Genomic DNA, 57,671 nt, shown 5'->3' with positions numbered 1-57,671 from the left:
ATTACGTATATTGAACTAGACGGAGCAGCAATGCATAACAAAAAGGCATTAAAACAAATTGTACAAGCCATGGCAGAACATGGTGTTGGATACGGTTCAATTAATCATCCTGTTGACCGTTGTAAGTGCTGTAGTTATCACGGGGTTATTGGAAATGAATGTCCAAGTTGCGGGAATGAAGATGAGGCTAATATAGAAAGAATTCGCCGCATAACAGGCTATCTTGTAGGAGATATGTCGAAGTGGAATAGTGCGAAACGTAGTGAAGAGATAGATCGGGTGAAACATAAATGAAAGTGATGAATATTATTCATGATAGTGTAGTAGATGGAGAAGGATTGCGGACGGTCGTGTTTTTTGCGGGCTGTCCGCATCGTTGTGTCGGTTGCCATAATCCAAAATCGTGGAATATTTGCAACGGAACGGAAATGACAGTAGAAGAAATTGTGAAAGAGATTGCAAGTAATCCATTAACTGATGTAACATTTTCAGGTGGAGATCCATTTTTTCAAGCTGCTGAAGTAAAAAAGGTAGCAAAGATCGTGAAAGATTTGAAAAAAAACCTATGGATGTATACAGGTTATACGTTAGAAGAGATACAGAGTTCTCAAAATAATGATATGATAGAGTTGTTACATTATGGGGATGTTTTGGTCGATGGAAGGTTTGAAATTGAGAAAAAAGATTTAACACTTCCATTTCGCGGAAGCTCCAATCAACGTATTATTCGATTGAAAGAGTAAAAAGGCGGGATAGATTATATGAATAAAACAGTATTGCTTGTTGAAGATGAAAGAAGACTACGTGAAATTGTTAGTGATTATTTTCGTAATGAAGGCTTTGAAGTAATCGAAGCAGAAGATGGAAAAAAAGCGTTAGAGTTATTTGCAGAGCATGAAATTGATTTAATTATGTTAGATATTATGTTACCGGAAATAGATGGATGGTCTGTTTGTAGACGAATTAGAAAAGAATCAGCAGTACCAATTATTATGTTGACAGCACGTTCGGATGAGGATGATACATTGTTAGGTTTCGAATTAGGTGCAGACGAGTATGTAACGAAACCATTTAGCCCGAAAGTGTTAGTAGCTCGCGCGAAGACGTTATTGAAACGTGCGGATGGTGCGGTAGGAGTAGCGGAAGAAAATGCTATGTCTTTAGCTGGAATAGAAGTGAATCGTCTATCTAGAACTGTTTTAGTAGATGGAGAAGAAATTATATTGACACATAAAGAATTTGAACTTCTCGTTTATTTAATGGAGAACAAAGGAATCGTGTTATCACGTCAACATTTATTAGACCAGTTATGGGGATATGACTATTACGGTGATGACCGAACGGTTGATACCCATATTAAAAAACTTCGAAATAAGCTGGGAGATAAAGCGACGCATATCGGTACTGTTATTCGAGTTGGTTATAAATTTGAAGAATAATCTAGAACGATTTGTGTAATTTAGCCTAGGAAAATGGCGATTTGATACTCTCTTTTGAAGGTAGAATGTACAAAAAATACTTTTCTTGTCTACAATGTTAGATAGGAGTATTTTTTTAATTGGATTTCACGATGAGTTCACAAGAAGGACACAAAACGTGACTATACTGAAAATACGAATTCACCAGAGAGGGGAAATAAAGCATGGGATATTACGACGGACCAAATTTAAATGAAGAGCATAGTGAAACGAGAGAAGTGAGAAAATCAGGTAGTAAAAAAGGCTATTTCTTCACAGGTTTAGTGGGGGCTGTAGTCGGAGCGGTTTCGATTAGTTTTGCAGCACCATATATGCCATGGGCTCAAAATAATGGAGCGCCAGTATCATCATTTAGTTCGGATTCAAAAGTAGAAGGTACTGTAGTTCCAGTTGTAAATAAAGCGAAAAATGAAACTGATTTACCTGGTATGATTGAAGGGGCGAAAGATGTTGTTGTAGGTGTTATTAATATGCAACAAAGTGTTGATCCATTTGCGATGCAACCGACAGGTCAAGAACAACAAGCTGGTTCAGGATCAGGTGTTATTTATAAAAAAGCAGGAAATAAAGCATATATTGTAACAAACAACCACGTAGTAGATGGAGCAAATAAACTTGCTGTAAAACTAAGTGATGGTAAAAAGGTAGATGCAAAGTTAGTAGGGAAAGATCCTTGGTTAGATTTAGCTGTTGTTGAAATTGACGGATCTAATGTGAATAAAGTTGCAACTTTAGGTGACTCAAGTAAAATCCGTGCGGGTGAAAAAGCAATTGCAATCGGTAACCCACTTGGATTTGACGGAAGTGTAACGGAAGGTATAATCAGTAGTAAAGAACGCGAAATCCCAGTTGATATTGATGGCGATAAACGCCCAGATTGGCAAGCACAAGTTATTCAAACTGATGCAGCGATTAACCCTGGTAATAGTGGTGGTGCATTATTTAACCAAAACGGTGAAATAATTGGGATTAATTCAAGTAAAATTGCACAACAAGAAGTTGAAGGAATTGGATTTGCTATTCCAATTAATATCGCAAAGCCAGTTATTGAATCACTTGAAAAAGACGGAGTAGTAAAACGTCCAGCTCTTGGAGTAGGTGTCGTTTCGTTAGAAGATGTGCAAGCTTATGCAGTCAATCAATTGAAAGTACCGAAAGAAGTAACGAATGGTGTTGTATTAGGTAAAATTTATCCAATATCACCGGCAGAAAAAGCTGGTTTAGAGCAATATGATATTGTAGTAGCATTAGATGATCAAAAAGTAGAAAACTCACTTCAATTCCGTAAATATTTATATGAGAAGAAAAAAGTAGGCGAGAAAGTAGAAGTTACTTTCTATCGTAACGGTCAAAAAATGACGAAAACAGCTACTTTAGCAGATAATTCAGCTACAAAGAATCAATAATCGAAATAAAAGAAAGTCTCTTTCATATTGAAAGAGACTTTCTTTATCGGCTATACTAAAGGAATAGGAGGGATTAATTATGACAATTGAAAACCCAACTCGTACGGAAATTGGTGAAGTATTAAAGAAAAGCAAAACAATTGCGGTTGTTGGATTATCAGATAAGCCAGAACGTACATCGTATATGGTTTCAAAAGCAATGCAAGATGCTGGATACCGCATTATTCCAGTTAATCCAACAGTAGATGAGGTGCTTGGAGAAAAGGCAGTTTCTTCACTAAAGGATATTAAGGAACACGTTGACATTGTAAATGTATTTCGTCGCTCAGAGTTTTTAATGGATGTTGCAAAAGAATTTGTAGAGATTGATGCAGATGTTTTTTGGGCACAATTAGGAGTACAAGATGAAGATACATATAAACTTTTAAAAGAAAAAGACTATACTGTAATAATGGATCGTTGTATTAAAGTAGAACATGCGATGACAAAATAGTATAGATTTAAAGGTAGAAAGATTGATTCAGCCCTCATTATAGATAAGTAGGGCCGATGAACGAGGTGTTCATCATGAGATTTTTTAAAGGCTGTTTTTGGGGATTGTTATTTGTAATCCCATTTTGGATTTTGATCATTTGGATCATAATAAAGGTTTGGAATGTGTAATCTTGGAATACATATCCATTTCTCGTTGACAAACGATTATTTTTCTGAAATAGTAGCCTAGAGGAATCCTTGTGAGAAAACAAGGATTTTTCTATTGAAGATGGTATATAAAAGAGATAAGATAACTTGCCAAAACTATAGTCGAGGCGTTATTCTATAATAGAAACATATGTTCTGATTTTGGATTAGGAAAGGGGCAAGGAGTTTGGCGAAGCATCAGTTCCAATATAATGAAGATGCGATTCAAGTGTTAGAAGGACTTGAAGCCGTTCGAAAACGCCCGGGTATGTATATCGGGAGTACGGATAGCCGTGGATTGCATCATTTAGTATATGAAATAGTAGATAACTCCGTTGACGAAGCGTTAGCGGGATTTGGCGACGAAATTTCAGTCGTAATACATAAAGATAATAGTATTAGCGTTATAGATAAAGGGCGAGGAATGCCTACGGGAATGCATAAACTTGGGAAACCTACACCTGAAGTTATTTTAACTGTACTTCATGCAGGTGGTAAGTTTGGTCAAGGTGGCTATAAAACGAGTGGTGGTTTACACGGTGTTGGGGCATCAGTTGTAAACGCCTTGTCAGAATGGTTAGTAGTAACAATTAAACGTGATGGTAGCATTTATGAACAACGCTTTGAAAATGGTGGCGTTCCTGCAACGACGTTAGAGAAAATCGGGAAAACAAAAGAGTCTGGTACGACAATGCACTTCAAACCAGATACAACGATTTTCAGCACGACAAATTATAATTATGAAACATTATGTGAGAGATTACGTGAATCTGCATTCTTATTAAAAGGAATGAAAATCTCGATAAAAGACGAACGTAATGATTTAGAGGATGTATTTCATTATGAAACAGGAATTGAAGCTTTCGTTTCATATTTAAACGAAGAAAAAGATTCAATTCACCCGGTTGTATACTTCACTGGTGAACAAAACGGGATTGAAGCAGAACTAGCATTCCAGTTTAATGATGGTTACTCAGAAAATATTCTTTCGTTTGTAAATAACGTACGTACAAAAGATGGTGGAACACACGAAGCTGGATTTAAAACAGCAATGACGCGTGTGTTCAATGAGTATGCTCGTAAAGTTTCATTATTAAAAGAAAAAGATAAAAATTTAGAAGGTACAGATATTCGTGAAGGTGTAGCGGCTATCGTTTCTGTACGTGTACCAGAAGAAGTACTTCAGTTTGAAGGACAAACGAAGGGGAAACTTGGTACAAGTGAAGCTCGTTCTTCTATTGATGCCATTGTATCAGAGCATTTAGCTTACTTTTTAGAGGAAAACCCGGATGTAGCTACACTTCTTGTGAGAAAGGCAGTTAAAGCAGCGCAAGCACGTGAGGCTGCTCGTAAAGCGAGAGAAGAAGCACGTAGTGGTAAGAAGAAAAAAAAATCAGAAGGTACGTTAAGCGGGAAGTTAACACCTGCACAATCACGTAATCCTCAGAAAAACGAATTGTATTTAGTAGAGGGTGACTCTGCCGGTGGTTCAGCGAAACAAGGACGAGACCGTCGTTTCCAGGCCGTATTACCATTACGTGGTAAAGTAATTAATACAGAGAAAGCAAAGCTTGCTGATATCTTTAAAAATGAAGAGATTAATACAATCATTTATGCGATTGGCGGCGGTGTAGGAAATGAATTTGATGTTGAAGATATTAACTACGATAAAGTTGTAATTATGACCGATGCCGATACGGATGGAGCTCATATTCAAGTATTGTTATTAACGTTCTTCTACAGATATATGAAGCCACTTATCGAAGCTGGTAAAGTGTTTATCGCACTTCCTCCTTTATACAAAGTAAGTAAAGGAAAAGGTAAGAGTGAGGTAATTGAATACGCTTGGTCAGATGAGGAATTAGACGGTGTAACGAAAAAAGTTGGCAAAGGCTATATGTTACAACGTTATAAAGGACTTGGTGAAATGAATGCGGATCAATTATGGGAAACAACAATGAATCCTGAAACGCGTACATTAATTCGCGTGAAAATTGATGATGCAGCAAGAGCAGAGCGTCGCGTTACAACATTAATGGGCGATAAAGTAGAACCACGCCGTAAATGGATTGAACGTAATGTACAGTTTGGTATGCAAGAAGAAGGAAATATTTTAGAAAATGAAATGATTATGGAGACGGAGGTGGAATAACATGCAAGCAGAGAAGTTTCATGACCTCCCGCTTGAAGACGTGTTAGGTGACCGCTTTGCACGTTATAGTAAATATATTATTCAAGATCGTGCACTTCCAGATGCACGTGATGGCTTAAAGCCAGTACAAAGGCGTATTTTATATTCTATGTATGTAGAAGGTAATGTACATGATAAAGCGTTTCGTAAATCAGCTAAAACAGTAGGTAATGTTATTGGTAATTATCATCCACATGGAGATTCCTCTGTATATGAAGCAATGGTACGCTTAAGCCAAACTTGGAAAGTACGTAATGTTTTAGTTGAAATGCATGGTAATAACGGTAGTGTTGATGGGGATCCAGCGGCAGCAATGCGTTATACGGAAGCTCGTTTATCACCAATCGCATCTGAATTATTACGTGATCTTGATAAAGAAACAGTTGAATTCGTGTCAAACTTTGATGATACAAGTGAAGAACCAGTTGTATTACCAGCAGCGTTCCCGAATTTATTAGTGAACGGATCTACAGGGATTTCCGCTGGTTATGCAACAGAAATTCCTCCGCATCATCTTGGAGAAGTTATTGACGCTACAATGATGCGTATTGATAAGCCAAATAGTACTGTTGATGATTTATTAACAGTTATGAAAGGACCAGATTTCCCAACAGGTGGTATTATTCAAGGGATTGATGGTATTAAAAAGGCGTATGAAACAGGTAAAGGTAAAATTATTATTCGCGGAAAAGCAGAAGTTGAAACAGTACGCGGTGGGAAACAACAAATTGTAATCACTGAAATTCCTTACGAAGTGAATAAGGCGAACCTTGTAAAGAAAATGGATGAATTACGTCTAGATAAAAAGTTAGATGGTATTGCTGAAGTACGTGATGAGACAGATCGTACTGGTTTACGAATTGTTGTTGAATTAAAGAAAGAAGCAAACGCCGAAGGTATTTTAAATTATTTATATAAAAATACAGATTTGCAAATTCCATATAACTTTAATATGGTAGCGATCAATAATCGTCGTCCAACACTTATGACATTACCGAAAATTTTGGATGCTTATATTGGACATCAAAAAGAGGTTATTACGAGACGTTCACAGTATGAATTAAGAAAAGCAGAAAATCGTCAACATATTGTAGAAGGTTTAAAGAAAGCATTATCGATTTTAGACCAAGTAATCGAGACAATTCGAGCTTCAAAAGATAAACGTAATGCGAAAGATAATTTAAGTGCAAAATTTGGCTTTACAGAAGCACAAGCGGAAGCAATTGTATCCTTGCAATTATATCGCTTAACGAATACAGACATTACGGCGTTACAAGAAGAAGCAGATGAGCTTAATAAGAAAATTCTAGAGCTACAGTCAATTTTACAAAGTGAAAAAAGATTACTTCAAGTCATTAAAACTGATTTGAAGAGAGTTAAGAAAACATATAGTGATGATCGCCGTGCTATTATTGAAGAGCAAATTGAAGAAATTAAAATAGACGTAGAAGTGATGATTCCACAAGAAGATGTCATCGTTACTGTAACGAAAGAAGGATATGTGAAACGTACTGGATGGCGCTCGCATAATGCCTCAAACGGCAAAGACTTCGGTATGAAAGAGGGTGACATCTTACTTGAACGATTCGATACGAATACGACTGAAACAGTTCTTTTATTCACAAGTAAAGGAAACTATATATATCTTCCAGTATACGAAATGCCAGATATTCGTTGGAAAGATTTAGGTCAGCACGTTGCAAATATCGTTTCACTCGACCGAGATGAAACAATCATTTGGGCAACGGTTGTACCGAACTTTGAGGAAGAAAAACGATTTATCGTATTTGTAACGCGAAATGGTATGATAAAGAAAACAGAATTAAATCAATATAAAGTTCAGCGTTATTCAAGGGCATTCGTTGCTGTAAACTTGAAAAAAGGTGATGAAGTTGTCGATATATTTGCGACAGATGGAACGAGTGATATCGTTCTTGCTACACATGGTGCATATGCACTTATTTTCCATGAAGATGAAGTAAGTCCAGTCGGTGTAAGAGCTGCTGGTGTGAAAGCAATTAATTTAAAAGAAGATGACTATGTCGCTTCTGGTAAACCATTAAATGGTGACAAAGATCAACTTATTCTCGTAACGCAGCGCGGTGCTGTAAAGCGTCTAAAAGCATCAGAAATTGAGAAATCGACGAGGGCAAAGCGAGGTCTTGTTATTTTCAAAGAGTTAAAACGTAATCCGTACCGCATTGTCGGTATTGAAATTGTTCGGGACGATGAATTAGTTTACATGAAGACGGAGAAAAACATTGTAGAAGAAATTGATCCGAAAGCGTATCGAAATAAAGACCGGTATAGTAATGGTAGCCTAGTGCTAGATGTTAATGATACTGGTGAAGTAGTAGAAACGTGGACGAAAAAACGACCGGAGTAAAAAAGCATCTTGCTATGAATAGTAGCAAGGTGCTTTTTTCTAGGCAATTTATTATGTAAATGATAATAATCTTGTTATAATAACTGAATGAAATCGTTCTCATAAAGTGGAACTTTAATCAATGGGGAGTTTCTTTATCCACATTGATTATTAGTTGAACCAATCGGGCTTTAACAAGCAGTTGATTCCTCACCTAATTTCTTAGCTTTCGCTGAATTTTGAGTTAGGAATTTTACTGCCCGTTAAAGCGGGACAAATGGAGGGACAACATGAAAAAAATAGGTGTAGGGATTGTAGGATTTGGTTTTTCTAGTACGACATTTCATATCCCACTATTACAAACGATAGAAGAATATGATATTCGTGCTGTATTATCCTCAAAAGAAGAGGTAGTAAAAGAAACATTACCAAACGCTAATGTTGTGAGTACAATTGATGAATTGGTGAAGCGAGCTGATGTTGACTTAGTTGTTATTACATCACCTAATACAACTCATTTTCCATATGTAAAAGAAGCAATTTTAAACGGTAAGCATGTTGTTGTAGAAAAACCATTTGTTGTTTCAATTGAAGAAGGAGAAGAGCTTATTTCATTAGCAGAGCAGCATAATGTAATGTTAAGCGTATATCATAATCGTCGTTTTGATAATGATTTCTTAACAATTAAGAAATTGTTAGAAGAAAACAGAGTAGGGAATGTATACGCATATGAATCGAATTTTGATCGTTTCCGTCCACATGTGCGTGATCGATGGAGAGAAAAAAATCTACCAGGTTCCGGTATATTATACGATTTAGGATCGCATTTAATTGACCAAGCGTTATCAATATTCGGGAAACCAGATGCGATAAGTGCAGATGTAATAAAACAACGACCAGGTGCAGCGGTGGATGATTATTTCCACATAGTACTTCATTACGGATTTAAACGTGTCATTTTACGTAGTAGTAGTTATGTGAAAAAAGCTGGACCGCATTTTATAGTGCATGGAGAGAAAGGTTCTATCGTGAAGTGCGGTATGGATTCGCAGGAAGAGCAATTAAAAAATGGAATGAAGCCAGGTGATAACGGTTATGGAGTAGACGATGAAGAGAATTTTGCTACTTTAGAAACAGAAGAAAGCTTAGAGCGTATTCCAACAGAAGTCGGTTGTTATGACAATTATTATAAAGGTGTACGAGATAGTATATTAAATGGTGAGAAACTGCCTGTAACAGCACAAGAAGGTTTAGATGTTATTAAACTGATTCAATTAGCGATTGAAAGTAGTGAAAAGGGTAGAGTCATTTCTATAAAATAAAAAAGACACGAAATTCGTGTCTTTTTTATTTTTGTGGAACAGAAAGACCATAGAAGAACATCGTAACGATATCTTGTATATGTTTTTCACGATCTCCTTCAAGAAGTTGTGCTCCAAATTCATCACCTAATTTTGTAAACATTTGAATGTAAAGTAACATCATTTCTTTAGTAAGGTGTGGATTAATTTCATTTTTGCGCTGAGCTCGTTCTAATATTTCTAAATACCAGGGCAGGATTTTTTCATTTTGATAACTATAAATAAACTTACGGAGTTCTTCGTCCCTTTGCATCATTTGTAATAACATATCAGGTTGAAATAACCCGCCAGTATTCATTTTTCTTACAATCATTTTTTGCATCATATCATGAAAAGGTAATTTTTCTTCTGCAAGCTCTTTATAATATTGAAATTCAGATATGATAAATTCTTGTATAAGCTCCCTAAATAAAGCATCTTTACTTCCGAAATGATTATAAATTGTAACTTGAGAAACGTTTGCTTCTTTTGCGATATGTTCTATTTTCACTTCATTAAATCCACGTTCTGAAAATAATACGAATGCTGCTTCTTTAATGGCACGCTTTTTCTTTTCTTTTACTCTTTCAAAGCCGTTCAATGCAATCACCTCACTTAAAATATACAAGAAAAAATAATGGAAAACAATAATTTTGAAATATGGACTAATAAATATTTCAAAAAGTTGTTGCGAATATGAAAGATGAGGAGTACAATAATTTTGAAATATCACATATTAAATATTTCAAAAAATGAGGTGGAATTATGATTTCAGTTCAAGATGTCACAAAACAGTTTTCGAATGGAAAAGGTTTGTTTCATATTACATTTGATGTAAAAAAGGGAGAAGTATTTGGTTATTTAGGACCGAATGGTGCCGGGAAATCAACGACGATTCGTAATTTAATGGGATTTATAAAACCGACAGCTGGTAAAGCGACAATTTTTGGATTAGATTGTTGGAATGAAGCAGCGAAAATTCAAAGAGAAGTTGGTTATTTACCGGGGGAAATTTCTTTTATTGAAGGAATGAACGGATTAGAGTTTTTAAAATTAATGCAAGGAATGCGTGGATTAAAGGATACGAAAAGACGAGATGAACTGATAGAGCGTCTGCAATTTGATGTGAAAACACCGATTCGCAAAATGTCTAAAGGAATGAAGCAAAAAGTAGGGATAGTCGCTGCATTTATGCACGATCCAGAGGTGTTAATTTTAGATGAACCAACATCTGGACTTGATCCACTTATGCAGCAAGTGTTTATAGATTTAATATTAGAGGAAAAGCAAAGAGGAAAAACAATCCTGATGTCATCACATATTTTTACTGAAATTGAGAGAACTTGTGACAGAGTAGCTATTATTAAAGATGGTCGACTCGTAACGGTTGAAAATATTCACGATTTACAAAGTATGAGAAGACAGGTGATAGATGTAACAGTATCATCACAAGAAGAGATTGAGTCCCTTACAAAGTGTAATTTGCAATTTGAAGCGGTAAAAGGCAGAGAGGCATCTATCATTGTACAAGGAAACTATCAAACTGTTTTACAAACACTTTCAAACTATAATGTAACGGCACTTCAAACGAGAGCGATGGATTTAGAACATTTATTTATGCATTATTACGATAAGAAAGAAGGGATAACGCATGAATAAGCAATTGTTTTTAGCTAGTTTGAAAGAAACACAAAAAAGTATTTTGAGTTATGCGTCTGGTGCGGCTTTATATTTGTGGTTATTAATTTGGATATTCCCGTCAATGGTATCAGCGAAAGGGCTAAATGAATTAATAGCTGCCATGCCTGATAGTGTGAAAAAAATCGTTGGTATGGAAAGTCCGATTCAAAACGTAATGGATTTTTTAGCTGGTGAATACTATAGTCTATTGTTTATTATCATTTTAACAATTTTTTGCGTAACAGTTGCGACACATTTAATTGCTCGTCATGTAGATAAAGGAGCAATGGCATACTTGCTAGCAACACCTGTATCTAGAGTGCAAATTGCTATTACACAAGCTACTGTTCTCATATTAGGACTTCTGATTATTGTATCTGTTACGTATGTAGCTGGGTTAGTAGGTGCAGAATGGTTTTTACAAGATAATAACTTAAATAAAGAATTATTTTTGAAGATAAATGTAGTCGGAGGGCTCATATTTTTAGTCGTTAGTGCGTATTCATTTTTCTTTTCTTGTATATGTAATGACGAAAGAAAAGCACTAAGTTATTCAGCGAGTTTAACTATCTTATTTTTCGTATTGGATATGGTAGGTAAATTAAGTGATAAGTTAGAGTGGATGAGAAGTCTATCATTATTCACGCTGTTTCGCCCGAAAGAAATCGCTGAAGGAACGTATAATATATGGCCGGTAAGTATAGGGTTAACTGCTGGAGCGCTTTGTATTTTCTTAGTAGCGATTGTAGTATTTAGGAAGAGGGATTTACCGTTATAAAGTAGAAAGTCCACTAGAAAGTGGGCTTTTTTTATTTGTAAATTTAAACTAGTATGTTTATCACATAACACTTATAAAGGATATTTATCTTTTTAATTAAAAAAATATTCAAAAAAATGAACCTTTTTCTAGGTTCATACGTCTAATACATGTAAAGTTAAATTGGAAGTGATGAAGTGAGGATGAAACAGGAGGAGCAATTGTGAAAGTAATCCCTTTATATAAAATGATTATAAAAGAAGAAACGGATGTTTCTTTAGCGAAAAAAGGTGATCATGAAGCCTTTATAGCGCTTATACATACAGAAAAAGTGAAGATGTATCGAATAGCAAAGGCGATGTTACGTGATGAGACAAATATAGAGGATGCGATACAGACAACAATTTTAAAGGCCTATGAAAATATAAAAAAATTAAAAAAAGAAGAATTTTTTCAAACTTGGTTAATTCGAATACTAATAAATGAGTGTAACAATATTATTAGAGCGTATAAAAATGTAATTGTGACAGAAGAGAATGATTACAATATGAGTGCGTGTGATCAGTATGAAGATATAGATTTGTGTAATGCGATTCAATCGTTACATGAAGAATTAAGAGCTGTTACGGTGCTTTATTATTATGAAGATATGAATCAAGAGAGTATAGCAAAGCTTTTAGAAGTACCAAAAGGAACAGTGAAATCCAGATTGTCACGCGCAAGGGAACAACTACAAAAACGATTAAAGATGGAATAGGGGGTGTAAAGGGTGGATAATGAAAAATTATTTGATGAGAAATTAAAAAAGAGAATAAAAGATGAAAATGTTATAGTACCTCCAGAGTTAAATGAAAAGATTAATGGCACACTACATAATCTTCAGGTAAAAAAGAAGAGTTACAAAATTCATATGATGATAATTAGTGCAGCGGTTTGTATACTTTCAGTGGTATCTATGTCTGAGTTTTCTATCCAAAGTTTTGCGCAAAACGGTGGAGTATTTGAATATGTAAAGAAAAAAGCGTTTTCTGATTATGAAAATGAAGAAGAAATAAAATCGAATGTACATTATCCAGATAAAGAAAAGATTCATCAAAAGATGCTAGATTCTATTGATTATTTTAAAAATATTTCAGGACAATTTGAGGAATATTCTAGCTCATCAAGAGTTGCTACAACATATAAGTATGCGATTGATACGGAAAAACAAAGAGGTATCTCTTCGAAAGAAGATAAACTAGCGAAAAAACGAACAATTATATATAACGAGGGCAAGAAAAAAGAGTTTGATGATGAGAAGCATACCTATAAAGAGACAAAATGGAACCCGAAAGAAAGAAACAATGAACTATTAAAATTAAATCCTACGGAAAGGTTATTGAAAAAATCAGGTGAAAAAAGGCGATATGATGATGAATATGTAGGACTAGCTAAGTATAGTATTCAATCAGAATTCGCAGATTTGTTAATTCGATATAAAGATTGGAATTATAAAGAAACGAAATATCTTGGATTAGATTGTTACAAAATTGAAGGAGTCATCAACATAGAGATGCCTGTTAGCACCTCTGAAAATTTAAGAGGGAAATTCGAAATGGTTGTGGAGAAAAATACAGGGATTATATTGAAATTTCTTAGTTTTCAAGAAGGCTTGATTCAATATTCACTTACGACTGAATGGATACAAATAGATAAAGGATTGAAAGAAAGTGTGTTTCAAAAGGATAGCGCTAAATATGAAAAAATGAAAAACATATTGGATGAATAGAAACAGGAGGAGAGTAAATGAGGAATCATTCATCTTTAAGAGAAGAGAAAAATAAGCAAAAATATAAAAAGAAAACGATAATAAGTTTACTACTAGCGGTATTACTATTTGGTGGAATTGGCTATGGAACCTATGTATATATGAAAACTTCTAGTCTCGTACAAAAATCTAATTTGAATTTAGCACGAGGTGAAAAATCCAATTTACGTGAGAAATCTGTAAAGCCAATTGCAAATCATGTTTCACTTTTAATTATGGGAATTGATGAAAATCAAGAACGACAAAAGGAGTATAATGGTGCATTTCATACAGATGCGTTATTGTTAGCCACCTTTAATAAAGATGATAAAACAGTGAAATTAACGAGCATACCGCGTGATACATATACATATGTTCCAGTTCAAAAGAAAAAAGATAAAATAACCCATGCATATGGAAGTGGTTTCGTTCAAAATGGTAAAGATGGAGGACCGCAAGCTTCAGTGGAAGCGGTAGAAAAATTGTTACAGGTGCCTGTTGATTATTTTGTGAAATTTAATTTTGGTTCCTTTACTAAAATTGTTGATGGGTTAGATGGTATTGAGGTAGATGTCCCAGTTGAATTTACGGAGCAAAATAGTAAAGATGAACCTGATGCGATCCATTTGAGAAAAGGATTACAAAAATTAAATGGGGAAGAAGCACTTGCACTAGCAAGAACGCGTCATATTGATAGTGATGCAATGAGAGGTCAGCGCCAACAGCTTGTTATCGAAGCGATGTTAAGTAAATTAAAAAGTGTAGGTTCGATTACGAAACTAGAAAAAATGGTTGAGGCGGTTGACGGCGATTTTAAAACAAACTTAGTAATGGATGATATTTTATCTTTTTATAAATACGGTTTAAACGGTTCAGTTGAAAAAATACAATTAGCTGGTGATGATTTATATTTACCTAATGGCCCAAACGGACAACGTGTATATTATTATAATCCTAATAAAAAAGATCTACAGAGTTTGAGTAATACTCTTAGAACACATCTAGGATTAAGCGAAAAGCAAATTGAGGAGAATTGAAGCAGGCGAAATGTCTGCTTTTTTATTTTTGTAGAAAAGAGGTTTGGTATGATATACATTATTTATTAACAATAATTTACAAGTATTTTGTAGCGGAGGGATATAAAGACTATTAAATCAATACATAGAATTCAATGAGATATAGTGTTTCGAAAGATTATGGAATTTTTATGAATATTACTGTAAAAAAATAATTTTTTAAAAATTTTCAATAATAACACTTTACAAAACTCAAAAAATTAGTAGAATAATAGTTAATAAGAATCTTCTGATAAATATATAAAGAAAAACAGAATTATCAGAAAATTCTTAAATGAGAGCGTTAAGAATTAGGGAGGGTACAGAAAGTGAAAAAGAAAAAAATGAAAAAACTAACAGCGGTTGTAGTACCAGTTTTAGCAATGAGTATGGCATTAACAGCATGTTCTACATCAGGTGGAGATAAGAAGACAAGCACGAATTCTAGCTCTGGTGGAGATAGCAAATCAGAAGGGAAATTAGCAGCAAAACAAGTACTAAATCGTACTGAAACAAATGAGATTCCAACAATGGATACTTCTAAAAATACAGATACATTAGGTTCTCAAATTTTAGGGAACACAATGGAAGGTTTATATCGATTAGATAAAGATAACAAACCAATCCCAGCTGCTGCAGAATCAAGCACGAAGAGTGAGGATGGTAAAAAATATACATTTAAACTACGTAAAGATGCAAAATGGTCAAATGGTGATCCTGTAACAGCGAAAGATTTCGCATATGCATGGCAACGTCTATTAGATCCAAAAACAGCTGCTGAGTATGCATTTATCGCATTCCCAATTAAAAATGCAGAAGCGGTGAATAAAGGTGAAAAACCTGTAGCAGAGCTAGGAGTAAAAGCGGTAGATGACTATACGCTTGAAGTTGAGTTAGAACAAGCAGTACCATATTTCTTAAACTTAGTAGCATTCCCATCGTACTATCCATTAAATGAGAAGTTCGTGAAGGAAAAAGGAGATAAATACGGTTTAGAGTCTGATACAACAGTATATAACGGACCGTTCGTTCTTACTGATTGGAAGCATGAGCAAGGTTGGAAATTAAAGAAAAACGACCAATATTGGGATAAAAAGACTGTAAAACTAGATGAAATTAACTATAGTGTAGTAAAAGAAGTAGCTACAAGAGTAAATTTATATGATACAAATGCAATTGATTTTGCGCTTCTATCAGGTGAATTCGTTGATAAGTATAGAAATAATAAAGAAGAGTTTGGCACATATTCACAAGTAAGCACATACTTCTTACGTCTGAACCAAAAACGTGGCGGACAAGATACACCGCTAAAGAGCCAAAAATTACGTGAAGCAATCGCGCTTTCTATCGATAAGAAAAATCTATCAAATGTAATTTTAAATGATGGATCTAAACCTGCGGACTTCTTAGTACCAAAAGGATTAGCAAGTGGTCCAGACGGTAAAGATTTCCAAGAAACATTTAAAAATGGTATTAAGCCAGATGCGAAAAAAGCAGCAGCTGCATGGAATGAAGCGAAAAAAGAACTTGGAAAAGACCAAGTTACAATTGAGCTATTAAACTATGATACTGGTAATGCGAAAAAAGTTGGAGAATATGTAAAAGACCAAATCGAGAAAAACTTAAAAGGTGTAACAGTTAATATTAAACTTCAGCCATTCAAACAAAAGCTAAAATTAGAAACAGAGCAAGATTATGATTTATCATTTGCTGGTTGGGGACCTGACTACGCTGACCCAATGACATTCTTAGATATGTTCCAGTCTAATCATTCTCATAACCAAATGAGCTTCGCTGATTCAAAGTATGATGATATGATCAAAAAAGCTGGCGGAGAATTAATGGGTGACGCGAAGAAACGTTGGGAAGAGCTAGGAAAAGCTGAGAAATTACTTCTTGAGCAAGATGTAGCGCTTGTACCTTTATACCAACGTGGTGATGCATATGTTCAAAAACCAAATGCAAAAGGCATCGTTCACCATAACATCAGTCCAGAGTATAGCTTCAAGTGGGCATATATGACTGAAAAAGATGGAAAATAATTTTTAAACAGTAATGTTATCTTTAAGTAGATGTATACAAGTTTATTAGCTTATTTTGTAGTGAGAATCTCGTTGGCCACAATAGAAAGATAAATGATAGAGCATTCCAAAAGTAGACTATTTACTTTTGGAGTGCTCTTTTTATTATGAGATTACATGCAAATAAAACGATAGATATAATGAAGAATTTGTATAGTGATAATTGTAAAAAGAATACTTGTTACTATCACAAAAAAATAATTTTTAGAATATTTTAAAAATAACTTTACAAAACCAGAAAAATTAGTAGAATATTAATTAATAAGAATTTTCTGATAACTAGTTATTAGAAAGTCTATCAAAGATGGTTTCGTACATATAATTGGGGAGGGTACAAAAATGAAGAAAAAGATGAAAAAGTTCACGGCGGTTGTAGCGCCAGTTTTAGCAATGAGTATGGCGTTGACAGCGTGTTCTGGATCTGGTGGGGAGAAGAAATCAACTACGACGTCTAGTGGTGGTGGGGAAGAGAAAAAAGCTGAAATTAAATACGCAGCGAAACAAGTATTAAATCGTACAGAAAATCAAGAAATTCCGACGATGGATGTTTCAAAATCTACTGATACATTAGGTTCTCAAATTTTAGGGAACACAATGGAAGGATTATATCGTCTTGATAAAGATAATAAGCCAATCCCAGCTGTGGCAGAATCTAGTACGAAAAGTGAGGATGGCAAAAAATATACATTTAAACTACGTAAAGATGCAAAATGGTCTAACGGTGATCCTGTAACAGCGAAAGATTTCGTATACGGATGGCAGCGCTTACTTGATAAAAATACAGCGGCAGAATATGCGTTTATCGCTTTCTATATTAAAAATGCAGAAGCAATTAATAAAGGTGAAAAACCTCTAACAGATTTAGGAGCAAAAGCGGTAGATGATTATACACTAGAAGTAGAATTAGAAAAGCCAGTACCGTATTTCTTGAATTTAATGGCATTCCCATCGTACTATCCTTTAAATGAAAAGTTCGTAAAAGAAAAAGGAGATAAGTTCGGTTTAGAAGCAGATACAACGTTGTATAATGGACCGTTCGTTATGGCGTCATGGAAACATGAACAAGGATGGCAGTTAAAGAAAAATGATCAGTATTGGGATAAGAAGACTGTGAAATTAGAAGAAATTAACTATAGTGTAGTAAAAGAAGTTGCGACGAAAGTAAACTTATATGATACAGGATCAATTGATTTTACACTATTATCAGGAGAATTCGTTGATAAATATAAATCGAACAAAGAGGAGTACGGTGAGTATTCAGAAGCAAGTACATTCTTCTTACGTTTAAATCAAAAGCGTAACGGACAAGATACACCGTTAAAGAGCAAAAAACTACGTGAAGCAATTGCGTTATCAATTGATAAAAAAGGCTTAGCGAACGTTATTTTAAATAACGGTTCAAAAGCAACAGATCAATTAGTACCAAAAGGGCTTGCGACAGGGCCTGACGGTAAAGATTACCAAGATACATTTAAAAATGGTCTAAAATATGATCCGAAAAAAGGTGCAGCAGCTTGGGAAGCGGCGAAAAAAGAACTTGGAAAAGATCAAGTGACAATTGAACTACTAAGCTATGATGATGGAACTGCGAAAAAAATTGCTGACTATTTTAAAGATCAAATTGAGAAAAACTTAAAAGGTGTAACGGTTAACACGAAAATTCAGCCGTTCAAACAAAAACTGAAATTAGAGTCAGCGCAAGATTATGAAGTTTCATTTGCAGGTTGGAGCCCGGATTATTCGGATCCAATGACGTTTATTGATATGTTTGAATCGAAGAGCCCGTATAACCAAATGAGTTATTCGAATCCAAAATACGATGAAATGGTAGCGAAAGCAGGTAATGAATTATTGTCTGATCCGAAGAAGCGTTGGGAAACGTTAGGAAAAGCAGAGAAATTGTTCCTTGAAGAAGATGCAGGATTAATTCCTTTATATCAAACAGGTAGAGCGTATGTAATGAAACCGAATGTTAAAGGAATTGTGAAACATAACATCAGTCCAGAATATAGCTTTAAGTGGGCTTATGTAACGGAAGGGAAATAATAAAAAAGAGCGTTTTAAAGGTATAAATGACTTTTAGAACGCTCTTTTACTATTAAATTAAATAGAGAAGAATAAGAAAAGTGGTACTTACATATAGTAGATGTGGGAGAATTCGTATAGTAGTAATAGATTGTTATCGAAGTAAATAAATTAATTATTATGAATATTTTTAAAAATACTTTACAATTCGAGAAAAGTTAGTAGAATAATAATTAATAATAATTTTCTGATAATTTAAATTAGAAATCTCTCAAAGTTAGTTTCGTACATATAATTGGGGAGGGTACAAAAATGAAGAAAAAGATGAAAAAGTTTACGGCGGTTGTAGCACCAGTATTAGCAATGAGTGTGGCGTTAACAGCATGTTCTGGATCTTCTGGTGGGGAGAAGAAAACGACTACGACGTCTAATAGTGGCGGGGAAGAGAAAAAATCCGATATTAAATATGCGGCACAGCAAGTAATGAATCGTACAGAAACGAATGAAATTCCGACGATGGATACTTCTAAAAATACAGATACGTTAGGTTCTCAAATTTTAGGAAACACGATGGAAGGGTTATATCGTCTAGATAAAGATAACAAGCCAATTCCAGCGGCGGCAGAATCTAGTACGAAAAGCGAGGATGGCAAAAAATATACATTCAAATTACGAAAAGATGCAAAATGGTCAAACGGTGATCCTGTAACAGCGAAAGATTTCGTATTTGCATGGCAACGTCTAGTAGATCCAAAAACAGCTGCAGAATATGCGTTTATTGCTTACTATCTTAAAAATGCAGAGGCAATAAATCAAGAGAAAGCAGAAGTTTCTACATTAGGTGTAAAAGCGGTAGATGATTATACGCTGGAAGTTGAACTAGAGAGACCAGTACCATATTTCTTAAATTTAATGGCATTCGCGTCATACTATCCATTAAATGAAAAGTTCGTAAAAGAAAAAGGAGATAAATACGGTTTAGAGTCTGATACGACAATTTATAATGGACCGTTTGTACTTACTGATTGGAAGCATGAACAAGGTTGGAAATTAAAGAAAAATGATCAGTATTGGGATAAAAAGACTGTAAAACTAGAAGAAATCAACTATAGTGTAGTAAAAGAACCAGCTACAAGAGTAAATTTATATGATACAGGTGCGATTGATTTTACACTTTTATCAGGTGAATTTGTTGATAAGTATAGAAATAATAAAGAAGAGTTTGGTGCATATTCAGAAACAAGTACTTTTTACTTGCGTCTAAATCAAAAACGTGGTGGGCAAGATACACCGTTAAAGAGTAAAAAATTACGTGAAGCAATTGCATTATCAATCGATAAGAAAGCTTTAACGAATGTCATTTTAAATGATGGTTCAAAACCAGTGGATTATTTAGTACCAAAAGGTTTAGCAGCTGGACCAGACGGTAAAGATTTCGCAGAAACGTTTAAAAATGGTTTAAAACAAGACTCTAAAAAGGCAGCAGCAGCCTGGGAAGCTGCGAAAAAAGAACTTGGAAAAGATCAAGTGACAATAGAGCTATTAAATTATGATACTGGTAATGCGAAAAAGGTTGGGGAGTATGTAAAAGATCAAATTGAAAAGAATTTAAAGGGTGTAACAGTAAATATTAAACTTCAGCCATTTAAGCAAAAACTAAAATTAGAATCAGACCAAGATTATGATTTCTCATATGGCGGCTGGAATCCAGATTATGCGGATCCAATGACATATCTTGATATGTTTGAAACGAAAAATTCACAGAATCAGATGAGCTATTCAAATTCAAAATATGATGACATTATTAATAAAAGTAAGACGGAATGGATGGCTGATGCAAAAAAACGTTGGACAGAGCTAGGGAAAGCAGAAAAACTGTTACTTGAAGAAGATGTAGCGCTCGTACCTTTATATCAAAGTGGTAGATCGTATGTTATGAAACCAAATGTAAAGGGAATTGTAAAACATAATATTAGTCCGGAATATAGTTTCAAATGGGCGTATGTAGAAGAGAAATAGTAAAAGAAAAAAGCGTTTTCAAGTTGAAACATTGCACTTGAAAATGCTTTTTTTTCTGTGCACTATTTTTTTGAGGATGAATATATGTATTATAGAAAACTTGAAGGAGAGTCCTATGAAGCGAAACACATACATCGATTTCCTAGCTTATTACGGAATAGGAAGTGCTCATCCTGGTGGTTTTACGTTAACAAAACAATTGTTAGCACAACTGCCTTTTAAATATGGAGCGAATGTCCTTGAAATAGGTTGCGGTACGGGAAAAACAGCTGCATATATGACAAGGGAATTTGGTTATAAAGTAACAACTGTTGAAAAGAATGAAATTATGATTCAAAAGGCAAAAGATAGATGGTTGTTTGAAGGGTTAGATATACAATTAATTGAAGGAAGTGTAGAGCAATTACCTTGTTTGAATAACTCATTTGAGTTCGTACTTGGAGAATCAATCATCGCTTTTACAGAGAAAGAAAGGGTTATCTCGGAGTGTTACCGTGTATTACAGCAGGACGGTAAGCTTGTTGTCATTGAAATGATTATTGATAGGCACATTGATAAGAGTGAGGAAGAAAAAATCGCCCAATTATATGGCATGAAAGAACTATTAACTGAGAATGAGTGGGTACAATTATTTCAGAAAGCAAATTTTAAAAGAATTACAATTGCTGGCGGTGGCACGATTGCAGAAACGATCTCTGGCTATGTCGAAGAGCCAGAATGGAATGTATCCTCACATATTCCGAATGAGTTATATGGGGCATGGGTACAGCATGAAAATGTACGGCTTATGTACCAACACATTTTAGGGCATCGTATTTTTATATGTGAAAAATAAAGAAAAAGAGTTGGCTAAAGGTAGCCAACTCTTTACTATGTTAAATGAAAAATAATGCAGCTAATGTAATTCCGAAGATGAAACCAAATCCGAGTTCAACACCCCAGCCACAACCGCCGCCACCCCAGCCGCCGCCACCACAACTACCGCAACCACGGCCACCACATCCGCAACTGCTGAATCCACCACCGCATCCAAATCCGCAACTATCACATCTGCTAAGGCCGCCACAAAGGTCACAACCACCGTTTGCATAAGCATCATAGTATCCGAATCCTGAATCAAAAGATGAGCGCTGTTGCATCGGTTCAATCCATACAGAGTTTTGTGTCAAATCGATTATTTTACCTAAATGTATACGGCCATCATGGTCTTCAATCCGAACAACTTTTCCGAAATAACGTCGGCATGTATCATAACATTTTTGTCTATGCATGTTCTTTCCTCCTTCCGCATTACAGTAATACGATATGTAAGGGGGACAAGTGCGGCTTGTACGAATGTCCTATCTATCATAATTGTTATAGGAAAGGGGAAATATAAGAAGAGGATATATAAGGAGGAAAAGGTATGAAATCTACAGATCAGTTTCAGACATACGAAGTACCGTGGGAAGAATTTATTGAAGCGTTGCGAGAGGAAATGAAGAAGCAAGTAGGGGCAGATATTATTGATACAGTAGTTTGCAATTTAGAAGATGGTTTTGAAGTGTATACATATGTGCAGGGGGATTTAGATTTTGAATATAAGGAAGGGCTTGAGAGAAAATACGGAAGTGATGCGAAGATACCTAATGTGTTAACGATAATGTTATTAGCTAGTATTTATAATACAAGTGAAGCGAATATACGCTTGCATGCGGATAATAAAGAGAATCCGATTGTTGAAGTGTATGTAAAGCAATGAAACACGCTGTGAAAAGCGTGTTTTTTATTTGTATGATAAAATGTTAGAAAATTAAGAAATGAGGTGGGGGATTGGGAATTAAACATCTTAATTTAACAGTTACAGATGTAACAGCATCTAGAGAGTTTTTAGAGAGGTATTTTGGTTTAATTTGTAGTGGAACAAGGGGGAATGCCTTTGCAGTTATGCGTGACAATGATGGATTTATACTAACTTTAATGAAAGGAAAAGAAGTTCAGTATCCAAAAACATTTCATGTAGGATTTCCACAAGAAAATGAAGAACAAGTAGATAAGATAAATCAAAGATTGCAGGAAGATGGATTTTTGATCGAGCCTCCTAAGCATGCCCATGCGTATACGTTTTACGTTGAAGTACCTGGTGGATTTACAATAGAAGTGATGTGTTAAGTCAAAAATCAAACTTTTTGTTATGTGTTTTTAAAATGAAAAGTAGGAAAAGTCTGTTTTAAGCGTGGATCTTAAACAGGCTTTTTTTACTTATATAATTGGATAGAGAATGCTAGAAGGAATATTACCAAGTGTATAATCTGTTTACATAATAAAGTTATGGTGGGTTAGTTGTCCTAAAATACAAGTCATATATCTTGTTTCCTCTCATAAATTTAAACATAGGAATTTGTCTACAAAGGTGGCGAAGCCTCATCATGAAAATTCGAATTTGTGCCACGTTCATGTTGTTTCTATTTATATGTTTACCTTTATCAGCTTTTGCAAAAGGAGAGGAGGCAAAGGAAAGGGTCGTTTCACTTGTATATGACGATTCGGGCAGCATGAGAAATAACGATCGCTGGAAATATGCCAATTATGCTTTGCAAAGTTTAGTTGCATTATTAGATGAAAAAGATAAATTTTCTTACGTTCCAATGAGTAAGCCGAATGATCCATTAAACATTTTGTTAACGAAGGATAAAAGGCAAACAGAAATTGAGGGAATTGGAGCGTGGAAAACGTATTTAAATACTCCATTTAGCGCGGTAGAAACGGCGATGCAATCTATAAAAAAGGAAGCAGATATAGATGGAAAACGTGAATTTTGGCTTATTGTATTAACTGACGGGGCATTTAATGATTTAGAGAAAGATAAGGTTGGCGGAAAAGAACAAATTTTGCAGAAATTAGCCCAGTTTAAGAAAGAAATGGATGCAAAAAAGATATCGTTACACCCAGTCTTAATTACGATGGAAGAAGATTTAGGACAACAAGAAAAAGAACAATTAAACACGTTCAAAGAAATATGGAAGAAAGAGATAAATGGTGTTACGATGCCGTCAAGCGGAGAAGATGGCATTGTAAAAAGTGTAAATCAAGTGGCAGCATTAGTTGCAAATCGTGATCCATTCTCCTCTGTTGAATCGATTGTCAAAACGAAAGTAGTGGGGAAAAAAGTAGAGATTACAACACCGTTTCCGTTAAAACGTATGACGCTTGTACGACAATCGCCTTCTCTGCCCGATTATCAGGTCACACAAATTTCTAAACCATTACAATTACAATCTTCTTTTTCCATACATGCACCAGGAGAAGCAAAATTGTTCGGAAATATAGTTCATATAAGTACGGAAAATCAGGAAGTTATTAAACCAGGAACTTATACGATAGAAGTGGACCAGGACATTGAGAAAGAAGGACTACAAGTACTAGTTGAACCGGCGCTTAATTATACGGTTTCTACTTATGACAAAGATGATAGTAGTCAAAAAAATGTAGAGAAAATGTACGAAGGTGTTACTGCTGTTATTGAAGCAAAGCCTACGGAGTTGCCAGTTCAGTCTTCTTACTTTCAGGCAGAAGTAGAAATAGACGGAAAACAATATCCGATGAAGTGGGACGATAAAAGGCATGTGTTTTATTACGAAACTAAGCTTGATAAAGGGTTAGTACGCGGGAAAGTTCATATGAATATAAAAGGGTTTTATAGACAGACGAAAGAATTTAAAATTGAAACAGCTGAGAAACCAAAATTATCACTTCAAACTGTTACAAAAGATTATGAAGAAAAAGTGACAAATTTAGAGAATAGTAAACCATTTGTTTTGCAGCCACAGTTAGATGGTAAGCCGATGACAGAAGAAGCTGTAAAAAAACTATTAAAATCTACTGGTGTCACATCTGAACAATCAATCAATTATGAAATAAAGCAACATGGAAACCAAATCTATGTTTATCCTCGTCCCTATTACTCCGATATATTTAATTTTACAGATACCGGCACCGTAGAAGCTACCATCGTAATGCGGGATTCAAAGTTACAAGAAGTAAAGAAAAACATAACATTCCATATTCAAGATGCTCCGTTTTATGAAAAATATGCGCTCATTTTTAAGTTTGTCATTCCTATCACGTTATTACTGCTAGTAGTAGGAATCATTGTTTTAGGATGGATTGTTCGGCCGAGATTTCACCGGAAGGCACTACTGTATTATGAATGGGATCAAGAGGTAGCGAAAGATTGGCTATATCAATCTGAACCAGAATTACTTCGAAATAAATGGTGGAACCATTATTTTGGTATCCCATTTAGAGCAGAAAGAAAAACGGTGCAATCCGTTACGTTTATAGCGAAGAAAGGTTCGAAATCTGTCTTTGTAGCGAAAGAATCACAAGTAGTTGGAATGATTATTGATGGGATGTTTATAACAGAGGATGAAGTAGGAATGGAACATAAGACACTATATCCAAATGAACTTTTACTAATTGATAGAGGATATGGTAAGGAGATTTACAAGTACGAATGTGAATAGTAGATAGGGATAAGAAGGGGATGGAGTATTGATTCTCTTTCCCTTTTTTCAAACAAGCAAGAATAGGAAGGTGGTTCACATGACATTACAAGTTCCAACAATATTAATTGGTTTAGGTGGAATCGGTAGTACTGTGACGCATCAAATATATGAAAAACTGCCTGAAGAGCGCCGGAAAAAGGTAGCAATGCACGTATTTGATACAGATGTGAATACATTGAGTAAATTTGATCATATTCGAAAGTTTAAGACGCAAACGAGTTCGAGTAAAACGCCAAGAGAGTATATTGCGGGTGATCCAACGATTCCAGAGTGGTTTCCGATGGACCCGACTATACTTGATAAACCATTAACAGAAGGAGCAGGACAGTTACGCGTCATTTCACGTTTAGCGTTACGTGCTGCGATGAAAGAAGATAAATTGACATCCTTTTGGCAAGAAATTGAGAAGATTTTTCCAGTTACAAGCGATCAAACGGAATATGGAGTACGTGTCATTATAGTAACGTCACTAGCGGGCGGAACAGGTTCAGGGATGTTTCTGCAAATTGCATTATATTTACGTGAAATGCTTCGAAAAAAACTGCAGCATCACAACATTTTAATACGCGGTGCGTTTTTAATGCCGGATGTGTTAGTTAAGACGAGAACGGTTAGTGCGAAAGAGTTTGAAACGGTGCAAGCAAACGGCTATGCATCGTTAAAAGAATTACATGCTATTACGCTCGGTTCTACTGGAGAATTATCAAAACGTGGCGGTGTAACAATTGAATTAGAGTATCGCCCTGATCAAGTAGATGAAGACGGAAGAACGAATCATACAATTAAACAACATCATTTACCGTACAATTATTGTTTCTTATACGATTATGAAAACCTACATGGACACCATTTACACAATTTATCGGACTATATGGAACAGATGGCAAATACAATTTATTTACAGTTATTTAGCCCAATGTCCACAAGTCATTTTGCACAAGAAGACAATCAAATTCAGCAATTAGCAGAATCAAGCGGAAAAGGACGATATTGCGGGGCAGGAACGGCAAAACTCATTTATCCGTATGAGCATGTGTTAAAATATTGTGCTTTAAAATGGGCTGTGCAAGGTTTAGATGAATCGTGGCTTCATTTAGATCAACTGTTTCAAGAGAAGAAGCAAAGATATGACCAAGATGTAAAACGTGGTATGCAGCGTGAAAAGCCGGAGAGAGGTAAAAGTTATTTAGAGGACTTGGAACATCTTGCTACCCGTCCAGAGCAAGCTCATATTTTCTATAGACAAATGTACAATGAAACACGTGAAGGAGCAGAAGGTGGTAAGCTCGGAGTTGCAAAATCAAAACTGTTTTTAGAAGCTGTAGAAAGTTATGTACAACGCACGGTGCAAAAAGATGAGGAATTAAATCGTCTGCAACATGAGTGTAAAATTTCAGCTGCGAAACTGAAAATGATGGAACAAATGAAAGGTGAAGTGGCAAGAGTGGATCATGCGGTTCGTTTATATGCGTATGCGATTCCGAGCCGTGTACATGAACATGTAACGACACTTTTATATGACATGATTGAATCAGATCGCTTTTCACCAAGTGGTTCTGAAGGGCAGTCCTATCAATTAAATACATGGTTTTTAAAGAAAACAGATCCAGTTCACCCAGTAGCAGCACGTTTTATGTTATATGAAATTCGAAAGCAGTTAGTAGAAAAAATGAATCGACTACATGAAAATAATGAACAAAAGCGTAATGTAATTCAAAACTACGATAAAAAATTTAATGTAGGTAATATCGATGGCACGGTAACGGCTGTACGCCGAGTAGAAATTGCTCAACAACAAGGCTGGTTCGGAAAAATGATTAATAATCAGCAACGTTTATTCAAAAGAGAATTTGAAGACATCGTAACGCAATATGTACACAAATTAAATGAATATCGAAAAGAAATGCTATTAGAACTTGTATATCAATCGCTATATCAAGCAGTTAATAAAATGATTCAATATTGGGAAAGGTTTTTTGATAATTTACATGAAACACGTGAAAATTTATTATTTGAAATCCAAAAGCGCAGTAAGGAATTTGAAGGAAAAACAAACCCGACGAATGTATATGTATTAGCAGAGGAACAGTTGCAAGAAAAGATATGGCAAGATATGCAGCAACATTTAAATTTAGGTGTACTACCGAAAGATATATCAGCGGAAATTTATATGAGTTTGTACGGAGAATATTGTCGTGATGCGAAAACAGAAGAGATTCAGTCGAAAAAGGTAGAGGATTTCTACCGCGAACATATACTGAGCTATTGTTATGACGAACTGCAAGTACGCTATCGTGATAAATTAGAACTGAATATCATTGAAGCGTTGCGAAAAGAAGCAGATTACAAGAAACGTGATCGCGATGAATACGTTCGTGAAAAAATTGAAGACCTGTTCCATTTAGCAAGTCCGTTCATTCCAAAAGTTTCTCATCATAGGGAATTACAATATTGGGGTATACATCCTTCTTTAAAGAAAGAGCTACAAGAGGAATTGATTCAAGAAATGTTTAAAGAAAAAGATACAGTACATGAAGCCTTTTCGCCATTTGAAGTGATCTGTTATCGAGCACATTATGGCTTATCGCTGCAAGATTTTCCTAAATTATCATCAGGACATATTTCAAACGGATTTATGAATGATAAAGGTGACTATTTCCAATCGTATTATCGCCGTGTAAACAAATTAAATAGTAAAAAATCTAGTTTAACGCCGCATTTAGATAAGTATTGGCACTTACCAGCCTTTATGCCAGACTTGAATGCGACTCAAACAAAATTAGATTATGATAAATGTAATCGTGCATTACTATACGCATATATGTATCGCTGGATTAGTTTAGTTGCTGTTGATGGACAATTTGTGTATCAATATAACGGTGTGGGGCGTAGCTTTTTAATTCAGTCGATGGGGAAAAATATTTCAAGTGAAAGTTATAAATTACACAGAGCATTGCTTCATAATCCGTTTATTTATGAAAACATCTTGTCACGATTTGAAGAAGAGCAAGAAAAGGCGATGATACAAGGTGGACATTTATATACACATCCGTTCGTATTAGGAGCCCAAGATGTAAGATGGCTTAGAAAAGAACATGTCCACAATCTTTTAGATATGATTTTAATGTATGACCGTGAAGCGAAGTATGATCCGACGTTAGAAGAAACATCAGATGAATTATTAAGACTATTCCTTGATGAAATCGAGTTGTATTTCCAGAACTATTACGGTACAGGTGCTGATATGGTTGCAAAGAAAGAGAAAGAAATGTTTATTAAACAATTGTGGGATCGCTCGCATGCGAAAGGATATGTAGATCCAAATAGCGCTCCGTATAAAAAATGGCAAAATTTATTAAGTATTCAAGATGAAGAAGAAACGCCAAAAACGAATGTATAATGAATGAAAAGGGAATCCTTAAAAGTGGCAATACAACTTTAGAAAAGAGGGATTCTGATGCCGTTTTTAGGAAGTGTATATCAAATATTTGGGTTATATCCGGAACTTTATTATGGGATGATTTCAGCAGAGTTGCAAGAGGAAGCTCAGAAGGAGCATCTTGAAAATAGTAGTGCAGAAGCTGAAGTGGAAGAATAAAAAAAGTGCAGATGAAAATCTGCACTTTTTTGTTAGTATTAAAATGGTGAAATAACCTCAAATGAATTATTATTTTTGAATAATAGTTTATTTGAGGTTATTATGATTTTTATTACATTGTATGTAATGAAAAATGTATGAAAATCAATGTAATAAAATGAATATGAATATTAAGGTGGAAAACAACAATGTTTTTGAGAAAATAATTATGTATAAAAATAACATTTGATAAATAATCAACCAATTATTTTTGAATGATTTATTATTGACAATATAATTAATTGTATGATAAATTCAATCAGCATTCTTAATGGCTTTTTGGTACGGTTAATATTTTGAAAATTCAATACGATATAAAGAGATTGATTTTTCTGTTTTTTGATGGGGTGGGTTACTAAGTCTATAGGGGAAGTGAATTATGTATATTTTTATTTTTAAAATAGAACAGTAATAAAGAATGTAACAAGTAAGAGATAAACTTGAAAAAGAGGTTTCAAAGAATGAGTCTTTTCATAAAGAAAGCAATGGATGAAGAAAAGAAAAAAGTATTGAATCAAACTTTAGGAGCGATTGATCTAACTCTGTTAGGTATTGGAGCAATTATTGGTACAGGTATTTTCGTATTAACTGGTATTGTAGCAGCGAAACATGCTGGTCCGGCGATTGTATTATCTTTTGTATTAGCAGCAATTATATGTGCATGTGTAGCTTTCTGTTATGCTGAATTTGCATCTACAGTTCCAGTTTCGGGAAGTGTATATTCATATACATATATGACACTAGGTGAGATTTTTGCATTTATAGTTGGCTGGTGTGTTATGCTGGAGTATTTATTAGCGACTTCTGCGGTTGCAGCGGGCTGGTCAGCATATTTTCAGTCACTGCTACTAGGTTTTAATATTCACATTCCTACGGTTTTTGCTTCGGCACCAGGAATGGGGAAGGGTGGAATCATTGATTTACCAGCAGTTCTTATTATTTTAGTTGTTACATTTTTATTAAGCCGTGGCGCAAAAGAAAGTGCACGAATTAATAATATAATGGTTATTATTAAACTGGCTGTTATTGTAGGATTTATTGTTGTAGGGACACAATATGTAAGACCAGAGAATTGGCAACCATTTCTACCGTTTGGTTTTCACGGCGTGGTAGGGGGCGCTGCTACTGTATTTTTTGCTTTTTTAGGATTTGATGCAGTTGCAACAGCCGCAGAGGAAGTGAAGCGTCCACAACGTAACGTGCCAATTGGGCTACTTGTTTCCTTGCTCATTTGTACCGTTCTATATGTAGGTGTTTCATTCGTGCTAACTGGAATGGTTCCGTTTACGGAATTAAATGTTGCTGATCCGGTTGCATATGCGTTGCGCACTGTAGGAGAAGGTAGAATTGCTGGGTTGTTATCGGTGGGAGCGATAGCAGGGCTAACAACAGTTCTGTTAGTAGCTATGTTTGCATTTGTTCGTGTATCTTACTCGATGAGTCGAGATGGATTGTTACCAAAAAGACTTTCAAGTGTCCATAAACGTTTACAAACTCCATTTTTTAATACGTGGGTTACAGGTATACTAGCAGCTTTATTAGCGGGATTAGTGGATTTGAATTTATTAGCTAATTTAGTGAATATGGGAACGATAACAGCATTTGTGTTTGTATCTATAGCTGTCATTGTATTAAGAAAGACACATCCTAATATGAAGAGGCCATTCCGTGCCCCTCTAGTACCTTTTTTACCTATCGTTTCAATAGTAAGTTGTATATATTTGGCTTTGAACCTTTCTAAGCTTACTTTAATTAGTTTTGTGGCATGGATTATAATAGGTGTTTTCATATATTTTGTATATGCTAAAAAACATAGTAATGTTAGAAATGGAAATAGAGTATAGTCCATTGAAATAATACTTGTAATGGAAATGAAAACACGCTACTTATTCATATAAGAACAAGTAGCGTGTTTTTACTATTTAATAATTCCACTTTCTAAAATTTTGATAGTAGGTGTTACTTTCACACTAGCTTTTGAAAAAGCGCTAGGCCAATCATCTTCAACCTTTTTCCATTCTTTATATTGAAAAGCTCTTGCATAATCGCCAAATCCGAATGGATCAACTTGCTGCTTTTGAATTTTGTGGATTAATTCGTTTAAATCTTTGTTTAGTTGTTTTGTTATAAGTGTTGTTAATTTCTTGTTATCTTTGTCTATATCTATATTGAATGTAACCTCAGATATGGCAACTTTTAAATTCATTTTAATATTAAATGTGAAGTGGTTATCGATATAACCTGTACCAATATCGCGATTCACACTAAGAACGTTTATTGTTACAAAATCATTGCCTTTTGTATCTTTTAGATGATTGTTACTTTCAACTGAATCAGAAGGGATTTTCATTGTAAGTGAAACTGGTGTATTAGATTTCTTTTGCAACATAAGAAGAAGGGCACTTTCATCTCGATTTAATGACATTTTATAAATTCCACGGGAAGTTAAAAGTACAGATCCAGTAACAGTAATTTCTTTCTTTTTTTTTTTTATTTCTGAAATTGTTGGTGTAATCCCTTTATTAAAAGTTTGTCTATGAAATTCATGGAATGTTGTATAAACTGTTCGATTGTATAATTTGTTTGTATTAATTAATTCAGTTAAATGTTCAGGGAGATCTGGTTTATCTTTAAAGTTATTATAAATTATAGAAGAAACAGGTCCTTGTACTGCTACAATACGCATATTACCAGTGTTTTTCGGATCTCGATACCAAACATCAAGATATGGCATAGCTCCTTCTTGTTTCAAGAACGTATTGCTAAATAAGACGATTTGTAATTTTTCCGTAGATACTAAACCGCTACTCGAACTATTAAACATCGCCTTTGCTTCTCTAGGTGTATGTACTTTTGTTTCATGGGTCTCGTACTTTTTCTCGACATCCTTGTTAAAAGTAGGTATTATTTGGTACACTTTCAGCTTGTTTTTATTATCTTTATCAAAACCGTAAACTAATGAAATGGATTGTTTTTCGAGATCGAGTCGATCCCCACAGCCAGTCAAAAAGATTGTGAGGAAACAAAATATAGTGAAATGAATAAATCGTTTCATTTAAGTGTTTCTCCTTTTCCAATACTGATAAAATGTAATGTATGAGAGGAATACGACTGGGAACAGAAAAACGATAAAATAACTGGCAGTTCCCCAAAATTCGCGTAAAGCATTTATTTGATAAGAAGAAGGGATATAAAAAAGTAGGGTGAAAATACACCCGAATAAAAAAAGCCAAATAGGTAAGGAACTACCTTTTTTATTGAGTAATTGATTGATTCCATCTGAAACGGTAAAAATATAAGGAATACAAGAATCAAAAATAATAAAGAGATAAAATGATAAAAATATAATTTCAAATCGCTCTAAGAATGAAAAATGAAATGGTGTAATGAGAGAAAGAGTAGGCCATAAAAACTTCGTTATACCATCTGGGCTAAAATAAACAAAAGAAACGAACGTAACTTGAAGATAAATAAATAGTGTAATTAAATTCGCAAAAACAATACCTTTTTTAGCGGATGACTTGTTACTAAGATAAGGATAAAGGACAAATGCAAACTCAAATCCAAGAAACGCAATGATAGTTGATTTGACTGTATTTAAAACGGGTAACCACCCTTCTTTGAGAAGGGGAAGAAGGTATATCCAATGACCATCTTTAAGTGGGATAAATAATAATAATGGCATCCAAATTGTAAAAAAAAGAGTGAATACGGCATATCGACTTATAATGATTATGCCTTTGCACGCCAACATAATCATTGGGATAGATAGCAAAATCATAATTAAAAACATAGGAGATCTAGGTAAAATCCAAATGTGAACGATGTATAAGAGGGAAAATATTAAAGAAATAGCGGCAAGTGCAGCATATAAAATCCAAAGGAGCATCATTCCGTTTCCTAGCCATTTTCCAAGATAACGTGTCAGGACATCAAGTAAAGTATCTCCGGGATGTTTTTCCATGATTTTTATAATACATAGACTGACTAAAGTAGTTATGACGCATCCGATAATAATCGACATCCATCCATCAGTATTCGCTCCTTGTGCAACTTCACGCGGAAGTGTAAGTAAACCAAAACCGACTTGAACACCACTAATAGTGAGAATGTATTGAAATAAAGTAATCTCCCTCTTTGCACGATTTGTCACTTGTTTTCCTCCGTTTCCTCGTCATCTCTTTGTCGATTTTCTTGTTTTAGGTTAAGAGACATTGGTCGTTTTTTCATTATTTTCCAAGGTAATCGTATAAGAATATCTTTTATATCGGAAGAGAATAGTGGGGAAAAAGGACTACCATAAGGAACACCAAGTGATTCCATAGAAAGAATATGGATGATGATAACCGCCATCCCAACCATAATTCCAATGACCCCAAATAAAGAAGCGATTATCATCATTGGAAAGCGAAGAAGCCGAATTCCTGCTGACATTTCCATGTTAGGGATGATAAAAGAAGCGACTGCGGTAATAGATACGACGATAACCATAACATTACTTACGATTCCTGCTTGAACTGCAGCTTGTCCAATGACAATCCCTCCTACGACGCCAATCGTTTGTCCAACGGGACCAGGAAGCCGAACTGCAGCTTCGCGGAGCATTTCAAGTACTAATTCCATTAACAATGCTTCTAGTATAGGGGGGAAAGGAATTTTAGCTCGAGATTCTCCAATTGTTAACAATAATTTGAGCGGAATCACTTCATAATGGAAGGAAATCATAGCGATATAAAGAGCTGGAGCAAATATTGCAATAAATAGCCCAGTGAAACGAAGGAGTCGTATAAAAGATGGAATCATAGGTCTGAAGCTGTAATCATCTATCGTCTGAAAGAAGGATGAAAAGGTCATAGGTCCTATTAATACGCCTGGTGAGCGATCTACAACAACAGCAATTCGCCCATTCAAAATATGATGTGCCGTTGTGTCAGGACGTTCAGTGATAGACAATTGTGGGAAGAGAGTATAGGAATTATCTTCAACAAATCCTTCTAATTCACCGGTAGTAAGAATAGCATCTACTTTGATTGATTCAATGCGGCATGCCATATCTTGTACAACATCTTCGTTTGCAACATCTGCAAGATAAAGTAAAAAAACTTTAGAGGTTGCTCGTTCGCCAACAGTGAATTCCTTCACTTTTAATTCGCGATTTGGAATATATCGACGAATAAGTGCGATACTATCACTTGCCACTTCATTAAATCCTTCGTGTGAGCTTTTTATGGAAGTCTCTGTTGTAGGTTCTTCAATACTCCTTTTTGGCGCCGCTTGCGTATCTAGTTCTAAAGCTGATAATTGCCCGTTTATAAATAAAATACTTTTGCCATGTAAGAGAGATTGCTCAATGTCTATCCACTTCTGAACTTTTTTAATATTCCCTATAGAAACAGAAGATTCCCAAAAATCGTCTTCATTCCATTCTTTAAATAAGAGAGGACGAAGAATGTCTACATTAATAACAGTTTTATCTACAAGTCCTTCCATATATATAAGAGCAGCTTCTTTTCCGTTTTTTAACGGGAAAGTGCGTATAATTAATTCTGGAATACCACTAAATAATTTGGATAAGTGTTTAAGATTAAGCGGCATGGAGGAAGAAATTTCTTTATTTAATACAGTTTCAGATTGCTCATGTGTAGAGAAAGATTTTTCGCCCCTTATCCATTTTCGAAAAGATCCCATATATTCACCTTATTCCTCGTTGAACTTTATATGGGTTATTATGGATAGTTACATACAGACATATGCGCAGTTTAAAATTTATATTGTATATTTGTACATTTAACGCTATAATTATAGTGTTAAAGATGGAATCGTGATATGACCTGTTATGAATCTATCGTTTTATTTATGAATAAATGGATTGGTATTTTAGCAAGATGTGCTAATAAACTACTCCACCATGATGATAGCGTGCCCAAAATGTGGTGCGTATATTTTCGTGGTGGAGTTTTTTTATTCTCAAAAAGGGGGAAAGACCATGAATGACAACATGGTTCATATTACAATTGACGGAAAAAAGTATACAGCGGAGCCTGGTTCAACGATATTGGGTGTTATTAATGAGAACGGGATTGAACATCCGCAAATTTGTTACGTGCCGGAAGTAGATCCTATTCAAACATGTGACACTTGTATTGTAGAAGTTGACGGAAAGTTAATGCGTTCTTGTTCGACGATAGCAACGGAAGGTATGAACGTTGAGCGTGCTTCTGTTCGCGCAAAAGAAGCACAAACAGAGGCGATGGATCGGTTACTAGAAAATCATTTATTATACTGTACAGTATGTGACAACAACAATGGGAACTGTAAACTGCATAATACAGCAGAATTAATGGAAATTGAACATCAAAAATATCCTTATGAACCGAAAGTAGATGTAAGTGAAGTTGATATGACGCATCCGTTTTATCGCTATGACCCTAATCAATGTATTGCATGCGGTCAATGCGTTGAGGTGTGTCAAAACTTACAAGTAAATGAAACGTTATCGATAGACTGGGAAGCGGAACGCCCACGAGTTATTTGGGATGAAGGAGTAAATATTAATGATTCTTCATGCGTTAGCTGTGGTCAATGTGTAACGATTTGCCCTTGTAACGCTTTAATGGAGAAAACGATGCTCGGTGAAGCTGGATTTATGACGGGATTAAAACCAGATATTCTTGAACCGATGGTAGATTTAATTAAAGAAGTTGAGCCTGGATATAGCGGTATTTTTGCGGTATCAGAAGTGGAAGCGGCCATGCGTGATACTCGTACGAAGAAAACGAAAACAGTATGTACATTTTGTGGTGTAGGTTGTTCGTTTGAAGTGTGGACGAAGGGGCGTAAAATCCTTAAAGTACAGCCATCTTCAGATGCACCAGTTAACGCAATTTCCACTTGTGTAAAAGGGAAATTTGGTTGGGATTTCGTAAATTCTAAAGAACGAATTACAAAACCTTTAATTCGTAAAAATGGAACGTTTGTTGAATCTACATGGGAAGAAGCACTGAATGTAGTTGCAAATAAATTAGGTACTATTAAAGAAGAGTACGGTAAAGGTTCTATCGGATTTATTTCTTCATCTAAAATTACAAATGAAGATAATTATGTAATTCAAAAATTAGCTCGACAAGTATTTGGAACGAATAATATTGATAACTGCTCACGTTATTGCCAATCACCAGCAACGGATGGTTTGTTCCGTACAATTGGTATGGGCGGTGATGCAGGAACGATTAAAGATATTGCGCAATCTGGTCTTGTTATTATTGTAGGATGTAATCCGACAGAAGGTCATCCTGTTTTAGCTACACGTATTAAACGTGCACATAAATTACACGGACAAAAGTTAATTGTAGCTGATCTTCGTAAAACAGAAATGGCAGAGCGATCAGATGTCTTTATTAGTCCAAAACAAGGAACAGATCAAGTTTGGTTAATGGCTGTTACAAAATATATGATTGATCGAGGTTGGCATGATCAGGAATTTATTAATGAGAATGTAAACTTCTTTGAAGATTTCAAAGAAAGTCTAGAAGAATATACACTTGCATATGCAGAAGAAGTAACAGGTATTTCAAAAGAAACACTTATTCAAATGGCTGAAATGATTCGTGATGCAGATGGTACATGTATCCTTTGGGGTATGGGGGTAACGCAAAATACAGGTGGTTCTGATACTTCCGCTGCAATTTCAAACTTACTTCTTGCAACAGGGAACTATCGTCGTCCAGGAGCAGGTGCATACCCACTTCGAGGTCACAATAACGTACAAGGTGCTTGTGATATGGGTACTTTACCAGGATGGCTTCCAGGATATCAGCACGTTACTAACGAAATGGAACGTGCGAAATTTGAAACTGCTTACGGAGTGAAAATTGATAGTGAACCAGGTCTTAATAATATTGAAATGCTTCACGCAATTGACGAAGGAAAAATGAAAGCAATGTATCTTGTCGGAGAAGATATGGCTCTTGTAGATTCTAATGCAAATCATGTACATGAAGTGTTGTCGAGTCTTGATTTCTTCGTTGTGCAAGATGTTTTCCTTTCTAAAACTGCTCAATATGCAGATGTTGTATTACCAGCAGCGCCATCTCTTGAGAAAGAAGGTACTTTCACAAATACAGAGCGCCGTGTCCAAAGATTATATCAAGTTCTTCCTACGCTAGGAGATGCGAAACCAGACTGGTGGATCGTCCAGGAGGTTGCGAATAAACTAGGGGCAAACTGGAATTATAGCCACCCAAGTGAAATCTTTGCTGAAATGGCAAGTTTATCACCATTGTTCTCGCAAGCAAACTATGAAGTGCTTGAAGGATGGAACAGTTTCCATTGGGGAAGTTTTGATGGAACGAATACACCACTTCTGTTCCAAGATGGATTTAACTTCCCAGATAAAAAAGCTCGTTTTGCGATTGCTGACTGGGTACGTCCAGCTGAATTTCCAGCTGAGTTCGACCTTCACATTAACAACGGTCGTATGCTTGAGCATTTCCATGAAGGGAATATGACAAATAAATCAACAGGTATTCAAACGAAAGTACCTGGTGTTTTCGTTGAAATCTCTCCAGACCTTGCAAAAGAACGTGGCGTAAAAACAGGTTCGTTAGTTCGTCTTGTCTCTCCTTTTGGAGCATTAAAATTACGTGCACTCGTTACAGATCGTGTAAAAGCGAATGAGTTATATTTACCGATGAACTCTACAGATAACGAAACGGCAATTAATTTCTTAACAGGTCCTGCTGTGGATGTACGTACGAATACACCTGCGTATAAACAAACGAAAGTGCGTATGGAAGTGTTAGAAGTTGATGGCGAAAATCCGATGCCAAAAGCGAACCCACGCAATAAAAAACGTCACCCTCAAGCTGGAATTGAGGTACATCGTAAGTGGGCACGTACAGGGTATGTGCATTTAACGGATAAGTAGGAGGAGAAAACTATGGCTGCACCTATAAAAATGATTCAAAAACAAGAATTAACTGAGGAAGAAATAAAACAGCAAAAATTAGATGATTTAAAGGAGCTTTTAACAAATAATGAAGAAGCTCTAAATCAGATGTTTAATATAGTAGGGGAATTAAATGACATTGGAATGCTAGAAGCTGCAAATTCTATGCTGAAAGCGAAAGAACCAATTGCAAAGATTGTTCTAGGTCAAGTAACTCGTGAGCCTGTTACAAATTTAATTAATAATATGATGGGTGCTGCAGGTGCGTTAACTGAACTTGACCCAGAACTTACGAAAAAGCTTATAGGTAGTTTATTAGTCGGGCTAGAAGAAGGTAATGAACATCTAGAAAGTAATAAAAAAGTAGGGGTATTCGATCTTATGAAAGTATTGAAAGACCCAGATATTAACCGTGCTATCGGGTTTGGACTTCATTTCTTAAAAGGTATGGGGAAAGGGTTAAAAGACGAATAAACTTCATGAAGTGAACCTTTCCGCCTAAATATTTGTACGAAATAGTTTGGGCGGAAAGCTCATTTTGGTAAAATATATAATAAAGTAAAATGAGGCTTTTGGGAGGTATGATTGTATGTCAAAAAAAGTACATGAATTTAATGATATGATACGAAAACTTCGAAAAGAACTTTTCGGAAAAGGACCAGAACGAATTCATACTGTTTTTGCAGAAAATATGGCTATAGCGACTCTTTATGGAAACTTAACACCTACTGAAAAATTTATTTCAAGTACGATGGACGGTGCGGAAATGGTTCATATGGCTAGAACGAAAATGATTCAAGAAGTGTATGCTGCGAATTCCCGTGAACATTTGGAAGAACTTGTAGGTGCGAAATTAGTAAATTTATTTTCAGATATGAAAGTAGAGGAAGATATTGCAGTTTCGGTATTTGTTTTTGATAAAAATATAACGTGAGAGAAGGATACTGATCGTGAAACCGATACAGGTAGAAAGAGAAATCTTTCGTTATGAACAAGGGGTGTTTAAGCATATAGAGGACAGCATTGTAACAGAGTTTCCTGTCACCATTAAAATGAACGGACAGGAGTTTGTTACAATGGTTAGTACTCCAGAATATATAGAAGATATGGTAATAGGATTCTTAGCGTCTGAAGGAATCATTCGGAAGTATGAAGATATTGATAGCATATGGGTGCAGGAGAAAGAAGGATTTGTACATGTAACAACGACAAAAGTAAATCCGTATTATGAGCAAATGCAAAATAAACGATATATTACGTCTTGTTGTGGTATGAGTAGGCAAGGGTTTGTTTTTGCCAATGATGCACTAAGTGCAAAAAAAATGCAGGGTGTCCATGTACAGGTTGCGGCAGAGGATTGTTTTCGGTTAATGAAAGAAATGCAGCAATCTGCGGATACGTTTCATCATACTGGCGGGGTTCATAATGCAGCTTTATGTGATGTGAATGGTATTATTTTAAGCCGAATGGATATTGGTAGGCATAATGCACTAGACAAAATTTACGGTTATTGTTTAAGAAACGATATTTCTATAAAAGATAAAATCATTGTTTTTAGTGGTCGTATTTCTTCGGAAATATTATTGAAAGTTGCAAAAATCGGTTGTGAAATTATACTATCAAAATCAGCTCCAACTGAGTTAGCTTTGCAACTAGCGGAAGATTTAGGTATTACGACAATAGGATTTATTCGTAATCACTCCTTAAATGTATATACGCATCCAGAACGTGTTTTAAATATAAAATAAAAGTGAGGCAATGAAGATGAAATCAGTTACATTAGACAAGTTGCAACGCCCGTTAAAGGATTTACGTATTTCAGTTACTGATCGCTGTAATTTTCGTTGTCGGTATTGTATGCCAGAAGAAATATTTGGTCCTGATTACTCGTTTTTGTCTAATGATAAAATTTTATCTTTTGATGAGATTGAAAGGATAACACGTATTTTTGTTTCTTTAGGTGTAAGAAAGTTACGAATTACGGGCGGAGAACCGTTACTTCGAAGAGGTCTTCCGCAGCTTATTGAGCGCCTTAATAAAATAGATGGTGTGGAGGATATCGGTTTAACAACAAATGGATCGTTACTTAAAAAGTTTGCTCCTGATTTATATAAGGCGGGACTATCACGTGTAACAGTTAGCTTAGATTCCTTGGAAGAAGATCGGTTTTTCTATTTAAATGGTAATAGGAGCAAAGTGCAAAGGGTTCTGGAAGGAATACAGGCTGCTGCTGAAGTTGGTATGAAAATTAAAATAAATATGGTCGTTCAAAAAGGGAAAAATGAACAAGATATTTTGCAGATGGCGCAATACTTTAAAGAAAATAAGCATATTCTTCGGTTTATTGAGTATATGGATGTTGGGAATTATAATGGCTGGGAGTTAGGTGAAGTTATTTCCAAACAAGAAATAGTAGATACGATTCATCAAGTTATGCCGTTAGAACGGATAGAAGCAAATTATTCTGGTGAAGTGGCTACTAGGTATCGTTATATAGGAAGCGATGAGGAAATAGGTATTATTTCATCAGTAACAGATTCTTTTTGCTCATCATGTACGAGAGCTCGTATTTCTGCAGAAGGAAAATTATATACTTGCTTATTTGCTTCTAAAGGAAATGATTTAAGAGAATTGCTTCGTTCTGAACATACAGATGAGGACATTACAGATGTAGTACGCGATATATGGAATAATAGGGAAGATCGTTATTCAGATGAACGCTTAAATCATACAAATAAGAAAACAATACCTAAAATTGAAATGTCACATATCGGTGGTTAATATATAAAGCTAGCTTCATAGTGAAAAATGGAAAATTTACAAGAGTTGTGGATTTTCTATTTTATAGTAAAAGTGATGATTGATATCTCTGTAAAAGATGTGCAGAGAAATTAAGCAGCATTCAAAAACCTTTATTTTGAGGAGGTTTTTTGAAGCTACTTTTTTATTTGGAGAAAATGGAGGAATGGGTAATGGCATTTCATAAGCCGGAACAAATTGCTGAGCTTGTCATTGAGGCCGGTGTTCAAAAAGTAAGACAGACATTGCCAGCGATGCTTATTCTCGGTTTTTTAGGAGGAGCGTTTATTGCGATAGGTTTTTTACTTAACATTCGAGTTTTAGGGAATTTACCTGAGCGCTGGGGAAGTCTAGTGAATGTTTTAGGAGGAGCAGTATTTCCTGTTGGACTCATGCTCGTAGTATTAGCAGGAGGAGAATTAATTACGGGAAATATGATGTCACTGTCTATGGCGCTTTATGCAAAGAAAATTACATTGATAAGTGTACTGAATAACTGGGTTTGGATTACTCTCATGAATTTTATTGGGGCAATTTTCGTTGCGTATTGCTTTGGGCATCTTGGCGGATTAACAGAGGGAGAGTATTTAAATAAAACGGTAGCGATAGCGGAAGGGAAGTTACATGAATCATTTGGGAGAACTTTAATTTTAGCAATTGGTTGTAATTGGCTCGTTTGTCTTGCTCTTTGGCTCGCTTACGGGACGAGTGATTTTGTCGGAAAAATCATCGGAATTTGGATTCCAATTATGGCATTTGTAGTGATTGGATTTCAGCAAGTAGTAGCAAATATGTTTGTCATTTCCGCTGTTATTTTTGCTGGTCATCTAACGTGGATGGATTTGGCTAAAAATTTTGTTCCTGTTTTTATCGGAAATGTAATTGGAGGAGCTGGGTTTGTTGGTTTTGCTTACTTTGCTTGTTATCAGAAACAACATTCTAATATGAAATAGAGTTCTTGAGAGGAAGGGTATGTAATGGCTGATCGGTATTCACGACAACAATTGTTCAAACCAATTGGGAGTAAAGGACAAGAAAAAATTCGAAATAAACATGTGTTAATTGTAGGGGCAGGCGCATTAGGAAGTGCAAGTGCCGAAAGTTTCGTACGTGCAGGTGTTGGCAAGTTGACGATTATTGATCGTGACTACGTTGAATGGAGTAATTTACAAAGGCAACAATTGTACTCTGAACAAGATGCAAGAGAGAAAATGCCGAAAGCAATTGCTGCAAAAAATCGGTTAGAACAAATTAATTCGGAAGTACAAATACATGCTTTCGTAATGGATGCAACTTCAGAAAATATGGAAGGTCTATTAAAAAATGTAGATGTAATCATTGATGCAACAGATAATTTTGATATTCGATTTGTAATAAATGATTTATCACAAAAACATAATATTCCTTGGGTATATGGTTCTTGCGTTGGATCGTATGGTATGAGTTATACAATTATTCCGCAAGAGACACCGTGTTTACATTGTATGCTGAAAAATATTCCTGTTATAGGTGTGACATGTGATACCGCTGGAATTATTAGCCCGACTGTTCAAATCGTCGCAGCATATCAAGTGGCAGAAGCACTCAAAATTTTAGTGGAAGATTTCTCAGCAATTAGAAAAACATTTTTCATGTTTGATATATGGAGTAATCAAAATCATTTTATAAAATTAGGGGAAATAAAAACAGACACTTGTCTCTCATGCGGTTTGAATCGAACTTATCCTTATTTATCATACGAAAATCAAAAGAAAGCAGCTGTTTTATGCGGAAGAAATACAGTTCAAATTAGAACAGTAGACAATAGGAAATACAATTTTGATGATATAGAAAAAGTATTACAAAAACTGGGGAAAGTAGATCGGAATCCGTATTTACTATCTTGCCAATTCGATGATTACCGCGTGGTTGTTTTTCGAGATGGTCGTGTTTTTATTCATGGTACAAATGATATTTCGAAAGCGAAACAACTATATTATCGCGTATTCGGTTAATAGAGAGGGTGTCAACAATGGAAAGAAGAGTGCCAATTACGGTTGAAGAAGCTGTTCGTAAAGTGATGGGATTTGCTGATAAAGGCTTAAAGGAGCTATTACCAATTGAATTAGCTTATGGACGTATATTAGCGGAGGATTTAGTAGCTGACCATGATGTACCGTCATTTAATCGTTCGCCGTATGACGGATTTGCTATTCGAGCAGAAGATACTAATTTAGCAAGTTATGAAACGCCAATTGTATTTGAAGTAGTGGGTGAAATTGGTGCAGGATCGCTATTCCATGAGAAAGTAGGTCCGTTTCAAGCAGTTCGAATTATGACGGGAGCACAAATTCCGAATGGGTGTGATGCGGTTGTTATGTTAGAGCTGACTCGTCAATATGAGAAGAATGGCAACAATTATATGGAAGTGAAGCGATCATTCAAAAAGGACGACAATATTTCTTTTCAAGGTGAAGATGCTCGTAAAGGAACGGTTCTTGCAAAGAAAGGATCGTACATTAATCCAGGTATTTCAGCTCTTCTTGCTACATTCGGTTATAGTGAAGTGCCAGTTGCGAGAAAGCCTGTAATTGGACTGTTAGCGACTGGGAGTGAATTGCTTGATGTCGATGATTCATTACAGCCAGGGAAAATTCGAAACAGTAATACGTATATGATATTGTCTCAAATTCGAAGAGCGGGCGGAAGAGTAAAATATTTTGGAAAGTTTAGTGATGATTTTAATACGTGTTTTACAGTTGTCAAAGAAACGCTTGGGCAAGTAGATATGTTAATTACAACGGGCGGTGTATCAGTAGGAGATTATGATTATTTACCAGCTATTTACGAAAAGTTAGGTGCATCTGTTCTCTTTAATAAAGTTGCAATGCGACCAGGAAGTGTTACGACTGTAGCACAATTAAATGGCAAGTTATTATTTGGTTTATCAGGAAATCCATCAGCTTGTTACGTAGGATTTGAATTATTCGTAAGACCGTGTATTCGGACGTATATGTTTAGTGAAAAAGTACATTTAAAAAGAGAAAAAGCGTTATTAGGAGAAGATTTTCTAAAACCGAATCCATTTACAAGATTTGTACGAGCAAAATTGCAATATGATGAGGGGAAATTAATCGCTTATCCATCAGGGTTTGATAAATCTAGCTCAGTTTCTTCATTGGCAGAATCAAACGCGTTTATCGTATTGCCGGGCGGGACAAGAGGATATAAAAAAGATATGTTTATTGATGTTCTTTTATTAGAAGATAACGAAGGTAGTGAATGGCCTTGGACATTTCATAAAGTGAGAGGTGGTTTTAATGGGACAAGTGCTATTTGAGATTGTAGATAATCCGATTTTAGTTGAAGAAGTAACGAATAAAGTCGCAAGAAGGGAAGCAGGTGCGATTACAACATTTATTGGTACAGTGAGAGAATTAACAAAAGGAAAACGAACGCTACATTTAGAGTATGAAGCATATAAACCGATGGCAGTAAAACAACTTATGAGAATTGGTGAAGAGATTAGTGAAAGATGGCCGGATGCAAAAGTAGCAATTACGCACCGTGTAGGGCGGCTAGAAATAAAGGATATTGCGGTAGTCATTGCAGTTTCATCACCGCATCGTAAAGTAGCTTATGAAGCGAATGAGTACGCGATTGAACGTATAAAACGAATTGTTCCAATTTGGAAAAAAGAATTTTGGGAAGATGGAACGATGTGGATTGGAGATCAACTTGAAAATACACCATATCCAGAAGGAAAACCAAAGAAGGAAGAATGAGAAAATGATTACAATTTTATTGTTTGCAAATTTGCGTGAGGAAGTTGGATTGGATCAATTAATAATTTCAGAAAAACAAGAAATGACTGTTGGGCAATTAAAAGAATGGTTGAAAGATAGTTATCATTTGCAATCCTTGGATACAGTAATGGTTGCAATTAATGAAGAGTTTGTAACGAATGAAGAGATGATAAAAGCTGGAGATATAGCCGCATTAATCCCGCCCGTTAGCGGAGGGTAATAAGCTTTTTCACCAGATGAAGCGCCAAGAAGATGTTGTATATAAATTAGAATAAGAGAAGGGATGAGTTCTATGCTTACTCAAGAACAAATAATAAATGCATTAAAACATGTAGAGGATCCAGAGTTACACAAAAGTGTTGTAGAATTAAATATGGTTAGAAATGTACAAATGAACGGAACAGAGGTTAAACTTGAAGTAGTACTAACAATCCAAGGTTGTCCGTTAAAAGCAAAAATTCAACAAGATATTGAAGAATCACTTCACGCAATTGGTGCCTCTAAAGTGGATATAACATTTGGTTCTATGACGCAAGAAGAACGTGCAGCTTTAACAGAGAATTTAAAGAAAAATACTAGAACAGAAACTGGTATGCCGAGCATGCTTCGCCTTGATTCGGGAGTACGGTTTATTACTGTAACGAGCGGAAAAGGCGGAGTTGGAAAATCAACGGTGACAATTAATCTTGCAACTGCACTAGCTCGTATGGGCAAAAAAGTGGGGATATTAGATGCAGATATATATGGTTTTAGTATTCCAGCTATGATGGAAACGAATAAGAAACCAACGATGATTGATCAAACGGCAATTCCAGTCATTAGTCACGGTGTTAAAATCATGTCGATGGGATTTTTTACAGAAGGAAATAACCCAGTTATGTGGCGCGGACCGATGCTAAATAAATGGATTCAAAATTTCCTTGCGAATACGCACTGGGGAGAATTAGATTATTTATTACTTGATTTACCACCAGGTACAGGAGATGTTGCGATTGATGTTGCAGCGATGATTCCGCAAGCGAAAGAAATAATTGTTACAACTCCGCACAATGTAGCTTCATTCGTTGCTTCAAGAGTCGGTGTAATGGCAAAACATACGAAGCATGAGATTTTAGGTATTGTAGAAAATATGGCTTATTATGAAGAACAAGATGGATCGAAAAATTATCTGTTCGGAAAAGGCGGCGGCGAAATGCTTGCAGAACAATTGCAAACAGAAGTAATTGCCAAGATACCTTTTGCAAAACGTGAAGAAAATAGCGGTTCATCTGTATATGATGAAGATTCTCTTGTTGGAGAAGTGTTTACATCGTTAGCTGAGGATATTATTTATAGAGGATAGAGGGGGAAGTTTAGTATGGCGTGTAACATTGATCATTCTATTGAAGATGTGATGAATAAGCTCGAAAGTCAAAAGAATTCTTTACCTGAAGGGATCTTTAAAGAGTTAAAGAGTTTTTTACAAGGTAATCATTCGCAGAAATTATTAAATGATATTTTTCACCTTCTAAAAAAGTATGATTTAGTCAGTGAGGAAGAACGAGAGACGAGAAACGCACAATTATTGCACATTTTGAATTAAGTACTCTTTGGCTTTAGAATTTTTTCAGAAGGGGTGAATGTGATGGATATGAAAAAGATGATTGAAACGCTAGAAGTAACTAGAGTGACTGACGAGGAATTATCGATTTCGAATTTACATCCAAAGCTTGTGAAGTTGTATAGTCAAAAAGATAGTACAGAGTATACGAAGCTATTAAAATATATTTTATCATTATCCGTGCAGTTGAAGCTGAATCTCGTATTGAAATATTTTGGTGTGCGTCCGATTGTTGCTGCAGACGATCGTATGCAATTTCAAGAGATATTTAAATGCTTAGCTAAGAAAGATGATAATGGGGAATGGTTTCTAAATTTGGTTTCTTTATATGTAGGGCTAATTGTAGTTCTTCATTTTGAGGAGAAAGTGATTGAGAGCAGTTTTTTTGATGATATGGTAGTGGGTGAATGTAATGAAATATAAGATTCTGCTCATAACATTTTTCTATTTAAATGCTTTAATTGCGATTTTAGTTGGTTTTGTAAATATGAAGGTAACTAATTAAGAAAAAGGAATGAAACTAGTTTGATAAAAAGAGTTCTTCAGTTGTTTCCGGCGTTTTTTCGTGTTACCATTAAGCGAATTTTTCATAAGGAGAGAAAGCGATGAAATGGATTTATTTTCTTATTATTAACGTTATAGCTTTTAGCCTTATGGGGCTTGATAAACGAAAAGCAAAGAAGAAACAGTGGAGAACGCCAGAAAGTACGTTGTTTTTATCAGCGGCAGCTGGGGGAGCAGTTGGAGCTTGGATCGGTATGTATATGTTTCATCATAAAACTCATAAAAAGAAATTTGTTTTCGGCATACCGTTACTTGTTGTAATAACGGTATGTTTATTATTCGTTGTATGAGAAATGTCGAAAGAAATGCAGATTGATTATTGGTAAAGTGAGCATGTGAGACCGTATAATGGAGAAAAAATGAGAAGAGGAGAAAAAGGAAGATGGGGAGTCAATCAGCAGAGCAAAAAAAAGGGATACTATATGCGGCTGGTGCTTATACGATGTGGGGAATTCTACCGATTTATTGGAAATGGGTTGAGGAAGTTCCAGCAGATGAAATATTAGCACACCGCATCGTTTGGGCGTTTGTTTTTATGTTACTTGTATTAGGTGTTACGAAGAGGTTTCGCCAGTTTATTGGGGAATTTGTGAATCTTTTTAAACGACCTAAATTATTAATGTCATTAACAATAGCTTCAGTCTTGATTAGCGGAAACTGGTTTGTTTACATATGGGCCGTTAATCATAATCATGTTATTGAAGCGAGTCTTGGCTATTATATTAATCCGCTTATTAGTATTTTACTTGGTACAGTCGTTTTAAAGGAAAAGTTAAACTTTTGGCAATATGTTGCAGTTGGTTTAGCAGGAGTAGGGGTTGTCATTTTAACAGTACGTTTCGGATCTATTCCGTGGGTTTCTCTTTCACTTGCCTTTTCATTTGGATTGTACGGATTAACGAAAAAACTGTTAAATTATGATGCTACAATTGGACTTACGATGGAAACGATGTTAGTGACGCCGTTTGCGATCATTTATCTTGTTATGACAGGAGCACATGGTTTCGGCTCATTTGGATCTATTTCAATGTTATCAACGTTACTTTTAATAGGAGCAGGTATTGTAACGGCATTACCACTATTTTATTTTGCAAAAGGAGCACAACTTATTCCGCTTTATATGGTGGGATTTTTACAATATATTGCGCCAACAATTAGCTTAATTTTAGGTGTATTTGTATTTGGTGAACATTTCACATCTACACATATGATTGCATTTTTCTGTATATGGGTTGCTTTATTTGTATTCTCGGTAGCGAAGACAAAGTTTTTAGTGCAGAAACAACCGAAATTTATAAAAAATAAATCAGCAAAAGTATCATAATGCGTAGTATTTTCTACGCATTTTTCTTTATACTTATATTATATAGAATTTCCATTATAGTCAGTAAGGAGCTGAGAACATGGAAACAATTTTACATAATGATCCGCTTATGGCAGCTGTAATTTCATGGTTTTTAGCACAATTAACGAAAGTAGTCTTTAAATTAGTTAAAATGGGTGAATTTGATTTTGCAAAGTTTTTTGCTTCAGGTGGGATGCCAAGTTCTCATGCTTCAACTGTTACAGCGCTTGCTACAGGAGTTGGAGTAGTGGAAGGTGTGGAAAGCTCGATGTTTGCGGTTGCTGCTATTTTTGCCATTATTGTTATGTATGATGCTTCAGGAGTAAGGCTTGCAGTAAGTAAACAAGCAAAAATATTGAATGACTTTTTTCACGGTAGAGAAACAGAATATAAGAAGTTAAATGAACTTGTTGGGCATACACCGTATGAAGTAGTAGTTGGTGCTTTATTAGGGATTATTGTCGGAGTAGGATATTGTTTATGAGCAGAACATGTTATATGTTCTGCTTTTCTTTGTTTTCATACATATTCAGCTACCTTTTTGAATATCGTTATACGGATTTCGAAAGGGTGGGTGAGTAACTTGTTATTATATGAAAAAGTGCATGAAGAAATAGCGAGAAGAACAACTGCACTTCAAACGATGCAACGGCAAGATGGTACGTGGCGGTTTTGTTTTGAAGGAGCGCCACTAACAGATTGTCATATGATTTTTTTATTAAAATTATTAGGTAGAGATAAAGAGATAGAACCGTTTGTAAAAAGATTAGCATCACTTCAAACAAATGAAGGAACATGGAAATTGTATGAAGATGAAGTGGGTGGTAATTTATCTGCTACAATCCAATCTTATGCTGCCTTACTTGCATCGGAAAAATATACAAAAGAAGATGCGAATATGAAGCGAGCGGAAATGTTTATAAATGAGCGTGGGGGGGTAGCGCGTGCTCATTTTATGACGAAGTTTTTATTAGCGATTCATGGAGAATATGAATATCCTTCTCTCTTTCATTTGCCAACACCAATTATGTTTCTGCAGAATGATTCCCCTCTCAGTATATTTGAATTGAGTAGCTCAGCACGTATTCATTTAATTCCGATGATGTTGTGTTTAAATAAAAGATTTCGAGTAGGGAAAAAGTTATTGCCAAATTTAAATCACATTGCAGGCGGGGGCGGAGAATGGTTTCGGGAGGACCGATCTCCGGTTTTTCAAACACTATTAAGTGACGTGAAGAAAATTATAACGTATCCTCTTTCTTTGCATCATAAAGGATATGAGGAAGTAGAACGTTTTATGAAAGAGCGTATTGATGAAAATGGAACATTATATAGTTACGCAACTGCCTCGTTTTATATGATTTATGCTTTACTTGCATTAGGACATTCTATTCAATCACCAATTATTCAGAAGGCTATAACGGGAATCACATCTTATATATGGAAGATGGAGAGAGGGGGCCATTTGCAAAACTCTCCGTCAACTGTATGGGATACAGCTTTACTCAGTTATGCTTTGCAAGAAGCTCAAGTTCCGAAAGCAAGTAAAGTGATTCAAAATGCATCAGCGTATTTACTAAGAAAACAGCAAACGAAGAAAGTAGATTGGCGTGTACATGCACCGGATATATCCCCAGGTGGTTGGGGGTTTTCGGATGTGAATACGACGATTCCAGATATTGATGATACAACTGCTGTGTTAAGAGCATTGGCGCGAAGTAGAGGGAACGAAAATGTAGATAATGCTTGGAAGAGAGCGGTTAATTGGGTTAAAGGATTGCAAAATAATGATGGTGGTTGGGGGGCTTTTGAAAAAGGAGTAACGAGCCGTATATTAGCAAATTTACCAATCGAAAATGCAAGTGATATGATTACAGATCCTTCTACACCAGATATTACAGGAAGAGTGCTAGAGTTTTTCGGGACATATACGCAAAATGAATTGCCCGAGAAACAAAAACAAAGTGCGATAAATTGGTTAATGAATGTACAAGAGGAAAATGGATCATGGTATGGGAAATGGGGAATTTGTTATATATATGGTACGTGGGCAGTGTTGACTGGTTTACGGTCACTAGGAATACCATCTAGCGATTCATCATTGAAACGAGCAGTTTTATGGCTTGAACATATACAGCATGAAGATGGTGGCTGGGGAGAATCTTGCCAAAGTAGTGTGGAAAAAAGATTCGTTACTTTGCCATTTAGTACACCATCCCAAACAGCATGGGCTTTAGATGCCCTCATTTCTTACTATGATAAAGAAACGCCAGTCATTCGAAAAGGTATTTCATATTTGCTCTCCAACCCTTATGCAAATGAAAAATATCCTACTGGAACAGGTTTACCAGGTGGATTTTATATTCGTTATCATAGTTATGCTCATATATATCCGTTGCTTACTTTGGCTCATTATGCAAAAAAATATAGAAAATAAACCGAGAGATGTCTCTCGGTTTATTTTGTTGGGTAGTAGGTCCCTTTTGAAAAGAATAAGGTTGTGATGTACCTTATTTTTCGGTTGATTGGCGTTTTTGACGTGCATCAGCGGCATTTGCACGTGCGTTTGCTTCTAAGTCATTGTGGTCAGCGAGTTCGCGAGAGAACTCAACGTCAATGCCATCAGTTGCTTTACTTTGTTTGAAATTCTTTTTGTTCATTCGACACAATCTCCTTACACTTTATCCTGCATAACGGGTAGTAAAATTCCCACCTCAAAATTCAGATGGAACAAAGAAGCTAGGTGGGAGATTAACTGCCCGTAAATGCCCGATTGGTTCAACTAATAATCAGTGGGGATGAACAAACTTCCCACTGATTAAAGTTTCACTTTATGCGACGTTGCAAAGTTAGTTTGACACAAATAGACTTTTTTATACAAAGAGGAATTGGAAAGCAAGGAGCCGAAATATACAGTATAAGTAATAGAAATGAGGGATAGGGATGGAGTTTTTAAATGGGAAAACAGCTGTTGTAACAGGAGCTGCACAGGGAATTGGAAAAGAGATTGCAAGGGTTTATGCAAAACTAGGGGCGAAAGTATTAATTAGCGATGTAAATGAAGAGAATCTACAAAAAACGACACGTGAGTTATCAGATGAAGGATATGAAGTGTGCTCATATCGATGTGATGTGAGTAATCAAAATGAAGCAAAGTCGTTAATTGAATATGCGGTTCAAAAATTTGGTACATTACATATTTTGGTGAATAATGCTGGAATTACAAGAGACGCAATGTTACATAAAATGGAGAAGTCTGCTTGGGAACAAGTATTACAAGTGAACTTAACTGGAGTTTTTTATTGTATGCAACCAGCGCTTCTTTACATGAGACAACAAGGGTATGGACGCATTATTAATATATCTTCAATTAGTAGAGAAGGAAATATAGGTCAAGCAAATTATGCGGCTACAAAGGCAGGAGTTGTCGGTTTAACGAAAACAGCAGCGAAAGAAGTTGGAAGCTTCGGTATTACTTGTAATGCGATTTGTCCGGGGTTTATGGATACAGATATGACAAAAACGATACCAGATAAAGTGAAAGAAAAGATGGTTGGTGCTATTCCAGTTGGTAGAATTGGAACGCCAGAAGATATTGCGAACGCGGCAGCCTTTTTAGCATCAGAATACGCATCTTATATTACAGGTGCAGTATTAAATGTGAGCGGAGGATTGCAAGTTTAAAGGAATACATAATGAAAAGAACCTGACCAGGTAGGTCAGGTTCTTTTCATTAATTTAAGTTAAGCCAAACGCTCTTTACTTCTGTATAGTTATTTAATGCGTAAGATCCCATTTCACGGCCAAGACCAGATTGTTTAAATCCTCCAAATGGAGATGCTGCATCAAAGACGTTATAACAGTTTACCCATACTGTACCTGCACGTACTTTACTTGCAACATAGTGTGCTGTTTTAACATTTTCTGTCCACACACCAGCCGCTAAGCCGAATTGTGATTTATTTGCACGTTCAATTACTTCATCAATATCGTTAAACGGTATTGCAGAAATAACTGGACCGAAAATCTCTTCTTTTGCGATCGTCATTTCATCATTTACGTCAGCGAATACTGTAGGAGAAACGAAGTAGCCTTGATCGAATGGATTACTTCCTCCGCAAAGTACTTCAGCGCCTTCTTCAATCCCTTTTTCAATGTAGCCCATTACACGTTTTTGTTGTTCTTCAGAAACGAGAGGACCAATTGTTGTTTCAGGGTTAAGACCGACACCTTGATTTAGTTTTTTAGAATAGAGGACGAGATCAGCCATGACATTATCATACATTTTCTTCGGAACAAATAAGCGTGACCCAGCAGAGCATACTTGTCCTTGGTTAAACATAACACCAGAAAGTGCACCAGGAATCGCGCGAGATAAATCAGCATCTGGCAAGATGATATTTGGTGATTTACCGCCTAACTCAAGTGTAACGCGTTTTAATGATTCGGATGCTTGTCGCATAATTTGTTTACCGACAGGAGTAGAACCGGTAAATGCAATCTTATCAACGAGTGGATGATTAACGAGAGCTTGTCCAGCTGATTCACCGAATCCAGGTACGATATTAATAACACCTTTTGGGAATCCAGCTTCTTCAATTAATTCAGCTAAGTATAGAGCAGATAGTGGAGTTTGTTCTGCAGGTTTTAAAACGATTGTACATCCTGTAGCAAGCGCTGCTCCCATTTTCCACATTGCCATAAGAAGCGGGAAGTTCCAAGGGATAATTTGACCAACGACACCAACAGCTTCATGGCGTGTATAGTTAAAGTAATCACCGGAAACAGGAATTGTTTGACCAACGATTTTCGTAGCCCATCCAGCGTAATAGCGCATATGCTCAATTGCAAGTGGTATGTCTGCTGCCATTGTTTCACGGATTGGCTTTCCGTTATCTAATGTTTCGAGCTGTGCAAGCTCTTCTTTATGTTCTTCCATTAAATCAGCTAACTTGTACATGAGACGGCTTCGCTCAGCAGTGCTCATACGAGACCAAGGACCTTCGTCAAAAGCCATGCGAGCTGCGACTACAGCTTTATGAATATCTTCGCGACCAGCTTCAGAAACGACGGCAAGTGTTTCACCAGTTGCTGGGTTAGGTGTTTTAAATGTTTTACCGGAAGCGCTTTCAATGAAAGATCCATTCACATATAACTTTTTTGTACCTTGAAGAAACTTTTCTACCTTTTCATGAAGATTTACAGCTAGTTGACTCATTGTATAACCCCCTTGAAAATATAATGTAAACGCAGTACGAGACGGCGCTTATTCCGAAATCAAGGATGTGGAAACTAGATGGAAAGCCTCTAATTAAAATCATAATTAATAAATACTGAAAATTCAAATTTCATTTGTGTTACAATTGTAAAAAATATGTAATGTAAGAAAAGCTTCTATATAATTATAAAAAATCCTGCTTGTTTTTGCTTTCTAGTAGGAAAAACTAGAAGAACAATGGTACAATAATACATCGTGAGAGGAGGGGGAAAAATGAAAGATTATCATGATGATCCACGGTTTCGAATAGCCCATAGAGAAGCGTTAATTGGTCTTGGACTTGCTATTATTAATTTTATAATATGGTACGGATTCGCTTATGGGCTTGGTAGTAAAAATCCGAGTGAATATACATATGTATTAGGTTTTCCCGCATGGTTTTTTTATAGCTGTATCGTTGGATTTATCGTTATGGTTATTTTACTTAGTTTAGTTGTTCGTTTTGTATTTCAAGATATTTCACTCGATGAGGAAGAAAAAAGTGAGGAATAATAGATGAATTGGTATGTAATCATTCCAATGATAATTTCGTTTATCGTTGTATTTTTAATTGGTGTATATGCTTCAAGACGCGTGCAAGCAACTGCTCATAATAAATTTTTACAAGAATATTTTCTTGGTGGGCGTGAGCTAGGTGGTTTATTATTAGCGATGACAATGATTGCTACGTACGGTAGTGCAAGTAGCTTTATTGGTGGTCCGGGTATTGCTTACAATATGGGGCTTGGATGGGTACTGTTATCTGCGATTCAAGTTGTAACAGGATATATCGTTTTAACGGTTATCGGTAAAAAGTTTGCAATTATCGCTAGGAAGATGGAAGCAATTACTCTTATCGATTATTTAAAAGGGAGATACAATAATAAAGCAGTTGTTATACTCTCTGCGTTATGTATTATTATCTTTTTATTTTCGGCGACAGTAGCCCAGTGGGTCGGCGGTGGACGATTAATCGAGTCACTAACGGGTCTATCGTATACAACAGCACTATTTTTATTTACTTTTTCTGTACTTGTGTACGTATTAATTGGTGGATTTCGTGCAGTCGCGCTATCAGATACATTATTAGGAATCATTATGTTAGTTGGAACGACAATCATTTTAATTGCTACTGTCATTGCTGGTGGTGGAATTGAAAAGATTATGCAGGAACTTGTTCAAATTAATCCGAATTTAATTACACCATTCGGCGCAGATGGCAGTTTAACGAAATCATATGTTACATCATTTTGGATTTTAATTGGAATTGGCGTTGTAGGTTTACCGCAAATTAGCGTGCGTGCCATGTCTTATAAAAATTCAAAAGCTATGCACCAAGCTTTAATAATTGGAACAGTTGTCGTTGGTACAATTATGATCGGTATGCATTTAACAGGTGTATTTGCAAGAGTAGTACTTCCAGGTATAACGGTACCAGATAAAGTAATGCCGCTACTCGCGATGGAAGTGTTGCCACCTTGGTTAGCTGGAGTTTTCTTAGCTGCACCAATGGCGGCGATTATGTCTACAGTAAACTCTTTATTATTACTTGTAAGCTCGTCAATTATTAAAGATATATACGTAAATTACATAAATAAAGATGCAGCAGACAGTACGATAAAAAAAGGAAGTTTGTGGATTACTGGTATTGTAGGACTACTCGTTTATGCAGCGGCGATTAAACCACCAGACTTTTTAATATGGTTAAATTTATTTTCTTTCGGTGGATTAGAAGCAGCATTCATTTGGCCAATCGTATTAGGGTTATATTGGAGAAAAGGAAATGCTACAGGAGCGCTTGCTTCCATTTTCGTTGGAGTAGGTTCATATATGGGTATTCATCTTTTCTATCCAAATCCGTTCGGTATACATACAGTTGTCTTCCCAATTTGTTTTGCATTTATCGCTTATGTTATTGGAAGTATGAGTGCTGTAAAAAAAACAGTATAGGTTAGCTGAAAAACGTAGTCCTTATAAGACTGCGTTTTTTCGTATGAATTTGTTCTTTTTTATTCTGTATATCCACGTTTATTCATAAGTTAATAACAACTGAGGAGATGGAGTTGAGGTCGATGAAAAAAGTGTTATTTTTAGGAGACCCAGGAATTGATGACTCTTTAGCGATTATGTATGGATTGTTGCATCCTGATATTGATATTGTTGGGGTAGTAACGGGATATGGAAATGTAACACAAGAAAAGGCGACAAGTAATGCCGCATATTTATTGCAAATGGCAGGACGGGAAGATATACCTGTTATTAATGGTGCCAAAATTCCTTTATCCGGAGATGTTACAACGTATTATCCAGAAATTCATGGGGCAGACGGTTTAGGACCAATTAAACCTCCAAAAACTTTTTCGCCAAATATAAAACCTTTTTGTGCATTTTTTGATCTTCTTGAAAAATATAAAGGAGAATTAATAATAGTCGATGCTGGTAGATCAACAACACTAGCGACAGCATTTATTTTAGAAAAGCCGATGATGAAGTATGTGAAAGAATATTATATAATGGGCGGTGCTTTCTTGATGCCTGGCAATGTAACACCAGTCGCAGAGGCGAATTTTCATGGTGATCCGATTGCGTCGCAATTAGTCATGCAAAATGCCAAAAATGTGACATTAGTGCCACTTAACGTTACATCGGAAGCAATTATTACGCCGGAAATGGTAAAATATATTACGAAACACTCTAAAACGAGTTTTAATAAGTTAATCGAGCCGATATTTACGTATTATTATAGAGCTTATAGAAAGTTAAATCCGAAAATAAAAGGAAGTCCAGTACATGACGTCGTTACAATGATGGTTGCGGCAAATCCATCCCTTTTAGACTATGTATATCGTCGTGTCGATGTAGATACAGCTGGAATTGCAAAAGGAGAGAGTATTGCTGATTTTCGGCCTCAACCTGATGCAAAAGCATTAAAAAATTGGGTGCGAATTGGTTGGTCGTTGCATTATAAAAAGTTTCTTGAGGATTTTGTGAAATTTATGACGTAGACATAATAGGAGCATACAAGTTAAAATAATGGAGATGGTTATTTAAATGACCATCTCCATTATTTTGTTTTTAAATGATAAATAGAGAAGAGTTACACAATAGGAGAGGAATTTTACTTGAAAAAAACTATAGTATGCGCAGTAATTGTGGGTATTTTTGTTTTGCTAATATCGGGTAACTTTTTAGTGAAAAAAGTGTGGAGTTCAAATAATGATGATGCACAGTATATTGCATCTTTTATTGAAGAACATAAAGATGAAAAAAATAGTGCGCTTCTAGTAAAGAGAAATGATAAAGTTGTTTATTCTGTAAACCCAAATGTTGTATTGCCAGTTGCTAGTACGATGAAATTAATTGTGGCGCTTGAATATACGAAACAAGTTACTGAAGGGAAAATTGATTCGTCTAGTTTCGTGTCGATTAATGATGTAAATCGCTATTATGTGCCAAATACAGATGGTGGTGCACAAGATAGATGGCAAAAGTATTTGGAGAAGACGGGCAAGATAACTGAAGGAGCGGTTTCTTTAGAAGAAGTGGCAAAAGGAATGGTTAAGTTTAGTTCGAATGCAAATGCTGAATACTTAATGGAATTGTTAGGATTAGATAACATTAATCGAAACTTACAAAGTTTATCACTTCCTGCACATCAACCACTATTTCCAATCGTTTCATCTTTGTATATCCCGGGATATTTGCATAAAGAATTACATGTTCCAAAATATAAAATAGAGAAAAAGTTAAAAGAAATGTCTCAAGAGCAATATCGTGAATATGCGATGATTATTCATGAACGCTTAAAGAAGAAGGGACCATTATTACAGAAGGAAATTCCGCTTTATTTAGAGGAACGTTACGACAAAATTTGGTCAGATAGATTACCAGCAGCTTCGGCAAATGATTATATGGTATTACTTCAAAAGGCAAACCATAAAGGTGGTTTGACAGAAGCTGAAGAAAAAGTGTGGGCAAATATCGTTGAAACAGACATGAGTGCCAAGAAATACCGTAAAACATTTAGACATGCTGGGCAAAAGAATGGTTACACACCATGGACGGTTACAAAAGCGGTTTACGCTATGGATAAACGTGGAAACTGTACAGAAATTGTGTTTTTGGCGAACAATTTAAATGAAGACGATAGTGCAGAAATACGGAAACATTTAGCAAACTTACATTTCCAAGTGTTGCAAAGTGATAAGTATGATGCGACTTTTATTAAATAAACTCGGTGCAGAGAGCACCGAGTTTATTTTTATCCCGCTTTAATGGGCAGTAAGACCCCCACCTCAAAATTCAGCGAAAGCAAAGAAGTTAGGT

The 57,671-nt window shown here is 35.6% G+C and carries 52 protein-coding genes (1 of these 52 running past the window's edge); 45 read left to right on the top strand and 7 right to left on the bottom strand.

Going from position 1 to position 57,671, the window contains the following annotated elements; genetic code table 11:
• The 8 genes from RT27_RS13515 to RT27_RS13480 all read left to right on the top strand — a co-directional run.
• Positions 1-294, top strand: partial view of an anaerobic ribonucleoside triphosphate reductase gene (locus RT27_RS13515; protein WP_029443030.1) — the 3' portion only. It extends 1,563 nt beyond the left edge of the window; only the last 294 of its 1,857 coding nucleotides appear in the window; its start codon lies off the left edge, out of view; its stop codon occupies positions 292-294.
• Positions 291-743, top strand: coding sequence for an anaerobic ribonucleoside-triphosphate reductase activating protein (nrdG, locus tag RT27_RS13510; RefSeq protein ID WP_000867078.1), 453 nt, complete (start codon positions 291-293; stop codon positions 741-743). The genes RT27_RS13515 and nrdG overlap by 4 nt, the downstream gene beginning before the upstream one ends.
• A gap of 18 nt (positions 744-761) precedes the next feature.
• Positions 762-1,439, top strand: coding sequence for a response regulator transcription factor (locus RT27_RS13505; RefSeq protein ID WP_029443029.1), 678 nt, complete (start codon positions 762-764; stop codon positions 1,437-1,439).
• Positions 1,440-1,642: 203 nt separating this feature from the next.
• Positions 1,643-2,884, top strand: a complete 1,242-nt coding sequence (locus RT27_RS13500) for a trypsin-like peptidase domain-containing protein (RefSeq protein ID WP_016080677.1) — start codon at positions 1,643-1,645, stop codon at positions 2,882-2,884.
• A 79-nt stretch (positions 2,885-2,963) separates the two neighbouring features.
• Positions 2,964-3,377, top strand: coding sequence for a CoA-binding protein (locus tag RT27_RS13495; RefSeq protein ID WP_000151390.1), 414 nt, complete (start codon positions 2,964-2,966; stop codon positions 3,375-3,377).
• Between the two features lie 375 nt (positions 3,378-3,752).
• Complete coding sequence (gene parE, locus RT27_RS13490; protein ID WP_016080678.1) at positions 3,753-5,717, top strand: DNA topoisomerase IV subunit B; 1,965 nt, start codon at positions 3,753-3,755, stop codon at positions 5,715-5,717.
• 1 nt (position 5,718) lies between these two features.
• Complete coding sequence (gene parC / locus RT27_RS13485; protein WP_016080679.1) at positions 5,719-8,142, top strand: DNA topoisomerase IV subunit A; 2,424 nt, start codon at positions 5,719-5,721, stop codon at positions 8,140-8,142.
• Positions 8,143-8,411: 269 nt separating this feature from the next.
• The gene (locus tag RT27_RS13480; RefSeq protein ID WP_043936422.1) at positions 8,412-9,443 is read left to right on the top strand and encodes an oxidoreductase; all 1,032 of its coding nucleotides are present in this window, start codon (positions 8,412-8,414) and stop codon (positions 9,441-9,443) included.
• A gap of 25 nt (positions 9,444-9,468) precedes the next feature.
• On the opposite strand, the gene RT27_RS13475 is transcribed toward RT27_RS13480, so the two are convergent.
• On the bottom strand, positions 9,469-10,071 hold the full coding sequence (locus RT27_RS13475; protein ID WP_116777626.1) for a TetR/AcrR family transcriptional regulator: 603 nt from the start codon (positions 10,069-10,071) through the stop codon (positions 9,469-9,471).
• Between the two features lie 155 nt (positions 10,072-10,226).
• Between RT27_RS13475 and RT27_RS13470 the strand changes: the two genes are divergently transcribed.
• The 9 genes from RT27_RS13470 to RT27_RS13430 all read left to right on the top strand — a co-directional run bounded on the left by RT27_RS13470 (position 10,227) and on the right by RT27_RS13430 (position 21,699).
• Positions 10,227-11,120: an ABC transporter ATP-binding protein gene (locus RT27_RS13470; protein WP_029443026.1), complete on the top strand. Its 894-nt coding sequence runs from the start codon at positions 10,227-10,229 to the stop codon at positions 11,118-11,120.
• Positions 11,113-11,919, top strand: a complete 807-nt coding sequence (locus RT27_RS13465) for an ABC transporter permease subunit (protein ID WP_016080684.1) — start codon at positions 11,113-11,115, stop codon at positions 11,917-11,919. The genes RT27_RS13470 and RT27_RS13465 overlap by 8 nt, the downstream gene beginning before the upstream one ends.
• Before the next feature lie 202 nt (positions 11,920-12,121).
• On the top strand, positions 12,122-12,655 hold the full coding sequence (locus tag RT27_RS13460) for a sigma-70 family RNA polymerase sigma factor (protein WP_043936421.1): 534 nt from the start codon (positions 12,122-12,124) through the stop codon (positions 12,653-12,655).
• Between the two features lie 12 nt (positions 12,656-12,667).
• On the top strand, positions 12,668-13,666 hold the full coding sequence (locus RT27_RS13455; protein WP_043936420.1) for a hypothetical protein: 999 nt from the start codon (positions 12,668-12,670) through the stop codon (positions 13,664-13,666).
• A 17-nt stretch (positions 13,667-13,683) separates the two neighbouring features.
• Complete coding sequence (locus tag RT27_RS13450) at positions 13,684-14,721, top strand: LCP family protein (RefSeq protein WP_043936419.1); 1,038 nt, start codon at positions 13,684-13,686, stop codon at positions 14,719-14,721.
• Positions 14,722-15,068: 347 nt separating this feature from the next.
• Positions 15,069-16,781, top strand: a complete 1,713-nt coding sequence (locus RT27_RS13445) for a peptide ABC transporter substrate-binding protein (RefSeq protein ID WP_043936418.1) — start codon at positions 15,069-15,071, stop codon at positions 16,779-16,781.
• 378 nt (positions 16,782-17,159) lie between these two features.
• The gene (locus RT27_RS13440) at positions 17,160-18,866 is read left to right on the top strand and encodes a peptide ABC transporter substrate-binding protein (RefSeq protein WP_000728442.1); all 1,707 of its coding nucleotides are present in this window, start codon (positions 17,160-17,162) and stop codon (positions 18,864-18,866) included.
• Between the two features lie 291 nt (positions 18,867-19,157).
• Positions 19,158-20,864 carry a peptide ABC transporter substrate-binding protein gene (locus RT27_RS13435; protein ID WP_043936417.1) on the top strand — a complete coding sequence of 569 codons (1,707 nt, stop codon included), beginning with the start codon at positions 19,158-19,160 and terminating at the stop codon, positions 20,862-20,864.
• A gap of 115 nt (positions 20,865-20,979) precedes the next feature.
• Entirely contained in the window at positions 20,980-21,699 is a 720-nt protein-coding gene (locus RT27_RS13430) for a class I SAM-dependent methyltransferase (RefSeq protein WP_029443015.1), read from the top strand.
• Positions 21,700-21,739: 40 nt separating this feature from the next.
• Here the strand turns inward: RT27_RS13430 and RT27_RS13425 are convergent, their stop codons facing one another.
• Positions 21,740-22,135 carry a hypothetical protein gene (locus RT27_RS13425; RefSeq protein ID WP_029443014.1) on the bottom strand — a complete coding sequence of 132 codons (396 nt, stop codon included), beginning with the start codon at positions 22,133-22,135 and terminating at the stop codon, positions 21,740-21,742.
• Between the two features lie 134 nt (positions 22,136-22,269).
• Between RT27_RS13425 and RT27_RS13420 the strand changes: the two genes are divergently transcribed.
• The 6 genes from RT27_RS13420 (at position 22,270) to RT27_RS13395 (ending at position 30,892) form a co-directional block, all read left to right on the top strand.
• The gene (locus RT27_RS13420) at positions 22,270-22,605 is read left to right on the top strand and encodes a hypothetical protein (RefSeq protein WP_000842905.1); all 336 of its coding nucleotides are present in this window, start codon (positions 22,270-22,272) and stop codon (positions 22,603-22,605) included.
• A gap of 71 nt (positions 22,606-22,676) precedes the next feature.
• Positions 22,677-23,015, top strand: coding sequence for a VOC family protein (locus tag RT27_RS13415; RefSeq protein ID WP_029443013.1), 339 nt, complete (start codon positions 22,677-22,679; stop codon positions 23,013-23,015).
• Between the two features lie 257 nt (positions 23,016-23,272).
• The gene (locus tag RT27_RS13410) at positions 23,273-25,369 is read left to right on the top strand and encodes a vWA domain-containing protein (RefSeq protein WP_043936416.1); all 2,097 of its coding nucleotides are present in this window, start codon (positions 23,273-23,275) and stop codon (positions 25,367-25,369) included.
• Positions 25,370-25,448: 79 nt separating this feature from the next.
• Positions 25,449-28,811 carry a tubulin-like doman-containing protein gene (locus RT27_RS13405; RefSeq protein ID WP_016080694.1) on the top strand — a complete coding sequence of 1,121 codons (3,363 nt, stop codon included), beginning with the start codon at positions 25,449-25,451 and terminating at the stop codon, positions 28,809-28,811.
• 57 nt (positions 28,812-28,868) lie between these two features.
• Positions 28,869-29,009: a hypothetical protein gene (locus RT27_RS13400; protein WP_001116193.1), complete on the top strand. Its 141-nt coding sequence runs from the start codon at positions 28,869-28,871 to the stop codon at positions 29,007-29,009.
• Between the two features lie 500 nt (positions 29,010-29,509).
• Positions 29,510-30,892: an amino acid permease gene (locus tag RT27_RS13395; RefSeq protein WP_043936415.1), complete on the top strand. Its 1,383-nt coding sequence runs from the start codon at positions 29,510-29,512 to the stop codon at positions 30,890-30,892.
• Between the two features lie 74 nt (positions 30,893-30,966).
• Here RT27_RS13395 and RT27_RS13390 read toward each other — a convergent pair whose 3' ends face one another.
• From RT27_RS13390 to RT27_RS13380, 3 genes are read right to left on the bottom strand one after another with little or no spacing between them, the layout of a single operon-like run.
• Complete coding sequence (locus tag RT27_RS13390) at positions 30,967-32,103, bottom strand: Ger(x)C family spore germination protein (protein WP_043936414.1); 1,137 nt, start codon at positions 32,101-32,103, stop codon at positions 30,967-30,969.
• Positions 32,104-33,201, bottom strand: coding sequence for an endospore germination permease (locus RT27_RS13385; protein ID WP_016080698.1), 1,098 nt, complete (start codon positions 33,199-33,201; stop codon positions 32,104-32,106).
• Positions 33,198-34,736 carry a spore germination protein gene (locus tag RT27_RS13380; protein ID WP_029443010.1) on the bottom strand — a complete coding sequence of 513 codons (1,539 nt, stop codon included), beginning with the start codon at positions 34,734-34,736 and terminating at the stop codon, positions 33,198-33,200. The genes RT27_RS13385 and RT27_RS13380 overlap by 4 nt, the downstream gene beginning before the upstream one ends.
• A 298-nt stretch (positions 34,737-35,034) precedes the next feature.
• On the opposite strand from RT27_RS13380, the gene fdhF reads away from it, so the two are divergent.
• The 17 genes from fdhF (at position 35,035) to RT27_RS13290 (ending at position 50,525) form a co-directional block, all read left to right on the top strand.
• Positions 35,035-37,974, top strand: a complete 2,940-nt coding sequence (fdhF, locus tag RT27_RS13370) for a formate dehydrogenase subunit alpha (protein WP_000999403.1) — start codon at positions 35,035-35,037, stop codon at positions 37,972-37,974.
• Positions 37,975-37,986: 12 nt separating this feature from the next.
• Entirely contained in the window at positions 37,987-38,469 is a 483-nt protein-coding gene (locus RT27_RS13365; RefSeq protein WP_000729897.1) for a DUF1641 domain-containing protein, read from the top strand.
• 115 nt (positions 38,470-38,584) lie between these two features.
• Positions 38,585-38,929, top strand: a complete 345-nt coding sequence (locus RT27_RS13360) for a DUF2294 domain-containing protein (RefSeq protein WP_000039582.1) — start codon at positions 38,585-38,587, stop codon at positions 38,927-38,929.
• 16 nt (positions 38,930-38,945) lie between these two features.
• A complete protein-coding gene (gene fdhD, locus RT27_RS13355; protein WP_043936413.1) occupies positions 38,946-39,743 on the top strand; it encodes a formate dehydrogenase accessory sulfurtransferase FdhD in 798 nt (265 codons plus the stop codon).
• Positions 39,744-39,759: 16 nt separating this feature from the next.
• Positions 39,760-40,776, top strand: a complete 1,017-nt coding sequence (gene moaA, locus RT27_RS13350; RefSeq protein ID WP_043936412.1) for a GTP 3',8-cyclase MoaA — start codon at positions 39,760-39,762, stop codon at positions 40,774-40,776.
• A 191-nt stretch (positions 40,777-40,967) separates the two neighbouring features.
• Positions 40,968-41,747: a formate/nitrite transporter family protein gene (locus tag RT27_RS13345; RefSeq protein ID WP_000863998.1), complete on the top strand. Its 780-nt coding sequence runs from the start codon at positions 40,968-40,970 to the stop codon at positions 41,745-41,747.
• 24 nt (positions 41,748-41,771) lie between these two features.
• Entirely contained in the window at positions 41,772-42,788 is a 1,017-nt protein-coding gene (locus RT27_RS13340) for a molybdopterin-synthase adenylyltransferase MoeB (RefSeq protein WP_029443006.1), read from the top strand.
• Between the two features lie 17 nt (positions 42,789-42,805).
• Positions 42,806-44,113 (top strand): gephyrin-like molybdotransferase Glp, encoded by a 1,308-nt coding sequence (glp, locus tag RT27_RS13335; RefSeq protein ID WP_043936411.1) that lies wholly within the window; start codon positions 42,806-42,808, stop codon positions 44,111-44,113.
• Positions 44,094-44,558, top strand: a complete 465-nt coding sequence (gene moaE, locus RT27_RS13330; RefSeq protein ID WP_029443004.1) for a molybdopterin synthase catalytic subunit MoaE — start codon at positions 44,094-44,096, stop codon at positions 44,556-44,558. The genes glp and moaE overlap by 20 nt, the downstream gene beginning before the upstream one ends.
• 4 nt (positions 44,559-44,562) lie before the next feature.
• Complete coding sequence (moaD, locus tag RT27_RS13325; RefSeq protein ID WP_029443003.1) at positions 44,563-44,799, top strand: molybdopterin converting factor subunit 1; 237 nt, start codon at positions 44,563-44,565, stop codon at positions 44,797-44,799.
• A 72-nt stretch (positions 44,800-44,871) separates the two neighbouring features.
• The gene (locus RT27_RS13320; protein ID WP_029443002.1) at positions 44,872-45,921 is read left to right on the top strand and encodes a P-loop NTPase; all 1,050 of its coding nucleotides are present in this window, start codon (positions 44,872-44,874) and stop codon (positions 45,919-45,921) included.
• A gap of 15 nt (positions 45,922-45,936) precedes the next feature.
• Positions 45,937-46,161 (top strand): hypothetical protein, encoded by a 225-nt coding sequence (locus RT27_RS13315; protein WP_000752378.1) that lies wholly within the window; start codon positions 45,937-45,939, stop codon positions 46,159-46,161.
• Positions 46,162-46,203: 42 nt separating this feature from the next.
• A complete protein-coding gene (locus RT27_RS13310) occupies positions 46,204-46,602 on the top strand; it encodes a hypothetical protein (protein WP_043936410.1) in 399 nt (132 codons plus the stop codon).
• 182 nt (positions 46,603-46,784) lie between these two features.
• Complete coding sequence (locus tag RT27_RS13305; RefSeq protein ID WP_000871349.1) at positions 46,785-47,033, top strand: DUF1294 domain-containing protein; 249 nt, start codon at positions 46,785-46,787, stop codon at positions 47,031-47,033.
• A gap of 92 nt (positions 47,034-47,125) precedes the next feature.
• Entirely contained in the window at positions 47,126-48,067 is a 942-nt protein-coding gene (gene rarD, locus RT27_RS13300) for an EamA family transporter RarD (protein WP_000535541.1), read from the top strand.
• Between the two features lie 79 nt (positions 48,068-48,146).
• Entirely contained in the window at positions 48,147-48,572 is a 426-nt protein-coding gene (locus RT27_RS13295) for a divergent PAP2 family protein (protein ID WP_016080711.1), read from the top strand.
• Between the two features lie 99 nt (positions 48,573-48,671).
• Positions 48,672-50,525 carry a prenyltransferase/squalene oxidase repeat-containing protein gene (locus RT27_RS13290; protein WP_029443001.1) on the top strand — a complete coding sequence of 618 codons (1,854 nt, stop codon included), beginning with the start codon at positions 48,672-48,674 and terminating at the stop codon, positions 50,523-50,525.
• A 73-nt stretch (positions 50,526-50,598) separates the two neighbouring features.
• Here RT27_RS13290 and RT27_RS13285 read toward each other — a convergent pair whose 3' ends face one another.
• Positions 50,599-50,748, bottom strand: a complete 150-nt coding sequence (locus RT27_RS13285; protein ID WP_001035815.1) for a YfhD family protein — start codon at positions 50,746-50,748, stop codon at positions 50,599-50,601.
• 283 nt (positions 50,749-51,031) lie between these two features.
• Between RT27_RS13285 and fabG the strand changes: the two genes are divergently transcribed.
• A complete protein-coding gene (fabG, locus tag RT27_RS13280) occupies positions 51,032-51,772 on the top strand; it encodes a 3-oxoacyl-ACP reductase FabG (RefSeq protein WP_043936409.1) in 741 nt (246 codons plus the stop codon).
• A gap of 49 nt (positions 51,773-51,821) precedes the next feature.
• Here fabG and dhaS read toward each other — a convergent pair whose 3' ends face one another.
• Positions 51,822-53,306 carry an aldehyde dehydrogenase DhaS gene (gene dhaS / locus RT27_RS13275; RefSeq protein ID WP_000080279.1) on the bottom strand — a complete coding sequence of 495 codons (1,485 nt, stop codon included), beginning with the start codon at positions 53,304-53,306 and terminating at the stop codon, positions 51,822-51,824.
• 273 nt (positions 53,307-53,579) lie between these two features.
• Between dhaS and RT27_RS13270 the strand changes: the two genes are divergently transcribed.
• The 4 genes from RT27_RS13270 (at position 53,580) to RT27_RS13255 (ending at position 57,577) form a co-directional block, all read left to right on the top strand.
• Positions 53,580-53,858: a YhdT family protein gene (locus tag RT27_RS13270; RefSeq protein WP_000656244.1), complete on the top strand. Its 279-nt coding sequence runs from the start codon at positions 53,580-53,582 to the stop codon at positions 53,856-53,858.
• A gap of 3 nt (positions 53,859-53,861) precedes the next feature.
• Entirely contained in the window at positions 53,862-55,295 is a 1,434-nt protein-coding gene (gene panF / locus RT27_RS13265; RefSeq protein ID WP_029443000.1) for a sodium/pantothenate symporter, read from the top strand.
• A gap of 122 nt (positions 55,296-55,417) precedes the next feature.
• A complete protein-coding gene (locus RT27_RS13260) occupies positions 55,418-56,350 on the top strand; it encodes a nucleoside hydrolase (RefSeq protein ID WP_029442999.1) in 933 nt (310 codons plus the stop codon).
• A gap of 117 nt (positions 56,351-56,467) precedes the next feature.
• Positions 56,468-57,577 (top strand): serine hydrolase, encoded by a 1,110-nt coding sequence (locus tag RT27_RS13255; protein WP_000751366.1) that lies wholly within the window; start codon positions 56,468-56,470, stop codon positions 57,575-57,577.
• The last annotated feature ends 94 nt before the right edge of the window (positions 57,578-57,671 follow it).

The organism is Bacillus sp. L_1B0_5 (assembly GCF_000836715.1).
In the GTDB taxonomy this organism is placed as follows: domain Bacteria; phylum Bacillota; class Bacilli; order Bacillales; family Bacillaceae_G; genus Bacillus_A; species Bacillus_A thuringiensis_S.
The sequence above is the reverse complement of the archived record's forward strand: the minus strand, read 5'-3'. Positions and strand labels throughout refer to the sequence as shown.

Excerpts from the sequence above, each read along its gene's own strand:
- fdhF (WP_000999403.1), top strand. The coding sequence starts at position 35,035 with ATGAATGACAACATGGTTCATATTACAATTGACGGAAAAAAGTATACA.
- RT27_RS13465 (WP_016080684.1), top strand. The coding sequence starts at position 11,113 with ATGAATAAGCAATTGTTTTTAGCTAGTTTGAAAGAAACACAAAAAAGT.
- RT27_RS13505 (WP_029443029.1), top strand. The coding sequence starts at position 762 with ATGAATAAAACAGTATTGCTTGTTGAAGATGAAAGAAGACTACGTGAA.
- moaD (WP_029443003.1), top strand. The coding sequence starts at position 44,563 with ATGATTACAATTTTATTGTTTGCAAATTTGCGTGAGGAAGTTGGATTG.
- RT27_RS13480 (WP_043936422.1), top strand. The coding sequence starts at position 8,412 with ATGAAAAAAATAGGTGTAGGGATTGTAGGATTTGGTTTTTCTAGTACG.
- glp (WP_043936411.1), top strand. The coding sequence starts at position 42,806 with ATGGAAAGAAGAGTGCCAATTACGGTTGAAGAAGCTGTTCGTAAAGTG.
- RT27_RS13260 (WP_029442999.1), top strand. The coding sequence starts at position 55,418 with ATGAAAAAAGTGTTATTTTTAGGAGACCCAGGAATTGATGACTCTTTA.
- RT27_RS13320 (WP_029443002.1), top strand. The coding sequence starts at position 44,872 with ATGCTTACTCAAGAACAAATAATAAATGCATTAAAACATGTAGAGGAT.
- RT27_RS13405 (WP_016080694.1), top strand. The coding sequence starts at position 25,449 with ATGACATTACAAGTTCCAACAATATTAATTGGTTTAGGTGGAATCGGT.
- RT27_RS13295 (WP_016080711.1), top strand. The coding sequence starts at position 48,147 with ATGGAAACAATTTTACATAATGATCCGCTTATGGCAGCTGTAATTTCA.
- fabG (WP_043936409.1), top strand. The coding sequence starts at position 51,032 with ATGGAGTTTTTAAATGGGAAAACAGCTGTTGTAACAGGAGCTGCACAG.
- RT27_RS13500 (WP_016080677.1), top strand. The coding sequence starts at position 1,643 with ATGGGATATTACGACGGACCAAATTTAAATGAAGAGCATAGTGAAACG.
- RT27_RS13395 (WP_043936415.1), top strand. The coding sequence starts at position 29,510 with ATGAGTCTTTTCATAAAGAAAGCAATGGATGAAGAAAAGAAAAAAGTA.
- moaE (WP_029443004.1), top strand. The coding sequence starts at position 44,094 with ATGGGACAAGTGCTATTTGAGATTGTAGATAATCCGATTTTAGTTGAA.
- RT27_RS13495 (WP_000151390.1), top strand. The coding sequence starts at position 2,964 with ATGACAATTGAAAACCCAACTCGTACGGAAATTGGTGAAGTATTAAAG.
- RT27_RS13410 (WP_043936416.1), top strand. The coding sequence starts at position 23,273 with ATGAAAATTCGAATTTGTGCCACGTTCATGTTGTTTCTATTTATATGT.
- RT27_RS13310 (WP_043936410.1), top strand. The coding sequence starts at position 46,204 with ATGGATATGAAAAAGATGATTGAAACGCTAGAAGTAACTAGAGTGACT.
- RT27_RS13345 (WP_000863998.1), top strand. The coding sequence starts at position 40,968 with ATGGCATTTCATAAGCCGGAACAAATTGCTGAGCTTGTCATTGAGGCC.
- RT27_RS13380 (WP_029443010.1), bottom strand. The coding sequence starts at position 34,736 with ATGGGATCTTTTCGAAAATGGATAAGGGGCGAAAAATCTTTCTCTACA.
- RT27_RS13400 (WP_001116193.1), top strand. The coding sequence starts at position 28,869 with ATGCCGTTTTTAGGAAGTGTATATCAAATATTTGGGTTATATCCGGAA.
- RT27_RS13270 (WP_000656244.1), top strand. The coding sequence starts at position 53,580 with ATGAAAGATTATCATGATGATCCACGGTTTCGAATAGCCCATAGAGAA.
- RT27_RS13440 (WP_000728442.1), top strand. The coding sequence starts at position 17,160 with ATGAAGAAAAAGATGAAAAAGTTCACGGCGGTTGTAGCGCCAGTTTTA.
- rarD (WP_000535541.1), top strand. The coding sequence starts at position 47,126 with ATGGGGAGTCAATCAGCAGAGCAAAAAAAAGGGATACTATATGCGGCT.
- RT27_RS13425 (WP_029443014.1), bottom strand. The coding sequence starts at position 22,135 with ATGCATAGACAAAAATGTTATGATACATGCCGACGTTATTTCGGAAAA.
- RT27_RS13360 (WP_000039582.1), top strand. The coding sequence starts at position 38,585 with ATGTCAAAAAAAGTACATGAATTTAATGATATGATACGAAAACTTCGA.
- RT27_RS13430 (WP_029443015.1), top strand. The coding sequence starts at position 20,980 with ATGAAGCGAAACACATACATCGATTTCCTAGCTTATTACGGAATAGGA.
- RT27_RS13435 (WP_043936417.1), top strand. The coding sequence starts at position 19,158 with ATGAAGAAAAAGATGAAAAAGTTTACGGCGGTTGTAGCACCAGTATTA.
- RT27_RS13450 (WP_043936419.1), top strand. The coding sequence starts at position 13,684 with ATGAGGAATCATTCATCTTTAAGAGAAGAGAAAAATAAGCAAAAATAT.
- RT27_RS13305 (WP_000871349.1), top strand. The coding sequence starts at position 46,785 with ATGAAATGGATTTATTTTCTTATTATTAACGTTATAGCTTTTAGCCTT.
- RT27_RS13340 (WP_029443006.1), top strand. The coding sequence starts at position 41,772 with ATGGCTGATCGGTATTCACGACAACAATTGTTCAAACCAATTGGGAGT.
- parC (WP_016080679.1), top strand. The coding sequence starts at position 5,719 with ATGCAAGCAGAGAAGTTTCATGACCTCCCGCTTGAAGACGTGTTAGGT.
- RT27_RS13390 (WP_043936414.1), bottom strand. The coding sequence starts at position 32,103 with ATGAAACGATTTATTCATTTCACTATATTTTGTTTCCTCACAATCTTT.
- RT27_RS13420 (WP_000842905.1), top strand. The coding sequence starts at position 22,270 with ATGAAATCTACAGATCAGTTTCAGACATACGAAGTACCGTGGGAAGAA.
- panF (WP_029443000.1), top strand. The coding sequence starts at position 53,862 with ATGAATTGGTATGTAATCATTCCAATGATAATTTCGTTTATCGTTGTA.
- RT27_RS13285 (WP_001035815.1), bottom strand. The coding sequence starts at position 50,748 with ATGAACAAAAAGAATTTCAAACAAAGTAAAGCAACTGATGGCATTGAC.
- moaA (WP_043936412.1), top strand. The coding sequence starts at position 39,760 with ATGAAATCAGTTACATTAGACAAGTTGCAACGCCCGTTAAAGGATTTA.
- RT27_RS13470 (WP_029443026.1), top strand. The coding sequence starts at position 10,227 with ATGATTTCAGTTCAAGATGTCACAAAACAGTTTTCGAATGGAAAAGGT.
- RT27_RS13315 (WP_000752378.1), top strand. The coding sequence starts at position 45,937 with ATGGCGTGTAACATTGATCATTCTATTGAAGATGTGATGAATAAGCTC.
- dhaS (WP_000080279.1), bottom strand. The coding sequence starts at position 53,306 with ATGAGTCAACTAGCTGTAAATCTTCATGAAAAGGTAGAAAAGTTTCTT.
- RT27_RS13365 (WP_000729897.1), top strand. The coding sequence starts at position 37,987 with ATGGCTGCACCTATAAAAATGATTCAAAAACAAGAATTAACTGAGGAA.
- nrdG (WP_000867078.1), top strand. The coding sequence starts at position 291 with ATGAAAGTGATGAATATTATTCATGATAGTGTAGTAGATGGAGAAGGA.